This is a genomic window from Streptomyces sp. NPDC096136 (genome assembly GCF_044763325.1).
Taxonomy (GTDB): domain Bacteria; phylum Actinomycetota; class Actinomycetes; order Streptomycetales; family Streptomycetaceae; genus Streptomyces.
Genome location: NZ_JBIWFZ010000004.1, coordinates 379,826 through 436,280, shown reverse-complemented (window position 1 = coordinate 436,280; position 56,455 = coordinate 379,826). Strand labels below are relative to the sequence as shown.

49 protein-coding genes and 1 tRNA gene (2 of these 50 cut by a window edge) are annotated in these 56,455 nt (G+C 73.0%); 25 read left to right on the top strand and 25 right to left on the bottom strand.

The features are described from left to right. From ACIRBY_RS11190 to uvrB, 3 genes are all read right to left on the bottom strand, one after another. Positions 1–1,732, bottom strand: partial view of a TerD family protein gene (locus ACIRBY_RS11190; protein ID WP_403899240.1) — the 5' portion only. It extends 311 nt beyond the left edge of the window; only the first 1,732 of its 2,043 coding nucleotides appear in the window; its start codon is at positions 1,730–1,732; its stop codon lies off the left edge, out of view. 65 nt (positions 1,733–1,797) lie between these two features. Continuing rightward, entirely contained in the window at positions 1,798–2,376 is a 579-nt protein-coding gene (locus tag ACIRBY_RS11185; protein ID WP_366451289.1) for a TerD family protein, read from the bottom strand. A 77-nt stretch (positions 2,377–2,453) separates the two neighbouring features. Further along, entirely contained in the window at positions 2,454–4,604 is a 2,151-nt protein-coding gene (uvrB, locus tag ACIRBY_RS11180) for an excinuclease ABC subunit UvrB (protein WP_403899236.1), read from the bottom strand. Positions 4,605–4,871: 267 nt separating this feature from the next. Between uvrB and ACIRBY_RS11175 the strand changes: the two genes are divergently transcribed. The 3 genes from ACIRBY_RS11175 (at position 4,872) to ACIRBY_RS11165 (ending at position 7,975) form a co-directional block, all read left to right on the top strand. Further along, a complete protein-coding gene (locus ACIRBY_RS11175) occupies positions 4,872–5,774 on the top strand; it encodes a glycerophosphodiester phosphodiesterase (RefSeq protein ID WP_403899233.1) in 903 nt (300 codons plus the stop codon). A 61-nt stretch (positions 5,775–5,835) separates the two neighbouring features. Then, positions 5,836–6,399: a methylated-DNA--[protein]-cysteine S-methyltransferase gene (locus ACIRBY_RS11170; protein ID WP_403899230.1), complete on the top strand. Its 564-nt coding sequence runs from the start codon at positions 5,836–5,838 to the stop codon at positions 6,397–6,399. 247 nt (positions 6,400–6,646) lie between these two features. After that, positions 6,647–7,975, top strand: a complete 1,329-nt coding sequence (locus tag ACIRBY_RS11165; RefSeq protein WP_403899227.1) for an MFS transporter — start codon at positions 6,647–6,649, stop codon at positions 7,973–7,975. Here ACIRBY_RS11165 and ACIRBY_RS11160 read toward each other — a convergent pair. Beyond that, positions 7,965–8,339 carry a cupin domain-containing protein gene (locus ACIRBY_RS11160; protein WP_403899224.1) on the bottom strand — a complete coding sequence of 125 codons (375 nt, stop codon included), beginning with the start codon at positions 8,337–8,339 and terminating at the stop codon, positions 7,965–7,967. The two genes, ACIRBY_RS11165 and ACIRBY_RS11160, sit on opposite strands and share 11 nt — an antisense overlap. A gap of 159 nt (positions 8,340–8,498) precedes the next feature. Here ACIRBY_RS11160 and ACIRBY_RS11155 point away from each other — a divergent pair, with 159 nt between their 5' ends. Both ACIRBY_RS11155 and ACIRBY_RS11150 read left to right on the top strand, forming a co-directional pair. Then, positions 8,499–9,431, top strand: coding sequence for a pseudouridine-5'-phosphate glycosidase (locus ACIRBY_RS11155; RefSeq protein ID WP_403899221.1), 933 nt, complete (start codon positions 8,499–8,501; stop codon positions 9,429–9,431). Further along, positions 9,428–10,321 (top strand): carbohydrate kinase family protein, encoded by an 894-nt coding sequence (locus ACIRBY_RS11150; RefSeq protein WP_403899218.1) that lies wholly within the window; start codon positions 9,428–9,430, stop codon positions 10,319–10,321. Before ACIRBY_RS11155 ends, ACIRBY_RS11150 begins: the two co-directional genes overlap by 4 nt. Before the next feature lie 149 nt (positions 10,322–10,470). Here the strand turns inward: ACIRBY_RS11150 and ACIRBY_RS11145 are convergent, their stop codons facing one another. Further along, a complete protein-coding gene (locus ACIRBY_RS11145) occupies positions 10,471–11,109 on the bottom strand; it encodes a uridine kinase (RefSeq protein ID WP_403899215.1) in 639 nt (212 codons plus the stop codon). A 93-nt stretch (positions 11,110–11,202) separates the two neighbouring features. On the opposite strand from ACIRBY_RS11145, the gene ACIRBY_RS11140 reads away from it, so the two are divergent. Then, positions 11,203–12,648, top strand: a complete 1,446-nt coding sequence (locus ACIRBY_RS11140; RefSeq protein WP_403899212.1) for a WGR domain-containing protein — start codon at positions 11,203–11,205, stop codon at positions 12,646–12,648. Here the strand turns inward: ACIRBY_RS11140 and ACIRBY_RS11135 are convergent. After that, positions 12,612–13,109 (bottom strand): hypothetical protein, encoded by a 498-nt coding sequence (locus ACIRBY_RS11135; protein ID WP_403899209.1) that lies wholly within the window; start codon positions 13,107–13,109, stop codon positions 12,612–12,614. The two genes, ACIRBY_RS11140 and ACIRBY_RS11135, sit on opposite strands and share 37 nt — an antisense overlap. A 155-nt stretch (positions 13,110–13,264) precedes the next feature. On the opposite strand from ACIRBY_RS11135, the gene ACIRBY_RS11130 reads away from it, so the two are divergent. Next, positions 13,265–13,924: a DUF2293 domain-containing protein gene (locus ACIRBY_RS11130; RefSeq protein WP_403899206.1), complete on the top strand. Its 660-nt coding sequence runs from the start codon at positions 13,265–13,267 to the stop codon at positions 13,922–13,924. Here the strand turns inward: ACIRBY_RS11130 and ACIRBY_RS11125 are convergent. Beyond that, a complete protein-coding gene (locus ACIRBY_RS11125) occupies positions 13,917–14,603 on the bottom strand; it encodes a chaplin (protein WP_403899203.1) in 687 nt (228 codons plus the stop codon). The two genes, ACIRBY_RS11130 and ACIRBY_RS11125, sit on opposite strands and share 8 nt — an antisense overlap. Before the next feature lie 127 nt (positions 14,604–14,730). On the opposite strand from ACIRBY_RS11125, the gene ACIRBY_RS11120 reads away from it, so the two are divergent. After that, positions 14,731–15,279, top strand: coding sequence for a hypothetical protein (locus tag ACIRBY_RS11120; RefSeq protein WP_403899200.1), 549 nt, complete (start codon positions 14,731–14,733; stop codon positions 15,277–15,279). On the opposite strand, the gene ACIRBY_RS11115 is transcribed toward ACIRBY_RS11120, so the two are convergent. Together ACIRBY_RS11115 and ACIRBY_RS11110 are read right to left on the bottom strand one after the other, a co-directional pair. Next, complete coding sequence (locus tag ACIRBY_RS11115; protein ID WP_403899197.1) at positions 15,260–16,465, bottom strand: SWIM zinc finger family protein; 1,206 nt, start codon at positions 16,463–16,465, stop codon at positions 15,260–15,262. The two genes, ACIRBY_RS11120 and ACIRBY_RS11115, sit on opposite strands and share 20 nt — an antisense overlap. Next, on the bottom strand, positions 16,462–19,320 hold the full coding sequence (locus ACIRBY_RS11110; RefSeq protein WP_403899194.1) for a DEAD/DEAH box helicase: 2,859 nt from the start codon (positions 19,318–19,320) through the stop codon (positions 16,462–16,464). Before ACIRBY_RS11110 ends, ACIRBY_RS11115 begins: the two co-directional genes overlap by 4 nt. Before the next feature lie 121 nt (positions 19,321–19,441). Here ACIRBY_RS11110 and ACIRBY_RS11105 point away from each other — a divergent pair, with 121 nt between their 5' ends. Continuing rightward, positions 19,442–19,702: a DUF6343 family protein gene (locus ACIRBY_RS11105; RefSeq protein ID WP_403899192.1), complete on the top strand. Its 261-nt coding sequence runs from the start codon at positions 19,442–19,444 to the stop codon at positions 19,700–19,702. 96 nt (positions 19,703–19,798) lie between these two features. Here the strand turns inward: ACIRBY_RS11105 and ACIRBY_RS11100 are convergent, their stop codons facing one another. The 4 genes from ACIRBY_RS11100 to rpsA all read right to left on the bottom strand — a co-directional run bounded on the left by ACIRBY_RS11100 (position 19,799) and on the right by rpsA (position 23,657). Continuing rightward, positions 19,799–20,203 (bottom strand): tetratricopeptide repeat protein, encoded by a 405-nt coding sequence (locus ACIRBY_RS11100; protein WP_403899189.1) that lies wholly within the window; start codon positions 20,201–20,203, stop codon positions 19,799–19,801. A gap of 82 nt (positions 20,204–20,285) precedes the next feature. Then, complete coding sequence (gene coaE, locus ACIRBY_RS11095; RefSeq protein ID WP_403899186.1) at positions 20,286–20,915, bottom strand: dephospho-CoA kinase; 630 nt, start codon at positions 20,913–20,915, stop codon at positions 20,286–20,288. Positions 20,916–20,971: 56 nt separating this feature from the next. Further along, complete coding sequence (locus ACIRBY_RS11090) at positions 20,972–21,910, bottom strand: PAC2 family protein (protein WP_403899184.1); 939 nt, start codon at positions 21,908–21,910, stop codon at positions 20,972–20,974. A gap of 232 nt (positions 21,911–22,142) precedes the next feature. Then, positions 22,143–23,657, bottom strand: coding sequence for a 30S ribosomal protein S1 (rpsA, locus tag ACIRBY_RS11085; RefSeq protein WP_042812805.1), 1,515 nt, complete (start codon positions 23,655–23,657; stop codon positions 22,143–22,145). A 372-nt stretch (positions 23,658–24,029) separates the two neighbouring features. On the opposite strand from rpsA, the gene ACIRBY_RS11080 reads away from it, so the two are divergent. Both ACIRBY_RS11080 and ACIRBY_RS11075 read left to right on the top strand, forming a co-directional pair. After that, complete coding sequence (locus ACIRBY_RS11080) at positions 24,030–24,878, top strand: class I SAM-dependent methyltransferase (protein ID WP_403899181.1); 849 nt, start codon at positions 24,030–24,032, stop codon at positions 24,876–24,878. Between the two features lie 4 nt (positions 24,879–24,882). Then, on the top strand, positions 24,883–27,591 hold the full coding sequence (locus tag ACIRBY_RS11075) for an ATP-dependent RNA helicase (RefSeq protein ID WP_403899178.1): 2,709 nt from the start codon (positions 24,883–24,885) through the stop codon (positions 27,589–27,591). On the opposite strand, the gene ACIRBY_RS11070 is transcribed toward ACIRBY_RS11075, so the two are convergent. From ACIRBY_RS11070 to ACIRBY_RS11060, 3 genes are all read right to left on the bottom strand, one after another. After that, on the bottom strand, positions 27,578–28,555 hold the full coding sequence (locus ACIRBY_RS11070; RefSeq protein WP_403899175.1) for a DUF3068 domain-containing protein: 978 nt from the start codon (positions 28,553–28,555) through the stop codon (positions 27,578–27,580). The two genes, ACIRBY_RS11075 and ACIRBY_RS11070, sit on opposite strands and share 14 nt — an antisense overlap. A gap of 12 nt (positions 28,556–28,567) precedes the next feature. Beyond that, the gene (locus ACIRBY_RS11065) at positions 28,568–28,711 is read right to left on the bottom strand and encodes an SPW_0924 family protein (protein ID WP_403899172.1); all 144 of its coding nucleotides are present in this window, start codon (positions 28,709–28,711) and stop codon (positions 28,568–28,570) included. A 109-nt stretch (positions 28,712–28,820) separates the two neighbouring features. Next, positions 28,821–30,122 (bottom strand): lytic transglycosylase domain-containing protein, encoded by a 1,302-nt coding sequence (locus ACIRBY_RS11060; protein ID WP_403899169.1) that lies wholly within the window; start codon positions 30,120–30,122, stop codon positions 28,821–28,823. A 155-nt stretch (positions 30,123–30,277) separates the two neighbouring features. Here ACIRBY_RS11060 and ACIRBY_RS11055 point away from each other — a divergent pair, with 155 nt between their 5' ends. Then, on the top strand, positions 30,278–31,135 hold the full coding sequence (locus ACIRBY_RS11055; protein WP_403899167.1) for a DUF4184 family protein: 858 nt from the start codon (positions 30,278–30,280) through the stop codon (positions 31,133–31,135). Positions 31,136–31,167: 32 nt separating this feature from the next. Here the strand turns inward: ACIRBY_RS11055 and polA are convergent, their stop codons facing one another. Continuing rightward, complete coding sequence (gene polA, locus ACIRBY_RS11050; protein WP_403899164.1) at positions 31,168–33,888, bottom strand: DNA polymerase I; 2,721 nt, start codon at positions 33,886–33,888, stop codon at positions 31,168–31,170. Positions 33,889–33,993: 105 nt separating this feature from the next. Between polA and ACIRBY_RS11045 the strand changes: the two genes are divergently transcribed. The 7 genes from ACIRBY_RS11045 (at position 33,994) to ACIRBY_RS11015 (ending at position 43,841) form a co-directional block, all read left to right on the top strand. Then, positions 33,994–36,264 carry an FdhF/YdeP family oxidoreductase gene (locus tag ACIRBY_RS11045; protein ID WP_403899161.1) on the top strand — a complete coding sequence of 757 codons (2,271 nt, stop codon included), beginning with the start codon at positions 33,994–33,996 and terminating at the stop codon, positions 36,262–36,264. Between the two features lie 54 nt (positions 36,265–36,318). After that, the gene (locus ACIRBY_RS11040) at positions 36,319–36,783 is read left to right on the top strand and encodes a PaaI family thioesterase (protein ID WP_042815504.1); all 465 of its coding nucleotides are present in this window, start codon (positions 36,319–36,321) and stop codon (positions 36,781–36,783) included. 1,100 nt (positions 36,784–37,883) lie between these two features. Beyond that, positions 37,884–39,119 (top strand): branched-chain amino acid ABC transporter substrate-binding protein, encoded by a 1,236-nt coding sequence (locus ACIRBY_RS11035; RefSeq protein ID WP_403899158.1) that lies wholly within the window; start codon positions 37,884–37,886, stop codon positions 39,117–39,119. A 105-nt stretch (positions 39,120–39,224) separates the two neighbouring features. Further along, positions 39,225–40,154, top strand: coding sequence for a branched-chain amino acid ABC transporter permease (locus tag ACIRBY_RS11030; protein ID WP_042815507.1), 930 nt, complete (start codon positions 39,225–39,227; stop codon positions 40,152–40,154). A 5-nt stretch (positions 40,155–40,159) separates the two neighbouring features. Beyond that, entirely contained in the window at positions 40,160–41,977 is a 1,818-nt protein-coding gene (locus ACIRBY_RS11025) for a branched-chain amino acid ABC transporter permease (protein WP_403899155.1), read from the top strand. Next, positions 41,974–43,128, top strand: coding sequence for an ABC transporter ATP-binding protein (locus ACIRBY_RS11020; RefSeq protein ID WP_403899608.1), 1,155 nt, complete (start codon positions 41,974–41,976; stop codon positions 43,126–43,128). Before ACIRBY_RS11025 ends, ACIRBY_RS11020 begins: the two co-directional genes overlap by 4 nt. Continuing rightward, a complete protein-coding gene (locus tag ACIRBY_RS11015) occupies positions 43,125–43,841 on the top strand; it encodes an ABC transporter ATP-binding protein (RefSeq protein ID WP_390685808.1) in 717 nt (238 codons plus the stop codon). The genes ACIRBY_RS11020 and ACIRBY_RS11015 overlap by 4 nt, the downstream gene beginning before the upstream one ends. Positions 43,842–43,906: 65 nt before the next feature. On the opposite strand, the gene ACIRBY_RS11010 is transcribed toward ACIRBY_RS11015, so the two are convergent. Beyond that, positions 43,907–44,560 carry an ANTAR domain-containing response regulator gene (locus ACIRBY_RS11010; protein WP_042815515.1) on the bottom strand — a complete coding sequence of 218 codons (654 nt, stop codon included), beginning with the start codon at positions 44,558–44,560 and terminating at the stop codon, positions 43,907–43,909. A gap of 92 nt (positions 44,561–44,652) precedes the next feature. On the opposite strand from ACIRBY_RS11010, the gene ACIRBY_RS11005 reads away from it, so the two are divergent. Beyond that, a tRNA-Leu gene (locus ACIRBY_RS11005) sits at positions 44,653–44,735 on the top strand. A gap of 85 nt (positions 44,736–44,820) precedes the next feature. Then, entirely contained in the window at positions 44,821–45,600 is a 780-nt protein-coding gene (locus ACIRBY_RS11000; protein WP_403899152.1) for a helix-turn-helix domain-containing protein, read from the top strand. 6 nt (positions 45,601–45,606) lie between these two features. Here ACIRBY_RS11000 and ACIRBY_RS10995 read toward each other — a convergent pair whose 3' ends face one another. From ACIRBY_RS10995 to ACIRBY_RS10985, 3 genes are all read right to left on the bottom strand, one after another. After that, entirely contained in the window at positions 45,607–46,092 is a 486-nt protein-coding gene (locus tag ACIRBY_RS10995; RefSeq protein WP_403899150.1) for a GNAT family N-acetyltransferase, read from the bottom strand. Positions 46,093–46,135: 43 nt separating this feature from the next. After that, a complete protein-coding gene (locus tag ACIRBY_RS10990; protein WP_403899147.1) occupies positions 46,136–47,329 on the bottom strand; it encodes an MFS transporter in 1,194 nt (397 codons plus the stop codon). Between the two features lie 122 nt (positions 47,330–47,451). After that, a complete protein-coding gene (locus ACIRBY_RS10985) occupies positions 47,452–47,883 on the bottom strand; it encodes an Rrf2 family transcriptional regulator (protein ID WP_403899144.1) in 432 nt (143 codons plus the stop codon). A gap of 117 nt (positions 47,884–48,000) precedes the next feature. Here ACIRBY_RS10985 and ACIRBY_RS10980 point away from each other — a divergent pair, with 117 nt between their 5' ends. From ACIRBY_RS10980 to ACIRBY_RS10970, 3 genes are all read left to right on the top strand, one after another. Continuing rightward, positions 48,001–48,675 carry a MerR family transcriptional regulator gene (locus tag ACIRBY_RS10980; protein ID WP_403899141.1) on the top strand — a complete coding sequence of 225 codons (675 nt, stop codon included), beginning with the start codon at positions 48,001–48,003 and terminating at the stop codon, positions 48,673–48,675. 35 nt (positions 48,676–48,710) lie between these two features. Continuing rightward, positions 48,711–48,962, top strand: coding sequence for an EF-hand domain-containing protein (locus tag ACIRBY_RS10975; protein ID WP_403899138.1), 252 nt, complete (start codon positions 48,711–48,713; stop codon positions 48,960–48,962). 117 nt (positions 48,963–49,079) lie between these two features. Continuing rightward, positions 49,080–50,204, top strand: a complete 1,125-nt coding sequence (locus ACIRBY_RS10970; RefSeq protein WP_403899136.1) for a serine hydrolase domain-containing protein — start codon at positions 49,080–49,082, stop codon at positions 50,202–50,204. Between the two features lie 66 nt (positions 50,205–50,270). Here ACIRBY_RS10970 and pyk read toward each other — a convergent pair whose 3' ends face one another. Together pyk and ACIRBY_RS10960 are read right to left on the bottom strand one after the other, a co-directional pair. Continuing rightward, positions 50,271–51,698 carry a pyruvate kinase gene (gene pyk / locus ACIRBY_RS10965; protein WP_403899133.1) on the bottom strand — a complete coding sequence of 476 codons (1,428 nt, stop codon included), beginning with the start codon at positions 51,696–51,698 and terminating at the stop codon, positions 50,271–50,273. Between the two features lie 157 nt (positions 51,699–51,855). After that, positions 51,856–52,578, bottom strand: a complete 723-nt coding sequence (locus ACIRBY_RS10960; protein WP_403899130.1) for an SIMPL domain-containing protein — start codon at positions 52,576–52,578, stop codon at positions 51,856–51,858. 153 nt (positions 52,579–52,731) lie between these two features. On the opposite strand from ACIRBY_RS10960, the gene ACIRBY_RS10955 reads away from it, so the two are divergent. Further along, complete coding sequence (locus ACIRBY_RS10955; protein WP_403899127.1) at positions 52,732–54,537, top strand: bifunctional metallophosphatase/5'-nucleotidase; 1,806 nt, start codon at positions 52,732–52,734, stop codon at positions 54,535–54,537. Between the two features lie 70 nt (positions 54,538–54,607). On the opposite strand, the gene ACIRBY_RS10950 is transcribed toward ACIRBY_RS10955, so the two are convergent. Continuing rightward, positions 54,608–56,017 (bottom strand): lysine N(6)-hydroxylase/L-ornithine N(5)-oxygenase family protein, encoded by a 1,410-nt coding sequence (locus ACIRBY_RS10950; RefSeq protein WP_403899125.1) that lies wholly within the window; start codon positions 56,015–56,017, stop codon positions 54,608–54,610. Next, on the bottom strand, positions 56,014–56,455 hold the 3' portion of the coding sequence (locus tag ACIRBY_RS10945; protein ID WP_403899606.1) for a pyridoxal phosphate-dependent decarboxylase family protein. The gene runs 932 nt beyond the window's last position; only the last 442 of its 1,374 coding nucleotides appear in the window; the start codon falls outside the window, past its right edge — the gene reads right to left on this strand; its stop codon occupies positions 56,014–56,016. The genes ACIRBY_RS10950 and ACIRBY_RS10945 overlap by 4 nt, the downstream gene beginning before the upstream one ends.

The window sequence follows — 56,455 nt, the reverse complement described above, 5'->3', positions numbered from 1 at the left end:
CGATGAGCAGCTGCTCGGCGGGGTCCAGGTCCGGGGGCAGGTCCTCGGGCGCGCCGGCGCGCAGCGCCATCTGTACGAGGTCCACCCGCCGGGTCAGCCGCTCGAGGGTCTCGGCGACCCCGGCGGCGCCGGCGGCGGGCGGCGCGGCCAGCACCCCGGCGCGCACCAGCGGGGCCAGCGCGGCGGAGCCCGCCCCGGCCGCGTCGATGACGTGGACGGAGAACCGGTCGGCGGGGTGGACGGCGAGCAGCCGGGCGGCGTGGGCGACGGCCATGTCCAGGGCGGCGCGGCGCAGCCGGTCGGTGTCCATGGCCATGGCGGCCTCGGAGCCGGTGCGGCCGTTGTCGATCCACAGGCCGCGCTCCAGCGGGAGCCGCATCAGCAGGGGGATCCGCAGGCCCGGGCTCTCGGGCAGGCCGAGGTTGCCCAGGCGCAGGGCGAGGGGGCCTTCCGCGGGGGTGTCGCCGCCGTGCCAGACGGGGTGGTCCCAGCGGGCGTACGCGGCCGGCAGCGCGGGTTCGACCACCTCGGACTCGGCGGTCAGCTGGGCCAGGTCGCGGTCGAGGACGGCGCGGGCCCGGGCGACCAGTTCGTCGCGGCGGGCCCGGGCGGTCTCCCGGGCGTCGTCGGAGCCCGCGAGGCGGCGGCTCGGGTCGGACAGGGCCTCGTCCAGCTCGCGGTCGAGCCGGGAGTCGGCGAAGTCGACGGCGCTGCGGTAGGCGGCGACGGTGCGGGCCAGGTCCTCGAACATGCCCCAGACCTGGTTGTAGAGCCGCTCGTCCATGGACCAGCCGGCGGCGTCCCCGGCGACGGGAACCGGGGGCCCTTCCGGGCCGGCGGGGTCGGCGGGGTCGGCGGCGGGTGCCGGGCGGGGCGCCGGCTCGGGCGGCTCGGCGGTGGTGCGGCGGCGGCGCGGGTGGGCGTAGTCGATGGTGGGCCGGGACCCGTCGGGCTCGGCCGGGGCCGGCGCGGGGCCGGGCGGGCCGGCGTGGGGGACTGCGGAGACGGGGATCGGGTCCGGCGGCGCGGGGGCGGTCGCGGGCGGCTGCGGGGCGAGGTGGCGGGTGGGGTCAGAGCCCTGGGCGTGCGGGCCCTGGGCACCCGAGCCCTGGCCGTCCGAGCCCTGGCCGTCCGAGCCCTGGGCGTGCGACGGGAGGGAGGCGGGCGGGCGGCCGGCGTCGTCGGTGCGGCGGGCCGTGCGCAGGGCCTCTTCGGTCAGGGCGGCGGCCTGCGGCGCGGGCAGTCCCCCGTCGGCGAGGAGGGCCGCGAGTCCGTCGGCGTACCCCTGGCCGACGGCCCGTACCTTCCAGGCGCCCTGGCGGCGGTAGAGCTCCAGGGCGATGAGGGCGGTCTCGGCGTCGAGGTCGGTGGGGGCGAAGGCCGCGAACTCGGCCCCGCCCTGTTCGGCGACCGCCAGGTGCGGTGCGGGCACGGCGCCGAAGCGCAGGGGGCCGCCGGGCGGCAGGACGAGGACCACCCCGATGCTGTGGACCCCGGTCTCGACGGCGTCGAGGTCGACGGCCAGGGTGTGCCGCTCGGCCGGCTCCTCGGAGACCCGGACCCCCGGGAGGCCGGGGGCGCCCGGGTGCGCCAGGGCCCCGGGGCCGGTGAGTCGGCCCCGTTCGTCCGCGAGCGAGGCCAGCGCGAGCACGGCGGTGCCCGCCGAGACCCTGATCTCCACCCGGCTGTGGGACACGGGGTGGTTCTGCCCCCGGACCAGTTCGGCCGTCATCGTGCAGCCCCTCCCCCGTGCCTTCTTCTCTTGTTTCCCGGTGTTCCGGTGTCCGTGTGCCGGTGTTACAGGTGCGGCAGGATCGCCGGCATGAGGTCCTGGAAGGTCCGGCCGTTGGCCGGGTTGCCGAGGGCCGTCATCTGCCAGCCGCCGCCGACCCGGGACACCTTCGCCATGATCTGGGCGGTGTACTGGCCGCCGCCGTCGAGGGTGTAGCGGGCCAGTTCCTGGCCGTTGGTCTCGTCGACGATGCGGCAGAACGCGTTCTGCACTTCCTGGAAGGTCTGGCCGGTGAACGAGTTCACCGTGAAGACGATCGTGTCGATGTGGACCGGTACGCGCTGGAGGTCGACGAGGATGGCCTCGTCGTCCCCGCCCTGGCCGACGCCGCCGACGAGGTTGTCGCCGGTGTGCCGGACCGAGCCGTCGTCGCTCTGCAGGTGCCGGAAGAACACCACGTCCACGGGCTGCTTGTCGGCGAAGAGCACCGCCGAGGCGTCCAGGTCGATCTCGCGGGTGCGCGAGCCGAACAGCCCCCGGCGCTTGGCCGCCTGCCAGCCGAGGCCCATGCGGACCGCGGTCAGCGTGCCCCCGCCCTGCTTCTCCAGACTGATGGCCTGACCCTTGGTCATGTTGACCGTCACGCGCGTCCCCTCTCCATAGCCACCCCCAGGCAGCGTGTACCTGCGGCTGTTCCCACACCCTACTGACCGGCCACGGGTCAGGCGAGGCCCGCTTCCCGCATCTGCCGGAGCTCCTTCTTGAGCTCGCCCACCTCGTCCCGGATGCGGGCCGCGACCTCGAACTGGAGCTCGGCGGCCGCTCCCCTCATCCGCTCGGTCATCTGCTCGATCAGGGCGGCCAGTTCGGCGGCGGGACGGTCCGTGAGCACCTCGGCGCCCTTCGCCCCCTTCGCTCCCTTGGCCCCCTTGCCGGCCTTGGCCGGGGCGGCCGCGCCGAGCGCCGGGACCGGGGCCTTCGCGCCCTTGCCGTCCTTGGTCTGCCGGTAGCCGGTGCCGAGCAGCTGTTCGGTGTCGAGCTCCTCGCGGGCGATGGTGGCGACGATGTCGTTGATCTTCTTGCGGAGCGGCTGCGGGTCGATGCCGTTGGCCGTGTTGTACGCGATCTGCTTCTCGCGCCGCCGGTTGGTCTCCTCGATGGCCTTCTCCATCGCGGGGGTGATCTTGTCCGCGTACATGTGGACCTGGCCGGAGACGTTGCGCGCGGCCCGGCCGATGGTCTGGATGAGGGAGGTCCCGGAGCGCAGGAAGCCCTCCTTGTCGGCGTCGAGGATCGCCACGAGCGACACCTCGGGCAGGTCGAGGCCCTCGCGCAGGAGGTTGATGCCGACCAGGACGTCGTACTCGCCGGAGCGCAGCTCGCGCAGCAGCTCGATGCGGCGCAGGGTGTCGACGTCGCTGTGCAGGTAGCGGACCTGGATGCCGAGCTCCAGGAAGTAGTCGGTGAGGTCCTCGGCCATCTTCTTGGTGAGGGTGGTGACCAGGACGCGCTCGTCCTTCTCCACCCTCTGGCGGATCTCGTGCACCAGGTCGTCGATCTGGCCCTCGGTGGGCTTGACGACGACCTCGGGGTCGACGAGGCCGGTGGGGCGGATGATCTGCTCGACGAAGCCGTCGGCGCGCGAGAGCTCGTAGGTGCCGGGGGTGGCCGACAGGTAGACGGTCTGGCCGATGCGCTCCTGGAACTCCTCCCACTTCAGCGGCCGGTTGTCCAGCGCGGACGGAAGCCGGAAGCCGTGGTCGACCAGGGTCCGCTTGCGCGAGGCGTCGCCCTCGTACATCGCGCCGATCTGCGGCACGGTGACGTGCGACTCGTCGATGACGAGGAGGAAGTCCTCGGGGAAGTAGTCGATGAGCGTGTTGGGCGCGGAGCCGCGCTCGCGGTCGTCCATGTGCAGCGAGTAGTTCTCGATGCCGGAGCAGGAGCCGATCTGGCGCATCATCTCCAGGTCGTACGTGGTGCGCATGCGCAGGCGCTGGGCCTCCAGCATCTTGCCCTGCTTCTCCAGCTCGGCGAGGCGCTCGGCCAGCTCCGCCTCGATGCCGGCGATCGCCTTCTCCATGCGCTCGGGGCCGGCGACGTAGTGGCTGGCGGGGAAGACGTACAGCTCGCGGTCCTCGCTGATGACCTCGCCGGTCAGCGGGTGCAGGGTGGAGAGCGCCTCGATCTCGTCGCCGAACATCTCGATGCGGACGGCCAGTTCCTCGTAGACCGGGAAGATCTCGATGGTGTCGCCGCGCACCCGGAAGGTCCCCCGGGTGAAGGCCACGTCGTTGCGGGTGTACTGGATGTCGACGAAGCGGCGCAGCAGCCGGTCCCGGTCGATCTCCTCGCCGACCTTGAGCGGGACCATCCGGTCCACGTACTCCTGCGGGGTGCCGAGGCCGTAGATGCAGGACACGGAGGCGACCACGATCACGTCGCGCCGGGTGAGCAGCGAGTTGGTCGCGGAGTGGCGCAGCCGCTCCACCTCCTCGTTGATCGAGGAGTCCTTCTCGATGTAGGTGTCCGACTGCGGAACGTAGGCCTCGGGCTGGTAGTAGTCGTAGTACGACACGAAGTACTCGACGGCGTTGTTCGGCAGGAGCTCGCGGAACTCGTTCGCCAGCTGGGCGGCGAGGGTCTTGTTCGGCGCCATCACCAGGGTCGGGCGCTGGAGCTTCTCGATCATCCAGGCGGTGGTCGCCGACTTGCCGGTGCCGGTCGCACCCAGCAGGACGACGTCCTTCTCACCCGCGCGGATGCGCTTCTCCAGCTCGGCGATGGCCGCCGGCTGGTCGCCGCTGGGCTGGTAGGGGCTGACGACCTCGAAAGGCGCCACCGTTCGTTCGATCTTCGATACGGGCCGCATGACTCCACCGTACGGCCCCCCACTGACACTCGGGCGCCCGCACGCGCCCCGCGCCCGCCCGGAGGCGTCCCCCGGGAGGGCGACGGGTCCGTCGGACGGAGCGGGCCTCCTCCTTTCTGGTCCGTTTGTCGTAGTTCGGTGGCGTCCGTGTGATCTTCGAGCCCATGATCGCGGTGAACGCTCCGCCGTGAAGTGCACAGCCACAACATCTGCCGCTCCGCACCCGTCTGACGCAGGAACAGGGCTCACGACCCGAGGAGAACGCACATGTACGTCCGATCCGCCGCCGCCGCGGCAGCCGCCGCCTTCCTGGGCTTCACCCTGACCGTGCTGGGCGGGACGGCGCCGGCCTCCGCCGGTCCCGGATCCGCGCCGGGTTCGGCGGGGCTCCTGGGCCCCACCGTGTACGCCCACCGGGGGGCCTCCGCCTACGCCCCGGAGAACACCCTCGAAGCGATCGACCTGGCGATGCGGCTGGGCTTCGACTGGGTCGAGAACGACGTCCAGCGGACCAAGGACGGCGAGCTGGTGGTGATCCACGACGACACCCTGGCCCGCACCACCGACGTCGAGCAGGTCTTCCCCGACCGCAAGCCCTGGCGGGTCAAGGACTTCACGGCGGCGGAGATCGCCCGGCTGGACGCGGGCAGCTGGTTCTCCGCGCGCTTCGCCGGCGCCCGGGTGCCGACCCTGCGGCAGTACATGGAGCGGGTCCAGGACAACCGCCAGCGGCTGCTGCTGGAGATCAAGAAGCCGGAGCTCTATCCGGGGATCGAGGAGCAGACCCTGAAGGTCCTGGGGGAGACCGGCTGGCTGGACGCTCAGCACGTCGCCCGCCGGCTGGTGGTGCAGAGCTTCAGCGCGGATTCCGTGCGCGTCGTGCACCGCCTGCGCCCCGACCTGGTCACGGCCTTCCTGGGCACCCCGACCGTGGCCGACCTGCCCCGGTACGCCGAGTTCACCGACCGGATCAACCCGTGGCACACGACGATCTCGGCCGACTGGGTGGCGGCGGTGCACCGGCTGCGGGGGGCGCACGGCAGGGCGATGGAGGTGGACACCTGGATCGTGGACGACGCGCCCACCGCCCGGAAGGTCCGGGAGATGGGCGTGGACGGGATCATCACGAACGCCCCCGACGTCGTACAGGAGGCCGTGGGCGGCTACTAGCGGCTGCGGGCCCGGGGCCTTCGCGGGCGGGGCTGTCGGTGGGGAGCCGTACCGTGGAGGCGTGGACAGCACCGAGCGGCCCCGCGGGCCGCACCTCGAATGGACCGTCCTCCCCAGCGAGATCGGTCCCCTGCTCCTGGCCGCGACCCCCGAGGGTCTGGTCCGGGTGGAGTTCCATGCCGGGCCCGACCGGGTCGGCCGGATGATCGACGCGCTGGTCTCCCGGCTCGGCGCCGACGCCTGGCGGCCGGACCCGGGCCGGGAGGAGCTGCTGGCGGAGCCGATACGCCAGCTGAAGGCGTACTTCGCGGGGACGCTGCGCCGCTTCGACCTGCCGCTGGACTGGCGGCTCAGCTCCGGGTTCAACCGCCAGGTGCTGCTGGAGCTCGACCGGTCGGTGCCGTACGGGTCGGTCGTCGGGTACGGCGAGCTGGCCGCCCGGGTCGGGCAGCCGGGGGCGGCCCAGGCCGTGGGCAACGCCATGGGCTCCAATCCGCTGCCGCTGGTGGTGGCCTGCCACCGGGTGGTGGAGAACGACGGCGGCATCGGGGGCTTCGGGGGCGGGCTGGAGGCCAAGCGGACCCTCCTCGCACTGGAGGGCGTCCTCCCGCGGCCCCTCTTCTAGGCGGACCCTTCCGGACCCCGGTCCCGGCCGCGCGTCCGGGCCCGCGTCCGGGCGCGCTTCCGGCACCGCTCCCGGCACCGCTTCCGGGCCCTCCCTTCCGGGCCCCGGCCGTCCGGCTTTACCCGGTTCCCCCAGGCGGTAAGGGGTGGGACACTGCGGCGGTGACTACTGCTGCCGCCTGCGGCCCCACCGCGTACGGTCCCGCACGACCCGTCCCGCCCGCGCGCCCGCGACGGGGGTGTCCGGCGTGACGGCCTCCCCCGGAACCCCGCCCGCGGCCTCCTCCGCCGCGCCGCCGGCCGCCCCGGCCGTCTCCGCGGCGGAGCTGCCCCGCATCCAGCGCCGGATCTCCGCGGTCCTGATCGCCGGGCAGATGCTGGGCGGCCTCGGCGTGCCGATCAGCATCGCCCTGGCCCCCGTACTGGCCACCGAGATCAGCGGCACCGAGGCCCTGTCCGGCTTCGCCTCCACCGCCGCGGTGATCGGTACCGCCCTGGTCTCCCTGCCGCTCGCCGCCCTGACGACCGCCCGCGGGCGCCGGGCGGGGCTGGTGGCGGGCTACGCGATCGGCACGCTCGGGGCGGGCCTCGTCGTCCTGGCCGCCTCGCTGAAGAGCTTCCCGCTGCTCATGCTCGGCATGGCCGCCTTCGGCGCCGCCTCCTCGGCCAACCTCCAGGCCCGCTTCGCCGCGGCCGACCTCGCCGCCCCCGACCGGCGGGCCCGCGCGATCTCGGTGGTGGTCTGGGCCTCCACCGTCGGCGCGGTGCTCGGCCCCAACCTCTCCGCCCCGGCCAGCGACAGCTTCGCCGGCACCTCCATACCCCAGACGGCGGGGCCCTTCGTCTGGGCCGCCGCCGTCTTCGTCCTCACCGGCACCCTGCTCGCCACCCTGCTGCGTCCGGACCCGCTGCTGACCGCCCGGGCGCTGGCGGCGCCCGGCGAGGAGACCCGCCAGGGCCGCTCGCTGCGGGCCGGGCTGGCGGCCGTCAAGGCCTCGCCGCGGGCGCGGCTGGCGCTGCTCACCGTCGCGGTGTCGCACACCACCATGGTCTCGATCATGGTGATGACCCCGGTCGACCTCGGCCACCACGGCGCCGGCCTGAAGCTGGTCGGGCTGGTGATCAGCGGGCACATCGCGGGCATGTTCGCCTTCTCGCCGGTCATGGGCTGGCTCGCCGACCGGCTCGGCAGGTTCTCCGTGATCGGCCTCGCCGCCGGGCTGCTCTCCCTCGCCGCCCTGCTGGCCGGGACCGCCGCCGGCGACCACGCGCAGAGCGCGGCGGGCCTCTTCCTGCTCGGCCTGGGCTGGTCGGCCGGCATGGTCTCCGGCTCGGCGCTGCTGACCGACTCGGTGCCGCAGCCCGCGCGGGCCGCCGTCCAGGGCCTGAGCGACCTGACGATGAACGCGGCGGCCGGCCTCGGGGGTGCGGCCGCCGGCCTGGTCATGTCCCAGGCCGGCTACGGCTGGCTCAACGCGATCGGCGCGTCGCTGCTGCTGCCGATGGCGGCGCTGGCCCTGTTCACCGCCCGGCGCCACCCGGCGGCCGCCGCGCGGCAGGAGGAGGTCAGAGGTTGATGTGGTAGGCCTTGCGCAGCGTCTCGTGGACCGTCCAGGTGGTCCGGTCGCCCTCGCGCAGCACGCAGGCCGATCCGGGAGCCAGCTCCAGCGTCGCGCCGCCCTCGACCTCGACGGTGGCGCGGCCGCTGACGACCACGAACAGCTCGTCGGCCTCGGTGTCGGTGACCACCCCGGGGGTGATCTGCCAGATGCCCCGGATCTGGGATCCGTCCTCGGACTCCCAGAGCACCTTCCCCGTCACCACCGGGCTGCCGGAGACGATCTGCGCGGGGTCGATGTCCTCGGCCTCCAGCTCGCCGTCGGGGACGTCCGCGACGGAAAGGGCGAAGGAGGCGGGGGCTTTGTGGTCACTGGTGCTCATGGTGCGCCAGCCTAGGGCGGTCGCACCGGCCGCGGGGTGATCAGAGCGTCCAGCGCGGACGCCGTGCACGCGTCACTCCGTCGAGCCGCGGGGGCGGCTTCGCGCCGGAGTGGGGAGGTGCGCGTTTGGGGGTCCGCATCCCGTGCCATGGATGGGGACATGCCACAGCACAGAGCATCCGAGGTCCCGGTCCTGTCGGACGAGGTGCGCGAGGCGCTCGCCGCGCGCAGGCCCGTCGTCGCCCTGGAGTCGACGATCATCGCGCACGGCCTGCCCCGGCCCCGCAACCTCCAGGTGGGTCTGGAGCTGGAGGAGCTGGTCCGCGCGGAGGGTGCGGTCCCGGCGACGGTGGCGGTGGTCGACGGGGTGGCGTACGCGGGCCTGGACAAGGCGGGCCTGGAGCGGATCGCGGCGGGCGAGGGTGTGCGCAAGCTCGGCCACCGCGACCTCGCCCCGGCCCTCGCGGCGGGTGCCACGGGCGCGACGACGGTCTCGGCGACGGCCCTCCTGGCCGCGCGGGCCGGCCTGCGGGTCTTCGCCACGGGCGGCCTGGGCGGCGTGCACCGGGAGTTCGCGCAGACCCAGGACGAGTCGGCGGACCTGTCGCTGCTGGCGCGCACCCGGATCACGGTGGTGTGCGCGGGGGTGAAGTCGATCCTGGACGTCCCCGCCACGCTGCAGCGGCTGGAAACGCTCGGCGTCGGTGTCGTCGGCTACCGGACGAACCGTTTCCCCGGGTTCTACCTGGCCGACTCCGGCGAACCGGTGGACTGGACGGTGGAGCGCCCGGAGGAGGTGGCGGACGTGATGGCCGCCCAGGACGCCGTGGGCGGACCCGGGTCCGCCCTGGTGGTGGCCAACCCTGTCCCTGCGGAGGAGCAGTTGGACCCCGCTCTCCACGACCGCGTCCTGGCGCAGGCGCTGGCCGAGTGCCGGGAGCGCGGGATCACGGGGCAGGCGGTGACACCGTTCCTGCTGGGGTTCCTGGTACGGGCGACCGGCGGGGCCTCCCTGGAGGCGAACCTGGCGGCGGTACGGGGCAACGTGCGGCTCGGGTCCCGGATCGCCGGGGCGTGGGCGGACCGGGCGTGACGGGGGCACCGGGTGCGCTGCTGGTCGTCGGGGACGTGGTCACGGACGTGGTGGCGGTGCACCGGGAGCCCCTCGCCCCGGCCACCGACACCGCCGCCCGCATCCGCACCCTGCCCGGCGGCGCCGGCGCCAACGCGGCCTGCTGGGCGGCCCGTACGGGCACCGCCGAGGTGCGGCTCCTCGCCCGCGTGGGCTGCGAGTCCGCGCGCTGGCACGAGCGGGCGCTCGTCGACGCGGGGGTGCGGCCCCGGCTGGTGGTGGACCCGGCCGAGCCGACCGGAACGGTGGTGGCGCTGGTCGGGGAGGACGCGGAGCGGACGTTCCTCACCGACAGCGGGGCCTCCCTGCGGCTGTGCCCCGCCGACTGGGCGCCCGCGCTGCTGGACGGCGCCGCCCACCTCCACCTGTCCGGCTACCTGTTCTTCGCCGAGCCGAGCCGGGAGCTGGCCCTGGTCGCGCTGCGGGCCGCCCGGACGCGGGGGGTGCCGGTCAGCGTCGACCCGGCGTCGGCGGGGTTCCTCGCCGAACTGGGCCCCGAGGCCTTCCTGGCGGCGGTGGCGGGGGTCGGGGTCCTCCTGCCGAACGAGGACGAGGCCCGGCTGCTGGCCGGCCTGCCGGACACGGCCCGGGCCGCCGAGGCCCTCAGCCGGCGGGTGCCGCTGGTGGTGGTGACGCGGGGCACGGGCGGGGCGCTCGTCGCCGAGGGCGGGCGGATCACGGCCGAGGTCGAGGCGGAGCCCGCGGAGGCGGTGGACACCACGGGGGCGGGCGACGCGTTCACCGGCGGCTTCCTGGCCGCCCGCCTGTCCGGCGCCGCCCCGACGGCGGCCACCCGCGCGGGCTGCCGCGCGGCGGCCCGGGCGGTGACCCGCCTGGGCGGCCGCCCCTGAGCCGGCCGGACGTCCCGAGGAAGGTCCGGCGGATCAGCCCCTGGGGTGTGTCCGCTGCTTCGCGGACAGCCCCTGGGGGCTGTCGTCGAAGTCCCGTCGTCGAAGTCCCGTCGTCGCCCGCGGGGCAGACGGGAGTTCGACGACAGCCCCTAGCGGTCGCGCAGTCCGGTCCAGGCCGGGTGGCGGGGGTCGTCCGCGCGGACCAGGACGTCCGCCGTCGACGCCGGGTCGGTCTCCCGGGCGTAGCGGGCGAACGCCGGCAGGGTCCAACGCTCGGAGGGGGCCGTGCGCCGTGCCAGCGCCCCCTCCGAGAGGCTGATGTGCACGCTCAGGTCGAAGGGGAACCAGTGGCCCAGCAGCAGCGGGCCGTGCACGATCAGGGCTCCGCCCGGGGGGAGTTCGGCGTACGGGCTGCGGGTCGCGCGGTCGGTCACCGGGTCCCACAGGTCCGGCAGGACCCGCCCGCTGCCGCCCGGGTCCGTCGGCGCGAAGACCTCGCGCCACAGCGCGCCGGTGTCGTACCAGCCGCCGAGGTACGCGTCCACGTCCTCCCGCCCGAACTCGAACCGCAGGGACGCCGGCCGCAGGAACCCCCCAGCCGCCACCACCTGCACCGACCGGCCGCGCAGCCGCAGCGCCTCGGCCAGTTCACCGGCCAGGACCCCGGTGTCGGCCGCCGGGGCCCCGTCGATGCCCACGCGGTGCCACGTACCGCCCTCCGGGGGCGCGCCGAGGTGGCCGGCGAGCCGCTCGGCCATCCGCTGCCAGGTGATCGCTTCGAGCTTCACGGGCCCATTGTCAGTGGTCGCGCTTAGCGTTTTTCACGAGGGATCACCGGTGAACAGGAGCCGGCGGCCCGACTCTTCGGGGAGGGGTCTGTCATGGCTCGGGAAACGACGTACCTGGAGCTGTCCCAGGAGGACGGCGCGGCGCACAAGTTCTACGAGGTGATCGTGGACGGCGTCCTCGTCTCCGTGCGCTACGGCCGCATCGGCGCGGCCGGGCAGCTGCAGAGCTCGTCGTTCCCGACCGTGGAGAAGGCCCGGGCGGCCGCGGCCAAGAAGATCGGCGAGAAGGTCCGCAAGGGGTACGCCCCGGCGGTGCGGGGGGCGCGGGCCGCGCGGGCGGTGACCCGCCGGCAGGTGGCCTCGGCGCCGTCGACGGCCCGCGCGGTGGCTCCGGTGCTGTGGCGCTTCCGCACCGGCTCCGCGGCCTTCGGCATCCACGTGGACGAGGACCGCTGCTGGGTCGGCAACCAGGCCGGGGACGTCTACACCGTGAGCCACGGCGGCGAGGTGCTCGCCCGCTACTCGCTGCCGGACGGGGTGAAGTGCCTGGTCGCGGACGAGTTCTGGATCTATGCGGGCTGTGACGACGGCACCGTGTACGACCTGTCGTCGAAGGTGCCGTTCGCGGCGTACGGGATAGCGGCCGATGTCGACATCTACTGGCTCGACATCCACGAGGGCGTGCTCAACGTCTCCGACGCGAACGGCGGCCTGACCGTCATCGACCACGAGGACGAGCACCAGTGGTCGCGCAGGTCCGCCGGCGGCGGCGCCTGGATGGTCCGGGCGGACGAGCGGGCGGTGTACCACGGCCACAGCGGCGGTGTGACGGCCTACGCGGCCGACGGCACGGGCCAGTTGTGGCACACCAAGACGCCCGGCGGGGTGCTGTTCGGCTGGCAGGAGCAGGACGCGGTGTACGCGGGCACGGTGCGCAACACCGTGCAGCGCCTGTCGAAGGCGACGGGCGCGGTCGAGGCCTCGTACCCGTGCGACGCGGCCGTGTACTCGTGCGCGACGTCGCCGGACGGCCGCCACGTGTTCGCCGGTGACTCCTCGTCCTCGGTGTACTGCTTCGACGCCGACGGGCGGCGGCTGTGGAAGCTGGGCACCGGCGGCGGGTCCGCCCTGTCGATGCAGTACCTGGACGGGCGGCTCTACCTGGTCACGACGGACGGCTCGCTGGTGTGCGTGGACGCGAGCGAGGCGGCCATCGCGGCGGCCCAGCAGGGGTCCGTGCCGGCGGCGGTGGACGTGAAGTCCGCTGCGGCACTGCCGGTCTTCACCCCGGCGGCCTCGGCGGCGGCGGTGGCGACGGTCTCGGTCGCCTCGGTCCCGTCGGGCGGTGTCGTGGTCGAGTGCGTGCAGGTGGGCGGCCGGATGCGGGTGCAGGTGGTGTCGGACGGCTTCGAACCGAGCTGGAACGTGCAGTTCCCGCGCGGGATACGGGAGGCCGGGGCCCGGTACGTGGTGGACGGGCTGCACGCGGCGACCGGTGGCTTCTACCGGGTGCGCGGGGAGATACGCCGGCTGGTCTGACCCGTCGGGCCGCCGGGGCCGCGGTCCGCGGGCGGTGTCGTGGTGGACGGGGGTCTCCACGGCACGGCCCGCGGGCGCGCGGAGGCCGTCGCGCAGGCGTGCTCCGGGCAGTGGCAGGGGCGGGCGCCGGGCGGGGGCGGGGCGGGGACGGCCCAGGGGTCGTCCCCGGCGAGCCCGCAGGTGATGTGGAGGACGACGGGGGCGGTGCCGAGGTTGCGGCCGAGGTGGACGTGGTCGTGGCCCTCGGGTTCGACGAAGGCGGCCCCCGCGGGGTGGACCTCGACGGTGCCGTCGCACAGGATCCGGGTGAGGGTGCCGGAGGCGACGACCGCGATCAGCGGGACCAGGTGGTAGTGCCAGCCCGTACAGCCGCCGGGTGCGATGACGACCTCCCGGCCCGTCAGGTCCTCCGGGAACCCGGTTCTCGGGCGCCGCTGCGCCGTGGCCTGCCGTCCGCCCATGCGCTGTCCTCCCCGCGCTCTCCGCCATGGGCTCGCCGCGGCCCGTACCGGGTGACGCTAGGCCGAGGCCACGAGGTCCGGACAGATTTTCGCAATACCCAAATAACCCATCCCCGCAAGGTGATAGAGGACCCGGTCGGCGGTATCACCACGGCATGAGTCTCGTCGTCTTCGAGTCACAGAAGCCGATCCACTGCGCCGAGTGCCGACAGGGCCCCCTGCGCCGCCTCGTCCGTGAGGCCGGTGTGCCGCGCTGTCTGGACTGCGCCGATCTCGGGCACCTCGTCTACCTGCCGCGCGGCGACGCGGCGCTCACCCGCAGGGCGCGGGAGGCGAGTTCGCTGTCGGCCGTCGTGGTGCGCCGGCACCGGGGACGCCGCCGCTACGAGCGCCAGGGCCTGCTGGTCGAGGACGCCGCGCTGGCCCGCGCCGAGCGGGCCTGCCTCGCCGACGCCGACGCCCGGGCCCGGCGCAGGGAGCGCGACCGGCGCCGCCGCGCGGCCGAGGACGTACGGTTCACGGCGGCCTTCGCCGCCGAGATACTCCGGCTGTTCCCCGGCTGCCCGCCCGAGCGGGCGCGGGCGATCGCCGCCCACGCCTCGGTGCGCGGCAGCGGGCGGGTGGGCCGCACCGCGGCAGGCCGGGCCCTGGACGGGCAGGCGGTGTCGATGGCGGTCCGGGCGGCCGTGCGGCACACGGACACCGAGTACGACGCGCTGCTGATGGCCGGGGTGCACCGGTTCGAGGCCCGTGCCCGGCTGGCGGCGCGGATCGACTCGATCCTCGACGGCTGGCGCGCGGGCCCCGTCAGCTGACGCGGAAGCGGCGGTAGAGGAGCACTCCGCCGAGGAGCAGGGCGCCGCTGCCGGGCAGCAGGTAGCCGAGGCCGTCGGAGCCGGTGTGGGCCAGGGCCGAGGTGTCGCCGGGCGGCAGGGACGGGGCGGCCGGCGCGGTCGGGGGCGGCGTGGCCGGCCGCTCGGCCACCGGCGGCACGGGCTGGGGCGGCTTGGCTCCGGCGGGGGTCTCGCCGTTCACGGAGGTGTTGCCGTGGGAGGCGTTGCCGACGCCGACGACGTCGACCGAGTTCCCGCTGACGTTGAGCGGGAGGTCCACGGGGAGCTGGATGCCGTTGCCCGACAGCAGCCCCGGCGATCCCTTCGCCCCGCCCTGCGCGACGGCCCCTCCCCCCTGGCCGGATCCGGGTTTCGCCGGATGGGCGGGCCTCGGATCGGGATGGCCGCCGTCCGGGGCCGCGTTGGTACAGCGGTTGCCCGCGGCGGGGTTGAGGACTCCGGCCACGTTCACGGTGTTCCCGCACACGTTGACCGGGACGTGCACCGGCAGCTGCACCAGGTTCCCCGAGAGCAGCCCCGGCGACCGCTCGGCGGATCCGCCGGCGTCGGCGTCGGCGTGGGCGAGGCCCACCCCCGCCACCGCCAGGCCGCCACCCGCGACCATCGCCGCGATCACGCCGTTCCGACGACTGTGACGCATCAGTCTTCCTGCCTTCCGGAGGGTTTCAGGGGCGTCGCGCCCGTACCGGAGACAACGCGGTAGACCCGTTCGGGTTATAGAGCCGGTAGGCATTTCACTCCATCGTGTACTGGGTAGTGCCTACTTCATGACTGAACACCCCCTGCTCCTGCTGGACGTGGACGGCCCGCTCAACCCCTTCCGGTCCCTCTCCGCGGGCCTGCGCGGCTACACCAGCCACCGGATGCGCCCGGACGTCTGGCTCTCCTACCGCGACCCGGAGTCCCGGCGGGCGCGGCGCGGCGTGCGGGTACGCCTCCACCCCTCGCACGGCCCGCGGCTGCTGGCCCTGCCCTTCGAACTCGCCTGGGCCACCGCCTGGACGCACCAGGCCAACACCCTGATCGCCCCGCGCATCGGGCTGCCCGCCGACCTCCCCGTCGTCGACTGGCCCGAGCTCTTCGCCCGCGACCCGGACGGCCTCTCCTGGAAGACCCGGCACCTGCTCACCTGGGCCGCCGGCCGGCCCTTCGCCTGGGTCGACGACATGATCACCCCGCAGGACCGGGCCTGGGTCCGCGCGCACCACCCGGCCCCGGCCCTCCTGCTGCGCGTCCACCCCCGTCACGGCCTGCGCGACCGGGACTTCACCGCCCTGTCCGCCTGGGCGGCCGGGCTCACCCCCGCAGCGCGCTGACCGGGTCCGGGGACGGCCGGCCGGTGGGCCACCAGTCGTCCGTCCCCGGGCGGCACTCGTACGCGTACCAGAGGCCCTCGCGGCCCAGCCGCAGCTGGCGGGTGCGGTCCGTGAGGCGGTTGTGCTCGGGGCGGAAGGAGCCCAGGCCGGCCGCGAGCAGGCTCGGACGGGCCCGGTCGAAGGGGCCGGCCGGCGGGTCCCACGGCTCGTCGAGGACGGTGAGCGCGGGCAGGCCCCCCTGCCGCCAGGCCGCGGCGGCCCGGGCCAGGTCGGTGGTGGTCCGCCCGGTGGCCCGGGCCAGGTCCCGGTAGAGGGTGCGGGCGGCCCCGGTGAGACCGGCCGTGGGATGCGCGGAGGCCAGCCGGACGGCGTCCTGCCAGAGGCCGAGCCCCCCGATCGGGTCCTCGCCCGTGGTGAGCAGGGCGAGGGCCCGGGCGGCGGCGTCGCCGGCGAGCTGCTCCAGCGCCAGCGGGTCCGGGGCGGCCGGGTCGGCGGGGTAGACGGGCGGCTGGCCCGCCGCGGCGGGTGCGGCGAGCGGGGCGGGCAGCGGGGGCAGGACGGTGCGGGCCGCCGCCGCGCGGGCCGGGGCGCCGGGGAAGTCCGGTACGGCGTCGGGCCGTTCCCGCGCGGCATGGGCGGCGTTGCGGCGGGCGAGGTCGTCGAGGAGCTCGCGCTCGCCCCGGCCGCGCAGGAGCAGCAGGACGAACGGGTCGGTGTCGAGGAGGCGGGCCGCCCGGTAGCAGAGGGCCGCGGCGTGCTTGCAGGGCGGGCGCGCCGGGTCCGGGCAGGAGCAGCGGGCGGCGAGTTCGCCCGCGCCGGGCAGGATCCGCCCGGCGAGGGACTGCGGGACCTCCCGCTCCAGCAGCGCCGCCAGTGCGGCGGGGTCGGCCGCCACCTCCTCCAGCGCCTCGGCCCACTCGGCGTCGGTGAAGGCGGGCAGGGCCAGCTCGGTGCGGTACGGGCGGGCCTTGCTGCCGCGGACGTAGGCCACGATCCGGCCGGGGGTGACGGTGACCGCGTCGACGTGGCCCTCGGCGGCGTACGCGCGGCCGCGCGCGAGGCGGGCCGCGTCCGGGGCGCGCTCCTCCAGGGCGCGCACCCAGGCCCGGCCCCACCAGGTGGCGGCCTCGGCCCCGGCGGGCACGGTCTCGAAGGTGCGGCGGCGGTCCTCCCGCGCGGTGATCATGCGGGCCTCCGCAGGGAGACGAGGTCGGCCAGCTCCCGGTCGCCGAGCTCGGTGAGGGCGGCCTCGCCGGAGCCGAGGACGGCGTCGGCGAGGGCGCGCTTGCTTTCGAGGAGTTCGGCGATGCGGTCCTCGACGGTGCCTTCGGCGATGATGCGGTGGACCTGGACGGGCTGGGTCTGGCCGATGCGGTAGGCGCGGTCGGTGGCCTGTTCCTCGACGGCCGGGTTCCACCAGCGGTCGTAGTGGACGACGTGGCCGGCGCGGGTGAGGTTGAGGCCGGTCCCGGCGGCCTTGAGGGAGAGCAGGAAGACGGGGACCTCGCCGGACTGGAAGCGGTCGACGAGTTCCTCGCGGCGGGGCACGGGGGTGCCTCCGTGCAGCAGCTGGGTGGGGACGCCGCGGGCGGCGAGGTGGCGTTCGAGGATGCGGGCCATCGTCACGTACTGGGTGAACACCAGGACCGAGCCGCCCTCGGCCAGGATGGTGTCCAGGAGCTCGTCGAGCAGGGCGAGCTTGCCCGAGCGGTGCGGGATCCGCGGATCGGCCTCCCGCAGGTACTGGGCGGGGTGGTTGCAGATCTGCTTGAGCGAGGCCAGCAGCTTCATGATCATGCCGCGCCGCTCGATGCCCTCGCTCCCCTCGATCACGGCCATGGCCTCCTCCACCGCCGCCTGGTAGAGCGAGACCTGCTCCCGGGTCAGCGACACCGGATGGTCGGTCTCGGTCTTCGGCGGCAGCTCGGGCGCGATGCCGGGGTCGGACTTCCTGCGGCGCAGCAGGAACGGCCGCACCAGCGCCGCCAGCCGGGCGACGGCCTCCTCGTTGCCCCCGTCCTCCTCCGTCTGGTGCTCCACCGGGCGGGCGTGCCGGGCGCGGAAGGCCGTGAGCGGACCGAGCAGCCCGGGGGTGGTCCAGTCGAGCAGGGCCCACAGCTCGGAGAGGTTGTTCTCGACCGGGGTACCCGTGAGGGCCACCCGCGCCGGGGCCGGGATCGTGCGCAGCGCCTTCGCGGTCGCCGAGTGCGGGTTCTTGACGTGCTGCGCCTCGTCGGCGGCGACCAGTCCCCAGCTCTGGGCGGCCAGCCGCGCGGCCGAGGCCCGCATCGTCCCGTAGGTGGTGAGGACGAACCCGCCGTCGAGGGAGTCGAGGCTGCGGTCCCCGCCGTGGAAGCGGCGCACGGGCGTGCCCGGCGCGAACCTCTCGATCTCCCGCTGCCAGTTCCCCAGCAGCGACGCCGGGCACACCACCAGCGTGGGCTCCGGGCGGGCCCGGTGCAGGTGCAGGGCGATCAGCGTGACCGTCTTGCCCAGGCCCATGTCGTCGGCCAGACAACCGCCCAGCCCGAGCGAGGTCATCAGGTCCAGCCAGGCCAGACCGCGCAGCTGGTAGTCCCGCAGCACCGCCTTCAGCCCCGCCGGGGCCGCCATCGGTCCCGGCTCACCCGTCAGCCGGTCCCGCAGCGCCGCCAGCGCCCCCACCGGAACGGCCTCCACCGTCTCCCCGTCGACCTCGGCCGTCCCGGTCAGGACGGTGGCCAGCGCGTCCACCGGGTCCAGCAGGCCCAGTTCCCGCTTGCGGGCCTTGCGCACCAGCTCCGGATCGACCCGCACCCACTGGTCGCGCAGCCGCACCACCGGGCGGTGGGCCCGGGCGAGGGCGTCCATCTCCGACGGGGTGAGCCGGTCCCCGCCGAGGGCGAGCTCCCAGGAGAACGCGAACAGCCCGGCGGCGTCGAAGAAGGCGGTGCCGTCGATGGCGGAGCCGGGCGCGGCCTGCCGGACGGCGGCGGTCGCGGTCAGGGTACGGGCCAGCTCGCGCGGCCAGTGGACCACGACCCCGGCCCGCTCCAGCCGGGTCGCGGCGGCGCCCAGCAGGTCTTCGAGCTCCGGGTCGGACAGGGCGAGGGCGTCGGGAACGGGCTGGTCGAGCAGGCGCAGCAGCGGCGGCCAGACCCGGCCGGCCCGGCGCAGCGCCAGCACGGCGTCGATCCGGGCGCGCGGCCCGAACCCGGACGCGGCGGCACCGGCCCACAGCTGCGCGGCGTCCGTCACCAGGGTCGGGTCGGCGAGGCTGTGCACCTGGACCACGGCGGCCCCGGCGCGGCGGACCTCCTCCGGCTCGGCCTCGTCGAACAGGCGGAAGGCGGACAGGTCGAGGCGCAGGGAGATCCCCACCCCGGCGTCGGCGCCGGCCGCGACCTGCTCGGCCCACTCCCGTATCCCGGGCACGGGCTGCGGCTCCGCCGCGGCGAAGGGCTGCCCGGCGGCGAACGGCGCGGCGGGGGTGCGGGGCAGGGTGTCGGCGACGGCGTCGAGGAAGGCACGGACCAGGGCCTGCGGTTCGGGCAGCGCCAGCGGTCGGCGCCCGGCGAGCGGGGTGGCGTACCCCTCGTACGGGAGGGCGGCGGCGACGGCGCGGAGGTACCCGACGTCATCGGCGTCGAGCGGCCCCGCGCGCCAGGCGTCGACCCCCTCGGGGGTGAGCCCGGGCAGCAGGCGGCCCCGGGCGGCGAGCACCAGTGCCTGGACGGCGGCGGTGCCCCAGGCGCGGGTGGCGGGATGGGAGGCCTGGCTGTGGGCGGCCCGCACCAGCAGGGGCAGGGCCTCGGCCACGGGCAGGGACACGGCGGGCACGGTGCGGGTGCGGACCCCGGAGCCGTGCGGCCGCACCACCTGGAGCGGATGCGGGGTCCCGCCCTCGGGCAGCGGCTCCCCCTCGGGGCACCAGAAGGCGATCCGCCCCTCACGGGGGACGGCCGCGGGCAGGAACACGGCGGCCCGGCGCAGCAGGGGCTGCGGCGGCGGCTGCGTGGTCACGGGGGTCCCCCTCCCTGGTGCTCGGCTCCGCCCGGTCATGGCGGATCCACTGCCGCCGAGTCTAGGCGTGGCCACTGACAACGCCGCTGACCTGGGCATACGCGGGGCCCGCAGGGCGTGCGACCATGGAAGGGAGGTCTCCGTCGGGTGAGGGACGACCATGCGTACCGGAAACGAACCCCTGACCGCCCGCAGTCCGCTGCGGCTGCGGTTCTGGCTCAGCCTGTGGGGACTGGTCTGGGCCGCCGCCGGGGCGGCCGTGTTCTCGCTGGCCGAACGGCCCGGGTGGGCCGCGGCGTGCGCGGCGCTGGCGGTGCTGGCCGCCGTGGACCTGGCGGTCGTGGTGCGGCACATCCACCAGGGGCCGCACTACCAGCCGGGCCGGGACATCCCCCCGTACGAGCCCCCGCGCAGCCGCTGATCCACTGCGGCGCCCGGCCCCCTCTTCAGCGGCGCACCCGCTCCGGGGCCGGTGCTCCGGCCGGAGCGCCGGCCGGCGCGCCGGTGTGCCGCGGCGTCAGGCCTCGAAGCGGGCCGCGGCCAGGTACTCCGGCTGGGGGTCGAGGGCGGCGGCGAGCCGGAAGTGCCGGCGGGCCTGCTCGTGCCGGCCGGAGCGCTGGTGGGTTCGGGCCAGCGCGAAGTGGGCGAAGGCGTTGTCCGGCTCCCGCTCAAGGACCAGCTCGAACTCCAGCTGCGCGGGCCGCAGCTGGGCCGCCGCGAAGAAGGCCCGGGCGCGCAGCAGTCGGGCCGCGGTGTTCTCGGGGTGGGCGGCTATGACGGAGTCCAGCAGCCGGACCGCGCCGCGCGGGTCCCGGGCGGCGAGGAGCTGCTCGGCGGCCCTGTAGTCGATGACGTGGGTCTCGGGGCTCGGCGGTCCGGAGGACTCCGGCGGGGTCGGCGGCGTGGGCGTGGTGTCGGGCACAGTGTGTCTCCTTCCCTCTGCGCACGCCCTCAACGCGCTTCCGCTCCGCGGTTGTTCCCCGTCACCCGGCGGCGCCGCCCGGCTACTCCGCCGGAGCCCCGGATTCCGCGCGTGCGGCGGCGGCCCGGGCGGTGAGCTGCTCCCACACCCGGCGGACCTGGGGTTCCAGCGCCTCCAGCGGCCCGTCGTTGTCGATCACCAGCGTGGCCACGCCCAGCCGCTGCTCCCGGGTGGCCTGGGCCGCCATCCGGGCCCGGGCCTCCTCCTCGGTCATCCCGCGCAGTGCGGTCAGCCGGGCCAGCTGCGTCCCGGGGGCGGCGTCCACGACGACGACCAGGTCGTACAGCGGCGCGAGCCCGTTCTCGGTGAGGAGCGGCACGTCGTGGACCACGATCGCGCCGGGCCCCGCCGCCCGCTCCAGCTCGGCGGACCGGGCCCCGACCAGCGGGTGCACGATCGCGTTCAGGGTCCGGAGCTTCTCCTGGTCGGCGAAGACGATCGCCCCCAGCTTCGGCCGGTCGAGCGTCCCGTCGGCGGTCAGCACGCAGGCCCCGAAGGCCTCCACCACGGCCGCGAGCCCGGGCGTACCGGGCTCCACGACCTCCCGCGCGATCCGGTCGGCGTCCACGACGACCGCCCCGTACCCCGCCAGCAGCCGCGAGACCTCGCTCTTGCCGGCACCGATTCCGCCTGTCAGGCCCACCTTCAGCATGCCCAGCACCCTAGCGCCCCTCCCCCGGACGACTCCGGCCGCGTCCCCCGGTCCCGCTACGCCTCGCCCTCGCGCTCCGCGAGGAACCGCTCGAACTCGCGGCCGATCTCGTCCGCCGTCGGGATCTCGGCCGGCTCGGCGATCATGTTGCCGCGGGTCTCGGCCCCGGCGGCGGCGTCGTACTGGTGCTCCAGGCCCTGGACCAGGCTGACGAGCTCCTCGTCACCCTCGCGGATCTGCCGGTCGATCTCCGTCTGCGTGCGGTGCGCCTCGGTGCGCAGGGCGTGGGCCACGGCCGGCAGGACCAGTCCGGTCGCGGCCGTGATCGCCTCCAGCGCGGTGAGCGCCGCGTCGGGGTAGGGGGAGCGGGCGACGTAGTGCGGGACGTGCGCCGCGACGCCGAGCACGTCGTGTCCGGCCTGGCCGAGGCGGAACTCGACCAGGGACTCCGCACTGCCCGGGACCTGCGCCTCGTCGAAGGGGCTGCGGTGGCCGGGCATCAGGTCGGTGCGGTTGCCGTGCGGGGTGATGCCGACGGGCCGGGTGTGCGGGACGCCCATGGGGATGCCGTGGAAGTTGACCGAGAGGCGCACGCCGAGACGCTCGACGATCTGGCGGACGGCGACGGCGAAGCGCTCCCACTCCACGTCCGGCTCGGGGCCCGACAGCAGCAGGAAGGGCGCGCCCGTGGCGTCCTGGACGAGGCGGACCTCCAGCCGGGGCTCCTCGAACTCCGTCCAGTGGTCGCGCTGGAAGGTCAGCAGCGGGCGGCGGGCCCGGTAGTCCACCAGCCGGTCGGCGTCGAAGCGGGCCACCACCTGGTGGGGCAGGGTGTCCAGGAGCCGTTCGACGATCTGCTCCCCGGTCTCGCCGGCGTCGATGTACCCCTCGAAGTGGTAGAGCATGACCAGTCCGGCCGAGTCCTGGGCGAGCGCCACGTCGGCCACCGCCAGACCCTTGGCGTCCCATTCGTACAGACCCTGTGGATCAAGCACCGTCACCACTCCTCCCTCTCGCCGTGTTCTCTGCTGGGAACGTCCAAGGACGCCCCGCCATTCCCCAGTTGGCCGGATTCACGGGAATGCGACAAGCCCCCCTGTCCGCGGGCGGGCCCCCTCCGCGGTGGGTGGGGGCCCGGCAATGCGACGAGGCCCGCCCCCCGAAGGGGACGGGCCTCGCCGTTCAGCTCACCTCACGCCGGAGCGTGGTGTGCACGCTGCGCTGCGATCAGCTCTGGCCGCCGGCCAGCTTCTCGCGGAGCGCGGCCAGGGCCTCGTCGGACGCCAGGGCGCCGGAGGTCTCGTCCGCACCCTCGGAGGAGTAGGAGCCACCGGAGATGCCCGCACCGGCGTTGCCACCGGCGGCCGGGGCGGTCTCGCCCGCGGCGGCAGCGGCCTCGTCGGCCTCGCGGCTCTTGATGACCTGCGCCTGGTGCTGCTCGAAGCGGACCTGCGCCTCGGCGTACTGGCGCTCCCACGTCTCGCGCTGGGTCTCGTAGCCCTCGAGCCAGTCGTTGGTCTCGGGGTCGAAGCCCTCGGGGTAGATGTAGTTGCCCTGGTCGTCGTAGGACGCGGCCATGCCGTACAGGGTCGGGTCGAACTCGACCGACGCCGGGTCGGCACCGAAGGACTCGTTGGCCTGCTTGAGGGACAGCGAGATCCGGCGACGCTCGAGGTCGATGTCGATGACCTTGACGAAGATCTCGTCGTTGACCTGGACGACCTGCTCCGGGATCTCCACGTGGCGCTCGGCCAGCTCGGAGATGTGGACCAGACCCTCGATGCCCTCGTCCACGCGGACGAACGCACCGAACGGAACCAGCTTGGTGACCTTACCCGGGACGACCTGGCCGATCTGGTGGGTCCGGGCGAACTGCTGCCACGGGTCCTCCTGCGTCGCCTTCAGCGACAGGGAGACGCGCTCGCGGTCCATGTCCACGTCGAGAACCTCGACGGTGACCTCCTGGCCGACCTCGACGACCTCGGACGGGTGGTCGATGTGCTTCCAGGACAGCTCGGAGACGTGCACGAGGCCGTCGACGCCGCCCAGGTCCACGAACGCACCGAAGTTGACGATCGAGGAGACGACGCCGGAGCGGACCTGACCCTTCTGCAGGGTGGTGAGGAACGTCTGGCGGACCTCGGACTGGGTCTGCTCGAGCCAGGCGCGGCGGGACAGGACCACGTTGTTGCGGTTCTTGTCCAGCTCGATGATCTTCGCCTCGAGCTCCTTGCCCACGTAGGGCTGGAGGTCGCGGACGCGACGCATCTCGACCAGGGAGGCCGGGAGGAAGCCGCGGAGGCCGATGTCGAGGATGAGACCACCCTTGACGACCTCGATGACGGTACCGGTGACGATGCCGTCTTCTTCCTTGATCTTCTCGATCGTGCCCCAGGCACGCTCGTACTGAGCGCGCTTCTTGGACAGGATCAGGCGGCCTTCCTTGTCCTCCTTCTGGAGAACCAGGGCCTCGATCTCGTCACCGACCTTGACGACCTCGTTCGGGTCGACGTCGTGCTTGATCGAGAGCTCGCGGCTCGGGATCACGCCTTCCGTCTTGTAACCGATGTCGAGCAGGACCTCGTCCCGGTCGACCTTCACGATGACGCCGTCGACGATGTCGCCGTCGTTGAAGTACTTGATCGTCTCGTCGATCGCGGCCAGGAAGGCTTCCGCGTTACCGATGTCGTTGACCGCTACCTGCGGAGTGGTGGTGGCGGTGGTCTCGGTGCTGCTCGTCATGTGGGAAAGGGCTCCGGTTACGGACAGAAAGTCGTAGGTACTGCTACGCCGGGAGCCCTTATCGGCATCTGCCGATGAAGCCGGACAGCCAAGGAAGCCCATCCCCCGCAAGGGGTAGGGGCCTCGAAAACCGAGGGGACATTCAACAGATGCAAGCGCAGCCTGCTATGTCTGAGGAGCACAGGCTCGCAGCGCAACTTGTAGCATACGGGGGCAGCCGGACAGGGTCAATGCGCGAAGGCGCACACCGCGGGCGGATCACCTCATAACCGGCACAATTCGTGGGCGGGAACGCCCTGATGAGCGATCCGCACGAACTTTCAGCCGTCCGGGTGCACCGCCAGCCATCCGCAGACTACGACGACGGGCCCCATGAACCAAGAGGACTACGCCCCCGAAGACGCGCCCGAGGACGAGGACGCCTACGAGGACGACGCCGCGGCCACCCGGCGCGAGGCCGGGGAGGCGGAGAGCAGCCGCGCGAGCCGCGGCTGGTGGGACCGCAACGCCGACGAGTACCAGAGCGAGCACGGCGCGTTCCTGGGCGACGACCGCTTCGTCTGGGGGCCGGAGGGCCTGGACGAGGAGGAGGCCTCGCTCCTGGGCCCCGCCGCCTCCCTCAAGGGCAAGGACGTCCTGGAGATCGGCGCCGGCGCCGCCCAGTGCTCGCGCTGGCTCGCCGCGCAGGGCGCCCGCGCGGTGGCCCTGGACCTCTCGCACCGCCAGCTCCAGCACGCCCTGCGCATCGGCGGCGAGGTCCCCCTCGTGGAGGCCGACGCCGGCCGGCTGCCCTTCCGCGACGGCTCCTTCGACCTGGCCTGCTCCGCGTACGGGGCCGTCCCCTTCGTCGCCGACCCGGTCAACGTCATGCGCGAGGTGCACCGCGTGCTGCGCCCCGGCGGGCGCTGGGTCTTCTCCGTCACCCACCCGATCCGCTGGGCCTTCCCCGACGAGCCCGGCCCCGACGGGCTGTCGGTGTCCGCCTCCTACTTCGACCGGACCCCGTACGTCGAGCAGGACGAGCAGGGCCGCGCCGTCTACGTCGAGCACCACCGCACCCTCGGCGACCGGGTCCGGGACGTGGTCGCGGGCGGTTTCCGGCTGCTGGACCTGGTGGAGCCGGAGTGGCCGGAGTGGAACGCCCAGGAGTGGGGCGGCTGGTCCCCGCTGCGCGGCAGCCTGATCCCGGGCACGGCCGTCTTCGTGTGCGAGCGGGACTGAGCCCTTGATCCGCGAGTCCGCCCTCGACGCCCTCCCCGTACGCGAAGCCCTGCCGGCCCTCACCCGGGCGCTGGACGGCCACGGCGCGGCCGTGCTGTGCGCCCCGCCGGGCACCGGCAAGACCACGCTGGTCCCGCTGGTGCTGGCCGGGCTGGTCGGCGGGGGTCCGCGCCGCCGGGTGGTGGTCGCCGAGCCCCGGCGGATCGCCGCCCGGGCGGCGGCCCGGCGGATGGCCTGGCTGCTGGGCGAGGCCGTCGGGGAGTCGGTGGGCTTCACCGTGCGCGGGGAGCGGCTCGCGGGCCGCTCCACCGTCGTGGAGGTGGTGACCACCGGGGTGCTGCTCCAGCGGCTCCAGCGCGACCAGGAGCTGGCCGGGGTGGACGTGGTGGTCCTGGACGAGTGCCACGAACGCCACCTGGACGCCGACACCGTCGCCGCCTTCCTGCTGGACGTCCGCGCGGCCCTGCGCCCGGAGCTGCGCCTGGTCGCGGCCTCGGCGACGACCGACGCGGCCGGCTGGGCCCGGCTGCTGGGGGACGCGCCCGTGGTGGAGGCCGCGGGGGTCTCGTACCCGGTGGAGACGGTGTGGGCGCCGCCCGCACGGCCGGTGCGGCCGCCGCACGGGATGCGGGTGGATCCGGCGCAGCTGGCGCACGTGGCCTCGGTGGTGCGCCGGGCGCTGGCGGAACGTTCCGGCGACGTGCTGTGCTTCCTGCCCGGCGTCGGAGAGATCGCCCGGGTCGCCGGGCAGCTGGGCGGGCTGGACGCGGAGGTCCTCCAGGTCCACGGCCGGGCGGCCGCCGCGGTGCAGGACGCCGCGCTGACCGCCTCCGCGCACCGGCGGGTGATCCTGTCGACGGCGGTCGCGGAGTCGAGCCTGACCGTGCCGGGCGTGCGGGTGGTCGTGGACTCGGGGCTGGCCCGCGAGCCGCGGGTGGACCACGCCCGGGGGCTGGGCGCGCTGGCGACCGTACGGGCCTCCCGGGCGGCGGGCCGCCAGCGGGCGGGCCGGGCCGGGCGGGAGGCGCCGGGCGTGGTGTACCGGTGCTGGGCGCAGGCGGAGGACGGGCGGCTGCCGGCCTTCCCCTCCCCCGAGATCCGGATCGCGGACCTGGCGCAGTTCGCTCTCCAGGCAGCCTGCTGGGGCGACCCGGACGCGTCGGGGCTCGCGCTGCTGGACCCGCCGCCGGCCGGGGCGATGGCCGCGGCCCGGGAGGTGCTGTCGGCCGTCGGCGCGGTGGACGCGGCCGGCCGGCCGACCGCGCGGGGGCTGCGGCTGGCCCGGCTGGGCCTGCACCCGCGGCTGGGCCGCGCCCTGCTGGACGGCTCCGCCGTGCTCGGGGCGCGGCGGGCGGCGGAGGTGGTGGCGCTGCTGAGCGAGGAGGCCCCTCGGGATTACGGGGACGACCTGGCCGGCGCGTGGCGGGCTGCGCGGCGGGGCGGCGACGCGTACGCGGCCCGGTGGCGGACGGAGGCCGGGCGGCTGGAGCGCGCCCTGGGCTCCGCCGGTGGCGGGGCCGCCGGGGCCGGGGCCGCCGGTGGCGGGGCCGCCGGGGCCGGGGCCGCCGGTGGCGGGGCCGCCGGGGCCGGGGCCGCTGCGCGGGGCCTCTCCGCCGCCCCGCCCCTTCCCGAAACCGGGGGCGAGCCCCCGGCCCCCTCCCGGGGCTCCGCCCCGGGCCCGGCTCCTCACACGCCGGAGGGTTCCGGTGCCGGTCACGGCCGCGCCGTCGGCACCGATGACCATGCCGCCGGGCTGGTCGCGGCCCTCGCGTTCCCCGAGCGGGTCGCGAAGGCCAAGGGCACGGGAGGCTTCCTCATGGCCTCCGGGACCGGGGCCGAGCTCGCCGACGGCTCCGGCCTGCGCCGCGCGGGCTGGCTCGCCGTGGCCGTCGCCGACCGCGCCCCGCACTCCGCGTCCGCGCGGGTGCGGCTGGCCGCCGTCCTGGACGAGGACACCGCGCGGGCCGCCGCCGCGCACCTGCTGGCCTCGGGCGAGGAGGTGCGCTGGGAGGACGGCGACGTGGTCGCACGGGCGGCCGAGCGGCTCGGGGCGATCGAGCTGGTGGTCCGGCCGCTGCGGGATCCCGACCCGGCGCTGGTGCGGGCCGCCCTGCTGGAGGGGCTGCGCGGCGAGGGGCTCGGCCTGCTGCGCTGGTCCCCCGACGCGGTGGCGCTCCGCGCCCGCCTCGGCTTCCTGCACCGCACGCTCGGCGGCGCCTGGCCCGACGTGGCGGACGACGCGGCGCTGCTGGAGCGGGCGGACGACTGGCTGGAGCCGGAGCTGTCGCGGGCCCGGCGCCGCGGCGACCTGGGCCGGATCGACGCCGGGCAGGCCCTGAGCCGGCTGCTGCCCTGGGCCACGGGCGAGGCGGTCCGGCTCGACGAGCTGGCCCCGGAGCGGATCGAGGTGCCGAGCGGCTCCCGGATCCGCGTGGACTACACGGGCGAGCAGCCGGTGCTGGCGGTGAAGCTCCAGGAGCTGTTCGGGCTGGCGCGGACGCCCCGGGTGGCGGGGGTGCCCGTCCTCGTGCACCTGCTGTCGCCCGCCGGGCGGCCCGCCGCGGTCACCTCCGACCTGGCCTCCTTCTGGCAGGGCGGCTACCGCGCGGTGCGCGCCGAGCTGCGCGGGCGCTACCCGAAGCACCCGTGGCCGGAGGACCCGGCGACGGCCGAGCCCACCCGGCACACCAACGCCCGGCTCAGGGGCCGCTGACCGGGGAGCCCGGGGCCCGGCGGCCCCGGGCCTCCAGCCAGAGGGCGGCCGCGAGGAGGGCGAGGCCGCCGAGGGCGAGGCCGGCCGGGGCGTAGGTGTGGAGCGCCAGGACCTTCGTACGGTTGGCGGCGACGAGGTCGCGGGTGTACTTCGCGTAGTCCTCGCGCATCGTGACGTGCCCGGCGAAGGCGGTGAGGCGGCCTTCGGGGGCACCGGCCGCGATGCCGCCGCGCATCTCCTGCTGGATGTCCTGCTCGGCGTTGACGGGCGCGCCGGTGACCGGGTCGACCCAGAAGCGGACCTTGGCCGTGTACCAGAGGGTGGTCCCGGTGGTCTGCTCGATGGTCGCCGGGTCGATGCCCTCGATCGGCATCTTCTTGGGCATGGGGACCTTGGTCCAGGGGACGGTCTGCTCGAAGTAGTAGACGTCCATGCCCCGGTAGGTGCGGGGGCCGGCGTAGTGGATCGGCGAGGAGGTCCGGGTCTGGGCGTCGAAGTAGAGGTAGTCGCGCGGCTCGGTGAAGAAGGGCCATTTGAACTCGATGCCCTCGCGCTTGACGGGGTCGCCGTCGACCGTCTCGCCGGTGGCGTGCACCGGGTCCTGGGTGTGGGCGTCGAAGATGTAGCGCTCGGGGATCCGGGAGACCATCTTGCCGTCCGGGCCGATGATGTAGGTGAGCGTGTCCCAGACGACGACGTCCTTGCCCGCGTCGGCCTCGATCTGCCGGGAGGCCTCGACGTCGCCCTTGAGGGTCTGGACGATGGTGACCTTGTCGACCTTCCTGGGCTGCATCCCGCCGGTGTAGTCGAGGAGGGTCGCGTCCTTGGCCTCCAGGACGACCGCCTGGTACTGGTTCGGCGGGATCTCGGCCAGGCGGGGGTACGCGTACCAGCGCAGCAGCGGTGCGAGGGCTGCGCAGAACACGGCGAGGGCCAGCAGGACGAGGCTCGCTCTGCGTCGCACGGCCGGGCCTCCTTACTCCTGTCCGGGCGCGGGGGGCGCGGTGGTGAGCAGGGGCTTGGGCGAGGTCCTGCCGTCGGGCGCCCCGAACGCCGTGACGGCGAGGACGAGGGCCAGCGCGGCGGCCAGCCCGATGGCGGCGGCGACGAGTGCGCGCACGGCGGGGCCTCCCTGGATCTGATGGGTCGTCAGGGAGGCGTACCGTAGCAACGCGGGGGTCAGATGAGAACCGTCGGGAACCGTCCGGGCCGGACCCCCGCGCGGCGGCCTAGGGGGCGGTGGGGGGAGTCGGCTTCGCGGAGGCGGAGGCGGAGGCGGGGGCGGGGGCCGACGGGGCCGGGGCCGGGGACGACGACGGGGCGGTGGACCCGGGGGCGGCCGTCGGCTTCGGGGAGGCGGACGGGCCCGGGGTCCCGCTCGGCGTGGGCCCGGGGGTCGGCGTCCCGCTCGGCGTCGGGGTCGGCTTCGGATCCGAGGTGGGGGTCGGGGTGGGCGTCGGCTTCGGATCCGGGGTGGGCGTGGGCGTCGGCTTCGGATCCGGGGTGGGCGTGGGCGTGGGGCTCGGCGTCGGCTTCGGGCTCGGCGTCGGGGTGGGGCTCGGCGTCGGCTTCGGGCTCGGCGTCGGGGTGGGGCTCGGCGTGGGAGTGGGCGTGGGCGTCGGGCTCGGCTTCGGGGCCGGCTCCGGCATGCCGGGGGCGGGCAGCGGGCCCGGTCCGGTGCCGTCCGGGACCTCGTGCGCACCCCGGAGGTAGTACGCGAACCAGGACCGCACCGTCCGCAGGTACTCCGCGGACTGGTTGTAGGAGAGCACGGCCCGGTCCAGGCCGGCGCCGGTCCTCAGGTCGCGGCTGCCCGCGCACAGGTAGCGTCCGGCCGCCAGGGCCGCGTCGTGGACGTTGTTGGGGTCGCGCCGGCCGTCGCCGTTGCCGTCCTGGCCCCAGGCGGCCCAGGTGGAGGGGATGAACTGCATCGGGCCGACGGCCCGGTCGTGGCGGGCGTCGCCGTCGTAGGCCCCGCCGTCGGTGTCGGGGATGTCCGCGAAGCCGTTGCCGTCGAGCACGGGGCCCAGGATCGGCCGCAGGGTGGTCCCGTCGGCGTCGACCCGGCCGCCGCCCGCCTGCCCCGACTCGACCTTGCCGATCGCCGCGAGCAGCTGCCAGCGCAGCCCGCACCCGGGGTCGTCCGCCCCGACCCGCTGCTCGGCCCCGCGGTACGCGGCCAGCACGCTGGCCGGGATGCCCTGCGCGCCCTCCCCCGCCGGCTGCACGGCCGCCGGCGCGGGCGCGGACTCCGACTGCCCGCCGGCCGCCGCGGCCCCGCCGTCCGGCAGGAGCGCGGCCGGCGGTGCGGGGCTGTCCAGCGGCGGCAGTTCGGTGAAGTAGGACGAGTCCCCGCCGGAACCCGGTGCCGCGGCGGGCGGCCGCGCGGCGCCCTCCCCGGCCGCCGCGATCCGCTCGGGGCCCGCGACCGCGGGCCCCTGGGAGGCCGTCATCGCGGCGGCCACCAGCGCCGATACCAGTGCCGCGGCCGCGCCCCGGCGCAGGCCGCGTCCGAATATTCGTGCCGACATGAGCGGGACCCCTCCACTGGACGTCCGAACGTCCGCGTGACCCTACGTCAACTCCCTGCACACGGCACGCACTACGGTCCCGACATTCACCACATCCCCACGTGCCTGCGCAGGTCACGCATACTGTCCCGACATCCACACCCCGGGGAGGGCCCGTGCCGTTCACTCTCAGCCATGCGGCCGCCGTGCTTCCGGCCATCCGCCGCACCGGGCGGGCGCGGGGGCCGCTGGTCGCCTCGGCCCTGGTGCTGGGATCGTTCGCGCCGGACTCCTTCTTCTTCGCGGACGCGGTCGTCGGCGGCGTCATGGGCTACGGCGGGTTCACGCACTCGCTGACGGGCGTGGTCACCGCGGACGCCGCCCTCACCGCCCTGCTCGCCGCGTGCTGGCTGCTGCTGCGCGAGCCACTGGTCGCGCTGCTGCCGCAGTCCTGGCGGGGCCGCGTCCACGCCCTCGTCCGCGGCGAGCCCTGGCACGGCCTGCGGCCCGCCGTGCTCGCGCTCCGCTTCTACCTCTCGGCGGTCGCCGGCTCGCTCACCCATGTCGTGTGGGACAGCTTCACCCACGGGGACCGCTGGGGGACGAACGCACTGCCGTGGCTGGGCCGGCCCCTCGCCCTCGGCCTGCCGGCGTACACCTTCCTCCAGTACGGCACCTCCGCGGCCGCCGCCTGCGCCCTGCTCTGGTTCACGGTCGGCGCCCTGCGCCGGCTGCCGGCGCGGCCCGTGCCGCCGTCGGTGCCGGTCCTCGGCCGGGCCGAGCGGTGGGGGGCGCTGCTCCTGGTCGGCGGGTGCGCGGCGGTCGGGACCACGCTGCGGCTGCTGCGCTTCTTCACCTTCTACGACCGGATCCACAGCCCCCTCGACATCATCCCGACCCTCTGCTTCGGAGCCGGCGGCGGCCTCGTGGTCGGCCTGCTACTGTACGGGGCCCTGGTGCGGCTGCGCCACCGCCGCGACCGGGACCGCTCCCGCCCGGACCGGGAGACGCGGACGCCCGTCCCCACCGCGTAGGCGGGGACGGGCGTACGGGCGTACGGGCGGGGTCAGTGCGCGGCGGACTCCCAGTCGCCGCCGACGCCCACGGACACGTCCAGCGGGGCCCGCAGCTCCACGGCCGCGCCCATCTCGCGGCGCACCAGCTCCTCGACGCGCTCCCGCTCGCCGGGGGCGATCTCCAGGACGATTTCGTCGTGGACCTGGAGCAGCATCCGCGAGGCCAGGCCGGCCTCGGCCAGGGCCTTGTCCACGCGGAGCATCGCCACCTTGACGATGTCGGCGGCGGTGCCCTGGATCGGGGCGTTCAGCGCCATCCGCTCGGCGGCCTCGCGGCGCTGGCGGTTGTCGCTGTTGAGGTCGGGCAGGTAGCGGCGGCGCCCGAAGACCGTCGCCGTGTAGCCGGTGGCCCGGGCCTCGTCCACCACGCGCTGGAGGTAGTCGCGGACCCCGCCGAACCGCTCGAAGAAGGTCTCCATCAGGCCGCGCGCCTCGGCGGGCTCGATGTTCAGCTGCTGGGCGAGACCGAAGGCGGAGAGCCCGTACGCCAGGCCGTAGGACATGGCCTTGATCTTGCGGCGCATCTCGGCGTCGACCTGGGAGCGCTCCACCCCGAACACCTGGGAGGCGACCGTGGTGTGCAGGTCCTCGCCGGAGTTGAAGGCCTCGATCAGGCCCTCGTCCTCGGAGAGGTGGGCCATGACCCGCAGCTCGATCTGGCTGTAGTCGGCCGTCATCAGCGACTCGTAGCCCTCGCCCACGACGAAGCCCCGGCGGATGGCCCGGCCCTCGTCCGTGCGCACCGGCACGTTCTGCAGGTTCGGGTCCGTGGACGACAGGCGGCCCGTGGCGGCGGTGGTCTGGCTGAAGCTGGTGTGCACCCGGCCGTCGGCGGCGATCGACTTGACCAGGCCCTCCACGGTCACGCGCAGCTTGGCCTGCTCCCGGTGGCGCAGCATGATCACCGGGAGTTCGTGGTCGGTCTGCGTGGCCAGCCAGGCCAGAGCGTCGGCGTCCGTCGTGTACCCGGTCTTGGTCTTCTTCGTCTTCGGCAGGTCCAGCTCGCCGAAGAACACCTCCTGGAGCTGCTTGGGCGAGCCGAGGTTGAACTCGTGCCCGACGGCGGCGTGCGCCTCCTTCACCGCCTGCTGCACGGCGCCGGCGAACTGCTGCTCCATGCCCTCCAGGTGGTCCCGGTCGGCGGCGACGCCGGCCCGCTCCAGACGTGCCAGCAGCTCGGAGGTGGGCAGCTCCATGTCGTGCAGCAGGTCCACGGCGCCGACCTCGGGCAGCTTCGCGGTGAACGCGTCGCCCAGGTCCAGGACCGCGCGGGCCTGCGCCATCAGCGCGTCCGCCTCGGCGGTCTCGTCCGCGCCGAAGGCCAGCTGCCCGTCGGCGGCCGGCGGCTGGAGCTCGCGGCCCAGGTACTCCACCGACAGCACGTCCAGCGCGAAGGAGCGCCGGCCCGGCTTGACCAGGTAGGCGGCCAGCGCGGTGTCCATGACGACGCCCGCCAGGGTCCAGCCGTGCTCCGGGAACACCCGCATCAGGCCCTTGGCGTTGTGCACCACCTTCGGCACGGACGCGTCGGCCGCCCATGCGGCGAAGGCCTTGTCGTCCGCCTCGTCCAGCGCGGACGGGTCGAACCAGGCGGCCGCGCCGCCCGCCGCGGCCAGCGCCACCTCGGCGACGCTGCCCTGGCCCAGCGCCCAGCTGTCCACGGTGGAGACGCCGAGGGGGCCGCCCGCGTGCGCCGCGAGCCAGGGCGCGAGCTCGCCCGCGCCCAGCACCGAGCCGTCCAGCTCCACACCGGCCGCCGGAGCCGGCGCCTCCTCCTCGGCGGCGCCCGGGTCGACGGCCAGCAGCCGCTCGCGCAGCGAGGCGTTGCGGATCTCCAGCACGTCCAGCACGCCCGTGACCGCGGAGCGGTCGTAGGGGGCGCGGCCCAGGTCGGCGGGGGTCTTCGGCAGCTCCACGTCCTTGACCATCTCGGTCAGGACCCGGTTGAGCTTGACCGCCTCCAGGTGGTCGCGGAAGTTCTGGCCGGCCTTGCCCTTGACCTCCTCGGCCCGCTCCACCAGCTCCGCGAACGAACCGAACTGGTTGATCCACTTCGCGGCCGTCTTCTCGCCGACGCCCGGGATGCCCGGCAGGTTGTCCGACGGGTCGCCGCGCAGCGCCGCGAAGTCCGGGTACTGGCGCGGGGTGAGCCCGTACTTCTCCACGACCTTCTCCGGCGTGAACCGGGTCAGCTCCGAGACGCCCTTCGTCGGGTACAGCACGGTCGTGTGCTCGGAGACCAGCTGGAAGGAGTCCCGGTCGCCGGTGACGATCAGCACCTCGAAGCCGAGGGCCTCCGCCTGCGTCGCCAGCGTCGCGATCACGTCGTCGGCCTCGAAGCCCTCGACCGCGAACCGCGGCACCTTCATCGCGTCCAGGAGCTCGCCGATCAGCTCGACCTGCCCCTTGAACTCGTCGGGGGTCTTCGAGCGGTTCGCCTTGTACTCGGGGAACTCCGTCGAGCGCCAGGTCTTGCGGGACACGTCGAACGCCACCGCGAAGTGCGTGGGCGCCTCGTCGCGCAGCGTGTTCGCCAGCATCGACGCGAAGCCGTAGATGGCATTGGTCGGCTGGCCCGTCGCCGTCGTGAAGTTCTCCGCGGGCAGCGCGAAGAACGCCCGGTACGCCAGGGAGTGCCCGTCCATGAGCATCAGGCGGGGGCGGTCCGCTGCGGTCGTCTGCTCGGTCTTCTTCGATGCTGTCTCTGCCACGCCCCCGATCCTAGGCGCCCGCAGTGACAAATCCGTCAGCGGCGATGTCGGCGGAGCGTGACAGGATCGGGGGGATACGCGAATGACTGCTCGAAGGGGAGCGACATGGCCACCAAGCCGCCCGCAGGTGATCCGGTACAGGACGCTCCGCACGTCGGACCCCCTCACCACGCCGCGGCCGGCCTGCCCGCCATCGGCCACACCCTCAAGATCGCGAACGACCAGATGGGCGTGCTCCGCACCGCGCAGACCCTCCTGAAGGTCAACCAGAAGAACGGCTTCGACTGCCCCGGCTGCGCCTGGCCCGAGGGCGACAAGCGGCACACCGCCGAGTTCTGCGAGAACGGCGCCAAGGCCGTCGCCGAAGAGGCCACCCTGCGCCGCGTCACCCCCGCCTTCTTCGCCGAGCACCCCGTGGCCGAGCTCGCCGAGCGCTCCGGCTACTGGCTGGGCCAGCAAGGCCGCATCACCCACCCGATGTACCTGCCCGAGGGCGGCGACCGCTACGAGCCGGTCGGCTGGGAGCGGGCCTTCGAGATCATCGCCGAGGAGCTGAAGGCCCTCTCCTCCCCCGACGAGGCCGTCTTCTACACCTCCGGCCGCACGAGCAACGAGGCCGCGTTCCTCTTCCAGCTCTTCGCCCGCGAGTTCGGCACCAACAACCTGCCGGACTGCTCCAACATGTGCCACGAGTCCTCGGGCTCGGCGCTCGTCGAGACCATCGGCATCGGCAAGGGCAGCGTCTCCCTCGAAGACCTCCACCAGGCCGACCTGATCATCGTCGCCGGCCAGAACCCGGGCACCAACCACCCCCGCATGCTCTCCGCCCTGGAGAAGGCCAAGACCGCCGGCGCGAAGATCATCTCGGTGAATCCGCTGCCCGAGGCCGGCACCGAGCGGTTCAAGAACCCCCAGACCCCCCTCGGCATGCTCCGGGGCACCGCCCTGACCGACCTGTTCCTCCAGATCCGCATCGGCGGCGACCAGGCCCTCTTCCGCCTCCTCAACAAGCTCGTCATCGCCACCGACGGAGCCGTCGACCAGGACTTCGTCCGCGAGCACACCCACGGCTACGAGGCGTTCGCCGCGGCCGCCGCGGAAGCCGACTGGGACGAGACCCTCAAGGCCACCGGCCTGACCCGCCCCGAGATCGAACGCGCCCTGGCCATGGTCCTCGCCTCGCGGCGCACCATCGTCTGCTGGGCCATGGGCCTCACCCAGCACAAGCACGCCGTCGCCACCATCCGCGAGGTCGTCAACCTCCTCCTGCTCCGCGGCGCCATCGGCCGCCCCGGCGCCGGCGTCTGCCCCGTCCGCGGCCACTCCAACGTCCAGGGCGACCGCACCATGGGCATCTTCGAACGCCCCGCACCCGCCTTCCTCGACGCCCTCGACCGCGAGTTCCACATCACCTCGCCGCGCGCCCACGGCTACGACGTCGTCCGCGCCATCGAGGCCCTGCGCGACGGGCGGGCCAAGGTCTTCTTCGCCATGGGCGGCAACTTCGTCGGCGCCACCCCCGACACCGACGTCACCGAGGCCGCGGTGCGGCGCGCCTCCCTGACCGTCCACGTCTCGACCAAGCTCAACCGCTCCCACGCCGTCACCGGCCGGCGCGCGCTGATCCTGCCCACCCTCGGCCGCACCGACAAGGACGTCCAGGCGGGCGGCAAGCAGTTCGTCACCGTCGAGGACTCCATGGGCATGGTCCACGCCTCCCGCGGCAACCTCGCCCCCGCCTCCCCGCACCTGCTCTCCGAGCCCGCCATCGTCGCCCGCATGGCCCGCGCCGTCCTCGGCGCCGCCTCGAAGACCCCCTGGGAGGACTTCGAGCGCGACTACGCCGTCATCCGCGACCGGATCTCGCGCGTCATCCCCGGCTTCGAGGACTTCAACGCCCGCGTCGCCCGCCCCGGCGGCTTCCGGCTCCCCCACGCCCCCCGCGACGAGCGCCGCTTCCCCACGAAGACCGGCAAGGCGAACTTCACCGCCGCCCCCGTCGAGTACCCCGAGGTCCCCGCCGGCCGCCTGCTCCTGCAGACCCTGCGCAGCCACGACCAGTACAACACCACCATCTACGGGCTCGACGACCGCTACCGCGGCATCACCGGCGGACGCCGCGTCGTCATGGTCCACCCCGACGACGCCGCCGAGCTCGGCCTCGCCGACGGCTCCTACACCGACCTCGTCGGCGAGTGGAAGGACGGCGTCGAGCGCCGCGCCCCCGGCTTCCGGGTCGTCCACTACCCCACCGCGCGCGGCTGCGCCGCCGCCTACTACCCGGAGACCAACGTCCTGGTCCCCCTCGACTCCACCGCCGACACCAGCAACACCCCCGCCAGCAAGTCCGTCGTCGTGCGCTTCGAACCGGCCTGATAGAACCACCCCAGGACCAGATGGTTAACGATCGTTGACGAACGGAGCAGGCCCATGGCCGACGAGCAGCAGCACGCCGTGAAGTTCCCCCAGGAAGTCCTCGACGAGTACGCGGCGCTGGGCATAGACCTGCCCGCCCTGTTCTCGGCGGGCGCCCTCGGCGAACGCATGGAGATCCGGATCCTGGAGGCCTCCGCCGACCGCGTCGTGGCCACGATGCCCGTCAAGGGCAACACCCAGCCCTACGGACTGCTGCACGGCGGCGCCTCCGCCGTCCTCGCCGAGACCCTCGGCTCGGTCGGCGCAATGCTGCACGGCGGCAGCAGGAAGATCGCCGTCGGCGTCGACCTGAACTGCACCCACCACCGGGGCGCCCGCGAGGGGATCGTCACGGGCACCGCCACCCCCGTCCACCGCGGCCGCTCCACCGCCACCTACGAGATCGTCATCACCGACGAACAGGACCGCCGCGTCTGCACCGCCCGCCTCACCTGCCTCCTGCGCGACACGGAGTCCTGAGCCGGATCCCCGCGCCCCGCGCGGGGGCCGACAACGGTTCCAGGACGGGCCGTTGTGCGACCCCGGGCGCCGGTCTAGCGTTCCCGCATGGGAACCGGACCGGCGCCCCGGCGCATCACGCCCCTCCCCGGCGGCCCGCGGTGAGCGGCGGGGGCATAGGCCCCCTGGAGCCCGGCGAGGGCACCTGGGACCACGAGGACGCCCGCACGCGGCCCCACGGGCCCCCCGCGCCCCGACGGACCGCACCCGGCTGGACCGCCCGCCCGCGCGCCTTCTACGTCCGCCACCGCCGCGCCGTCCTGACCCTCGCCTCGGCGGCCGTCCTGGCCGCCGCCGCCCTGCGGATCCAGGCCACCCGCCCCGCGCCGCCCCCGGCGCCGGCGCCGCCGTCCGCCCCCTCCCAGACCCTCTCCCTCACGTACGGGGATCCGGTGGAGCCGGCCCCCGACGGAGCCGCGTTCGCGTTCACTGTCCGTGTGCGGACCTCGTCCGGACCCGCGGTCACGGTGGAGCGGATCGATCAGCCGTCACCGGCGCTGAGCGTGACGATCCGGCCATCCCTCCCGGCCGCGGTCGCGGCGGGGGAAGTCCGCGAGCTCCTCGTGCTGATTCGGACGAAAGACTGCGTGCATGTAGCACGGAATTCCGGACTGCCATTCCTGGAAGTAACCCTGAGTAATGGATTCCAGAAAGAGGATCACAGTTACATCCCGGGTGACCGATATGCCAGGGATCTTTCCGTCGCACTGACCAGGGCATGTCCCGAAGGCCGAGACAAGCCCTCCGCAACGCCGTCATGACCAAAAACCCCTAGAGTCCTGGCGTGTCAGGACCCAAATGGCCACATGGTCCTGCCGCATCTCAGTATCCGGACAAGACGAACCGGCCTGAATTCCCCCGTTCCACCCGCACACATCCGCTATGTATTACGCCGTGGCATAACAAGAGAGTCACATCATTGGCCTCAGCCCTCCATATCCCCCGATGAGCCGCCTAGAGTCACGGCCAGTTACCGCGACCCGCCGGATTTACTCAGTTCGGTTCCCCGCGTTCGACTCGACGCGTCCCACGGGGGACGCGGCGCCAGGAAAGGACTGCTTGTGCGCTCTCGTCAGCTCATCGCCGTGACCGCCGCCCTCGCCGCGGGCGCGCTCACCCTCACCGCCTGCGGCTCGCGCAACGACAACGGCGGCTCCGCCGGCGGCGACGGCGGTGGCACCACGGTCGTCATCGGCGTCGACGCCCCGCTCACCGGCGACCTCTCCGCCCTCGGCCTCGGCATCAAGAACTCCGCCGACCTCGCCGCCAAGCAGGCCAACGAGAAGAAGTACGTCAAGGGCGTCACCTTCAAGGTCGAAGCCCTCGACGACCAGGCCCAGGCCTCCTCCGGCCAGCAGAACGCCACCAAGCTCACCGCCAACAAGGACGTCCTCGGCGTCGTCGGCCCCCTCAACTCCTCCGTCTCCGAAGCCATGCAGAAGGTCTTCGACGACGCCAAGCTCACCCAGATCTCGCCGGCCAACACCAGCCCCTCCCTGACCCAGGGCCCCAAGTGGGCCGAGGGCCAGAAGAGCCGCACCTACAAGAGCTACTTCCGCACCGCCACCACGGACGCCATCCAGGGCCCCTACGCGGCGCAGTACCTCTTCAACAAGGCCGGCAAGAAGAAGGTCTTCATCATCGACGACAAGAAGACCTACGGCGCCGGCCTCGCCGGAACCTTCAAGGGCGAGTTCACCAAGCTCGGCGGCCAGGTCGCCGGCGAGGGCCACATCGACCCGGAGAGCAAGGACTTCTCCGCGATCGTCACCCAGGTCAAGAGCTCCGGCGCCGACGTCGTCTACTACGGCGGCGAGTACCCCGCGGCCGGCCCGCTCAGCAAGCAGATCAAGGCCTCCGGCACCAACATCCCGCTCGTCGGCGGCGACGGCATGAAGGACAAGAAGTACGTCGAGCTCGCCGGCTCCAGCGCCCAGGGCGACCTCTGCACCTCCGTCGGCGCCCCCGTCGAGAGCCTGCCCTCCGCCAAGGAGTTCATCGACAACTACAAGAAGGCCGGCTACAAGGACGACTACTCCGCCTACGGCGGCTACTCGTACGACTCCGCCTGGGCCGTCATCGAGGCCGTCAAGAAGGTCGTCGACGCCAACAACGGCAAGCTGCCCTCCGACGCCCGCGCCAAGGTCCTCGAGGCCGTCCAGGGCGTCAGCTTCGACGGCGTGACCGGCAAGGTCTCCTTCGACGAGTTCGGCGACGCCACCAACAAGCAGCTGACCGTCTACAAGGTCGACGGCGACGACTTCAAGACCGTCGAGTCCGGCACCCTCGCCGGCTGACCCTCCGCCACTCCCCCTGGCACACCCCCTCACCTGCCGCGCGGGGCGCCGCACCACAGCGCCCCGCGCGGTGTCACATCCGTCGAAAGACTCGGAGGACCTGCGGTGCACGAACTGCCGCAACAGCTGGTCAACGGCCTGCTACTGGGATCCATGTACGGGCTCGTCGCCATCGGCTACACGATGGTCTATGGCATCGTCCAGCTCATCAACTTCGCCCACGGCGAGATCTTCATGACCGGCGGGTTCGGAGCCCTCACGGTCTGGCTGATGCTCCCCGGCGGGACCACCATGTGGATCGCCCTGCCCCTCATGCTCATAGGCGCGGTCATCGTCGCCACCCTGATCGCCGTCGGGGCCGAACGCTTCGCCTACCGGCCCCTGCGCAGCGCACCGCGCCTCGCGCCACTGATCACCGCCATCGGCCTCTCCATCGTCCTCCAGCAGGTCGTCTGGGCCTGGTTCCCCGACGCGAAGTCCTCCGTCAAGTTCCCCGAACTCCCCGGCGGCCCCTTCCACATCGGCAGCATCACCATCCAGACCGGTGACGTCTTCCTCCTGATCGCCGCCCCCATCTCCATGGCCTTCCTCGGCTTCTTCGTCAAGAAGACCCGCACCGGCCGCGGCATGCAGGCCACCGCCCAGGACCCCGACACCGCCAAGCTCATGGGCATCAACACCGACCGCATCATCACGGTCGCCTTCGCCCTCGGCGCCACCTTCGCCGCCGTCGGCGCCGTCGCCTACGGCCTCAAGTACGGCGAAGTCAACTACCGCATGGGCTTCATCCTCGGCCTCAAGGCCTTCACCGCGGCCGTCCTCGGCGGCATCGGCAACATCTACGGCGCCATGATCGGCGGCATCGTCCTCGGCCTCGCCGAAACCCTCACCACCGCCTACATCGCCGACGTGCCGGGCATGCAGCAGCTCGGCGGCCAGTCCTGGGGCAACACCTGGGCGTTCGTACTCCTCATCCTCGTGCTCCTCTTCCGGCCCCAGGGCCTCATGGGCGAGCGCGTGGCGGACAGGGCGTGAGAACCATGACGACCACCACCACCGACACCACCCCCCAGACGGCGGCCACCGGCCGAGCCGGCATCTCCTTCCCCGAGAAGACCGGCCGCGCCCTCGCCACCGCCGGCGGCGCCCTCACCGTCATCTCCTGCTTCCTCGCCTGGACCTGGACCTCCGCCTTCCCCGGCGACCTCACCGTCTACGGCTACCCCGGCGGCCTCCAGTGGCTCGTCCTCGTCGGCGGCGCCCTCACCGCGCTCTTCGGCCTCTCCTCCTACGGCATCAAGGGCCTGCGCTGGATCGCCCCCGCCGGAACCGACGCCGCCATCAAGCTCTGCGCCCTCGGCACCCTCCTCACGGTCGCCTACACCGCCTGGGCCATCAGCAACACCCTCGGCGGCCTCGTCAACCTCGAGCCCGGCGGCTTCGTCGTCATCGCCACCTCGCTCGTCGCCTACCTCGGCGCCCGCTCCCTCCCCTTCGAGCGCCCCCTCACCGAGCTCGCCGACCCCGACGACAGCTGGTGGGAGCAGACCAAGCACAACATCGGCAACAGCTGGGCCGTCACCAAGGCCGCCCACGCCAGCGACACCCCCGCCCCGGCCCGCGCCCTCCCGGCCTACGCCGAGATCCTCGTCATCACCGCCGTGCTCGCCGTCGCCCTCGGCGTCTTCACCTACGGCGTCACCACCCCCTACCAGGAACTCTTCATCGGCTTCCTGATCACCGCCGGCTTCGGCTTCGCCGCCCTCAACAAGGCCGGCCTGGTGGCCCGCTTCACCGCACTCACCGCCAAGCACCGCAACGTCGCCCTCGTCGGCGCCTTCGTCGCCGCCGCGGCCTTCCCGCTCACCCAGACCGACGACCAGTACGCGACCCTCGGCGTCAACATCCTGATCTTCGCCACCGTCGCCCTCGGCCTCAACATCGTCGTCGGCCTCACCGGCCTCCTCGACCTCGGATACGTCGCCTTCCTCGGCGTCGGCGCCTACACCGCCGCCCTGGTCTCCGGCTCCCCCAACTCCCCCTTCGGAGTCCACCTCCCCTTCTGGGCCGCCATCCTCCTCGGCGCCCTCGCCTCCATGGTCTTCGGCGTCCTCATCGGCGCCCCGACCCTGCGCCTGCGCGGCGACTACCTCGCCATCGTCACCCTGGGCTTCGGAGAGATCTTCCGCATCTCGATGAACAACCTCGACGGCGTCAGCGGCCCCGACCTCACCAACGGTCCCAACGGCGTCGCCGGCGTCCCCAACGTCAACCTCTTCGGGTTCGACTTCGGCGCCACCCACACCATCGCCGGCTTCGCCGTCGGCCGCTTCGCCAACTACTTCCTGCTGATGCTCCTGGTCACCCTCATCGTGATCATGGTCTTCCGCCGCAGCGCCGAATCCCGCATCGGCCGCGCCTGGGTCGCCATCCGCGAGGACGAGACCGCCGCCGAAGCCATGGGCATCAACGGCTTCCGCGTCAAGCTCATCGCCTTCGCCCTCGGCGCCACCCTCGCCGGCCTCGCCGGCGCCGTACAGGCCCACGTGAACTACACCGTCACCCCGGACCAGTACGTCTTCGCCAACGCCGTCCCCCCGAACTCCGCCTTCCTCCTCGCGGCAGTCGTCCTCGGCGGCATGGGCACCATCTCCGGCCCCCTCGTCGGCGGCGCCCTCCTCTTCATGATCCCCAACAAGCTCCAGTTCCTGGGCGAGTACCAGCTCCTCGTCTTCGGCATCGCACTCGTCATCCTGATGCGCCTGCGCCCCGAAGGCCTCATCCCCAACCGGCGCAACCAGCTCGAGCTCCACAAGGACCTCGAAGCGCCCGCAGTCCTCAGCAAGGCAGGGGCCTGACCATGACGACGACCACCACGGCGACCGCCGAGACCGTCCTCGACGCACGAGGCGTCACCATGCGCTTCGGCGGCCTCACCGCCGTCAAGAACGTCGACCTCACCGTCAACAGCGGCGAAATCGTCGGCCTCATCGGCCCCAACGGCGCCGGCAAGACCACCTTCTTCAACTGCCTCACCGGCCTCTACATCCCCACCGAGGGCGAAGTCCGGTACAAGGGCACGGTCCTGCCCCCCAAGTCCTTCAAGGTCACCGCGGCCGGCATCGCCCGCACCTTCCAGAACATCCGTCTCTTCAACAACATGACGGTCCTGGAAAACGTCCTCGTCGGACGCCACACCCGCACCAAGGAAGGCCTCTGGTCCGCCCTCCTGCGCCTGCCCAGCTTCGGCCGGGAGGAGCAGGCCAGCCGCGAACGCGCCATGGAACTCCTCGCGTTCATCGGCCTCGACCACAAGGCCGAGCACCTCGCCCGCAACCTCCCCTACGGCGAGCAGCGCAAGCTGGAGATCGCCCGCGCCCTCGCCAGCGACCCGGGCCTCATCCTCCTGGACGAGCCCACCGCCGGCATGAACCCGCAGGAGACCCGGGCCACCGAAGAACTCATCTTCGCCATCCGGGACAAGGGCATCGCCGTCCTCGTCATCGAGCACGACATGCGCTTCATCTTCAACCTCTGCGACCGCGTCGCCTGCCTCGTCCAGGGCGAAAAGCTCATCGAGGGCTCCGCCGGCGAGGTCCAGAGCGACGAACGCGTCGTCGCCGCCTACCTCGGCGAGCCCTTCGAAGGCGCCCCCGAGGACGAGGACGCCGCCGCGGTCGCCGCAGCCGAGGCCGCCCCGGCGAAGGCCGCCCCCGAGGCCGCCGACGCCACCCCGGCGGAGGAGACCACCGAAGCCGCACCGGCCGAGGACGCCACCGAAGCCGCCCCGGCCGAGGAGACCACCGAGGCCCCCGCGGCCGACGAGGCCGCCGACGCCACCCCGGCAGGGGACGCCGAGGCCACCGCCGACGCCGAAGAGACCACCGACGCCCCCGAGGCCGAAGCGGCCCCCGCGGCGGAAGAGGCCACCCCGGCGGAAGACACGGCCGACGCACCCAGCACCACCAGCACCACCAGCACCACCCGCACGGACGGAGAGGCCAAGTGACCGCACTCCTGGAGGTCGAAGACCTCCGCGTCGCCTACGGCAAGATCGAAGCCGTCAAGGGCATCTCCTTCTCCGTCGAAGAAGGCCAGATCGTCACCCTCATCGGGACGAACGGCGCCGGCAAGACGACCACCCTGCGCACCCTCTCCGGACTGATCAAGCCCAAGGGCGGCCAGATCAAGTTCCAGGGCAAGTCCCTCAAGAAGGTCCCCGCACACAACATCGTCTCGCTCGGCCTCGCCCACTCCCCCGAGGGCCGGCACATCTTCCCGCGCATGACCATCGAGGACAACCTCCTCCTCGGCGCCTTCCTGCGCAACGACAGGGAAGGCATCCAGAAGGACGTCCAGCGCGCCTACGACCTCTTCCCCATCCTGGGAGAGCGCCGCAAGCAGGCCGCCGGCACCCTCTCCGGCGGCGAGCAGCAGATGCTCGCCATGGGCCGGGCCCTCATGTCCCAGCCCAAGCTGCTCATGCTCGACGAGCCCTCGATGGGCCTCTCCCCGCTCATGATGCAGAAGATCATGGCGACCATCGCCGAGCTCAAGGCGGCCGGCACCACCATCCTGCTCGTCGAGCAGAACGCCCAGGCCGCGCTGTCCCTGGCCGACCAGGGCCACGTCATGGAGATCGGCAAGATCGTCCTGACCGGTCCGGGCCGCGAGCTCCTCGTCAACGAGGACGTCCGCAAGGCGTACCTCGGCGAGGACTAGTCGCCCGACAACCGTGAGGCCCGCCTCCCCTCGGGGGGAGGCGGGCCTCACGCGTTCCCGCGGGACTACTTGCCCGCGTTCTGCTTCTTCTCCTCGGCGTCCTCGATGACCGCCTCGGCGACCTGCTGCATGGACATCCGGCGGTCCATGGAGGTCTTCTGGATCCACCGGAACGCGGCCGGCTCCGTCAGCCCGTACTGGGTCTGCAGGATGCTCTTGGCCCGGTCGACCAGCTTGCGGGTCTCCAGACGCGCGGAGAGGTCCGCGACCTCCTTCTCCAGCGCCTTCAGCTCCGCGAACCGGGACACCGCCATCTCGATGGCCGGAACCACGTCGCTCTTGCTGAACGGCTTCACGAGGTACGCCATGGCCCCCGCGTCCCGCGCCCGCTCCACGAGCTCGCGCTGCGAGAACGCGGTGAGCATGAGGACCGGGGCGATGGACTCCCCGGCGATCTTCTCGGCGGCGGAGATCCCGTCGAGGACCGGCATCTTCACGTCGAGGATGACGAGGTCGGGGCGGTGCTCCCGGGCCAGCTCGATGGCCGTCTGGCCGTCGCCGGCCTCACCGACCACGGAGTAGCCCTCCTCTTCGAGCATCTCTTTGAGGTCGAGACGGATGAGCGCCTCGTCCTCGGCGATGACGACGCGCGTCGTCAGCGGCGGAACGTGCGACTGGTCGGCGTCGGGCGTGGGCGTCGACTCGTGCTCGGCGGTCACGGAGGCTCCTCTTTGCGGGGCTGTGCTGCTTGGATGAGCCTACCTAGCAGCGGCGCCGCACGGTCACCCGGTACACTCCGACGTGCGACCCTGCCGGGTTGGTGGAATGGCATACACGGATGTCTCAAACACATCTGCCCGTGAGGGCTTGCGGGTTCGAGTCCCGCACCCGGCACATGTCCGAAAAGCGGACGTTCACCTTCGCGTGAACGTTCGCTTTTTGCTACTCACGGCGACTCTTGAGCACGCACGGTTGTCGCATGGAGTTCCACAGCCTCGAAGTACGCCAAATGGCCCTCACCCTGTTGCGCGGCGGCGCCAAGAACACCGAGGTGGCCCAGCGGCTCGACGTGCCACTCGGCACGATCAGCTACTGGAAGCACAAGGACCGCGTGAAGCGCAATGAACCCGTCTCGATCCGCCCCTCCTTGCTCTGCCCCATATGCGACCAGCGAGAGCTCGACCCGTCGGCCTACTCGTATGTCCTAGGTCTCTATCTGGGCGACGGCCATATCAGCCACTACGCCAAACACAAGGTGCCGAGCCTGATGATCACTCTCGACGACGCTTGGCCCGGCATCCAGGACGAGGCGGAAGCCGCTCTGCAGGCAGTCTTCCCCCATAACGCCACCTGCCGGGTGCGCAGCGTCGGCGCACACAACATCAAGGTCTACTTCAAGCACCTCCCGTGCCTCTTTCCTCAACACGGCCCAGGCAGGAAGCACGAACGGACCATCGCCCTCGAACCCTGGCAGCAGGAGGTCGTGGACGCCCACCCGTGGGAGTTCATCCGGGGGCTCATCCATTCCGACGGGTGTCGGATCACCAACTGGACCGTGCGGAACGGGAAGCGGTACGAGTACCCCCGGTACTTCTTCACCAACAAGTCCGACGACATCCGGCGGCTCTGCACCTACACCCTCGCCAAGGTCGGCGTCCAGTGGACGGTCCTCGCGCGAGGGAGCGACCCCTTCAACGTCTCCATCGCCCGGAAGGAATCCGTCGCCCTCGTGGACGCCCACGTCGGCCCGAAGTACTGACCCCCCTCACCGGTCCAGGGCGTGCACCGTGCAGGGGCGGTCGAGGACCGTGTCCTCGCGCAGGGGGGTGAAGCCCAGGCGGCGGGCTACGGCGGTCGAGGCGGTGTTGCCGTGGTGGATCATGGCGGTGATGCGGTCGAGGCCGAGGGGGCCGAAGCCCCACTCCAGGACCGCGCGGGCCGCTTCCGTCGCGTAGCCGTGGCCCCAGTGGGGGCGGGTGAAGGTCCAGCCGATCTCGGTCTCGTCGAACCGTTCCCACCAGTGCAGGCCGCAGCGGCCGATGGCCTCGCCGGTGGTGCGCAGTTCGACGGCGCAGAGGCCGTGGCCGCGCTCGGTCCACTGCTGCTGTATTCCGCGGAGGCGCGCCCCGGCCTGTTCGGGGGTGTAGCTGCCGACGAAGCGGCTGACGTCTTCGTCGGCGTGGAGGTGTACCCACCAGTCGGTGTCGTTCTCGGTGAGCGGGCGGAGGTGGAGGCGTTCGGTGGTGATCACTGTGGTGCGGTCTCGCTTTCCGGCGTGTGGGGAGGAGGGAGGGTCACTTGGTCAAGGACGGCTGGGCGCGTGTCTCGGATGCGTGCTGGGGCGGGTGCCTGCGGATGAGGGTGTGGGCCGCTTCTGCTGTGCCGAGAGCGAGTGTGAGGAGGGCGGCGCCGACGGGGCCGAGCCAGTGGGCTCCGAGGGGTGCCATGGCGGCCTGGCCGATGAGGGGTGCGGCGGAGACGCCGGTGTAGACGGCTGCGGAGGCGAGGCCGGTGAGCAGGGGTGCGGCGGTGGGGAGGGTGGTGATCAGGCGGTGGGTCTGGGGTGTCAGGAGTCCCCATCCGCAGAGGCCCCAGAGGGTGAGGGCGGCGATGGTGGTGGGGAGGTGTGCGCTGGTCCAGGGCAGGAGGGCGAAGTCGAGGGCGGCGAGGGTGAGGGCGGTGTTGATGACGCGGCGGTTGCCGTAGCGGTCGACGAGGGTGCCTGAGGTGAGGGTTCCGGCGGTGGCGGCGAGGCCCCATATGAGGAGGAGGGCGGCGAGGGTGGTGCTGTTGCCGCCGGTGGCGCGGTCGAGGGAGGTGCCGATGAAGGAGTAGACGGTGTAGAGGCCGGTGTAGGCGAGGACGGTGGTGAGGAGGATGAGGGCGATGCGGCGGTCGGCGAGGGGGGCGAGGCGGGTGTGGAGGGGGATGGCGGGTGGGGTGGGGAGGGCGGGCAGGAGGGTGGTGCCTGCGGCGGCGAGGAGGCCGAGTGCGGTGACGAAGAGCATGGTGGTGCGCCAGTCGCCGGTGAGGCCGGCGAGGGCGGTGCCGAGGGGTGCGCCGAGGGCGGTGGCTGCGCTGAGGCCGGTCATGACGGTGGCGATGGCGCGGCCGCGGTGTTCGGGGGGTGCGAGTGCGGTGGCTGCGGCGACGGCGGCGGGGGTGATCATGGCGCCGCCGAGTCCGGCGAGGGCGCGGGCGGCGAGGGCTGTGCTGAAGGTGGGGGTGAGGGCGGTGAGGAGGTTGCCTGTGGTGAAGAGGGTGAATCCGGTGAGGAAGAGGGTGCGGCGGGGCCATCGGGTGGTGAGGGCGGCCATGACGGGGCCGGACAGGGCGTAGGTGAGGGCGTATGCGGTGAGGAGCCAGCCGGCGGTGGTTTCGGGGACGTGGAGGGAGTGTGCCGCGTCGGGGAGGATGCCGGCGATGACGAAGCTGTCGGTGCCGATGGCGAACATGGCGGTGGCGAGGGTGAGGAGGGGCCGGTGCACGGCGGTGGGGTCTCCTGGGTCTTCGATGCGAGTGATGTAACAGATTTGGTTACGACATTGCCCCGAAAAAGGGGCCGACCCGTGGGGGCCGGCCTGCGGGGAGGGGAGTCCGGGGTCAGAGGTCAGGGGGCGAGCGTGTCGCGCAGTACGTCGGCGATGGTGACGGTGGCGAGTTCGCGCCGCATGGATTCCTCCGCGCGGTCGTAGGCCTCGCGGAGGACGGGCGGGATGCCGGCGCCGACGGGGCATTTCGGGTTGGGGGTGGCGGCGTGGAGGGCGAGGAGGGGGTCGGTTTCGACGGCCTGGTGGACGTCCCTGAGGGTCATCTCCTCCGGTGGGCGGGTCAGGCGCCAGCCCGCGCCGACGCCGCGCCGGGATTCCACGAGGCCGGCGTCGCGGAGGTGCCCGAGGGTGCGGCGGATGACGACGGGGTTGGTGTTGACGCTGTCGGCGATCTGGTCGGAGGTGACGATGCCGTCGGGGCGTTGGGGGCAGACCAGGGCCATCCACGCGAGGGTGTGCGTGGCCGTGGTCATGCGGCTGTTCGCGCTCATCGGACCCTCCCGTCACCGCTGTTGCAACTGATTCTGTTACAACTTGGCGGGCCCGTCCAGTCCGGATTCCGGACCTAGCCTTGAGTCTCCAGTGGGTGGAGACCTCAGGGTGGGGGCGTGGACGGCGCGGTGGAGTGGTTTTCGATCGGGGAGCTGGCCCGGAGGTCGGGGCTGGCGGTGCGGACCATCCGCTTCTACTCCGACGAGGGGATCGTCGTGCCGGCCGGTCGTAGTCGTGCCGGGTACCGGTTGTACGACGTCGGCGCGTTGGTGCGGCTGGAGCTGGTGCGGACGCTGCGCGAGCTGGGTGTGGACCTGGCCGCCGTGCGGCGGGTGCTGGATCGGGAGTTGTCGGTGGCCGAGGTGGCCGCCGTGCACGCCGATGCGGTGGAGGTGCAGATCCGGGTGTTGCGGTTGCGTCGGGCGGTGTTGCGGCTGGTGGCCGAGCGCGGGTCCAGTCCTGAGGAGGTTCGGTTGATGCACGGGGTGACGCGGTTGTCGGCGCAGGAGCGCAGGCGGCTGGTGGAGGTGTTGGTGGAGGGGGCGGACGGGTCGGTGGCGGCGATGGTGCGGGTGTCGGCGCCGGATCTGCCGGAGGATCCGTCGGCGGAGCAGGTGGCGGCGTGGGTGGAGTTGGTGGGGTTGATGGGGGACGCGGGGTTCGGGGAGGTGTTCCGGCGGTCTCCGGGGGTGGAGGGGCCGGTGGATCCGCGGGTGGAGCGGTATTGGCGGTTGGTGTGGGTGGTGAACGGGTGGGAGGTGGTGCCGGTGTTGGTGCCGGAGACCCCCTAGGTTGGGGTGTCCGTTGGTGATGGAGGGATGGTGCTGTGAGCGACAAGGCTCGGAAGCTGTTCGATGCGTTGGATCTGAACCATGACGGTGAGCTGACGCGGCTGGAGGTGATCTCGGCGTTGCGGTCGAAGGGGCCGACGTTGGCCGCTCAGGGGGTCTTGCCGTTCTGGGGGGTGGGGGACGCGGACGCGTCGTCGGCGTTGTTCGACGCGGCGGACAAGAACGGTGACCAGGTGCTGTCGTTCGAGGAGTTCGAGGCGGAGGTGGACCGGCGGTTCGGCTGGTAGGGGGTTTGCCCCACCTTGGGTCGGGTGGGTAGCGGGATCCCGTGGGCGGCCCCTTCCGGGAAAAGGTGGATGTGCCACCGATCGGTGGCGTTCCTTCTGTGTTCCGGGAGTGGGCCCATGGGTGAGCGGTTGAGGCGTCGGCGTGTGGCGGCCGTGGTGGCGGTGGGGGTTCTGGCGGTGGGGGTGGCCGCGCAGCCGGCGGCGTTCGCGGCGGGTCGGCCGGATGCGGTGCAGCGGGGGTTGGACGGGCTGGTGCGCGGGGGCGGGGTGCCGGGTGCGCTGGCGACCGTGACGGACGGGGAGGGCCGGACGCGGACGTATACCGCCGGGGTGGGTGATCGTGCGACGGGCGCGGCGGTGCCGCGGGACGGGCAGGTGCGGATCGGCAGCAACACGAAGGTGTTCACGGCCGTGGTGCTGTTGCAGCTGGTGGGTGAGGGCCGGCTCGGGCTGGACGACACGGTGGAGGAGCACCTGCCGGGCGTGGTGCGCGGGGAGGGTTTCGACGGTCGGTCCGTCACGGTGCGGCAGCTGCTCCAGCACACGAGCGGGATCCCGGACTACGAGGCGGAGGTCGGGGAGGCGATCGAGCAGGGGCGGTACATGGAGCCGCGGGAGGTGCTGGAGATCGCGTTCCGGCATCCGGCCACGTCCACGGACGGGAAGACGTTCCACTACAGCAATACGAATTACGTGCTGGCCGGCCTGATCGTGGAGAAGGTGGCGAAGCGGTCGCTGGCCGAGGAGATCGACCGGCGGGTGGTGCGGCGGTTGGGGTTGCGGCACACGTATGTCCCGGCGCCGCGTGATCTGACGATCCGGGAGGCTCATCCGCAGGCGTACCACCAGGATGTGGTGGGCGGGCCGTGGCGGAAGGTGACGGAGATCGATCCGTCGGCGGCGTGGGCGGCGGGTCAGATGGTGTCGACGAACTCGGATATGAACCGGTTCTTCTCGGCGTTGCTGGAGGGTCGTCTGCTGTGGCCGGAGCAGTTGCGGGAGATGCAGACGACGGTGCCGGTCGAGGGGTCGGACGTGGGGTACGGGCTGGGGTTGATCCGGCGGCCGTTGTCGTGCGGTGGGGTGTACTGGGGGCACGGCGGTGACATCACGGGGTTCGAGACCCGGGGCGGGGTGGGGCCGGACGGGCGTGCGGTGAGTGTCGCGGTGACGGCGGATCCGGCTGATTACGGGGTCACGCAGCGGTTGGAGGGGCTGGTGGACCAGGCCCTGTGCCGTTGAGGTGACGTGCGGGAACACCGCCGGGGCCCGTGTGGAAGGGGCTCCGGCGGTGTTCTCGTGCGCGCGTCAGTGGACGGGGTCGCCGATGTGGTGGATGCGGACGAGGTTGGTCTTGCCGCTGACGCCGGGGGGCGATCCGGCGGTGATGACGACGATGTCGCCGGGCCGGCAGCGTCCGATGCGCAGGAGTTCCTCTTCGACCTGGGCGACCATGGCGTCGGTGGAGTCGACGTGGGGGCCGAGGAAGGTTTCGACGCCCCAGGTGAGGTTGAGCTGGGAACGGGTGGCGGGGTCGGGGGTGAAGGCGAGGAGGGGGATGGGTGAGCGGTAGCGGGAGAGGCGGCGGACGGTGTCGCCGCTCTGGGTGAAGGCGACGAGGTATTTGGCGTCGAGGAAGTCGCCCATTTCGGCGGCGGCGCGGGCGACGGCACCGCCCTGGGTGCGGGGCTTGTTGCGGTCGGTGAGGGGCGGGAGGCCCTTGGCGAGGATGTCCTCTTCGGCGGCTTCGACGATGCGGGCCATGGTGCGGACGGTTTCGACGGGGTGCTTTCCGACGCTGGTTTCGCCGGAGAGCATGACGGCGTCGGTGCCGTCGATGACGGCGTTGGCGACGTCGGAGGCTTCGGCGCGGGTGGGCCGGGAGTTGTCGATCATCGAGTCGAGCATCTGGGTGGCGACGATGACGGGTTTGGCGTTGCGCTTGGCGAGTTTGATGGCCCGCTTCTGGACGATGGGGACCTGTTCCAGGGGCATTTCGACGCCGAGGTCGCCGCGGGCCACCATGATGCCGTCGAAGGCGGCGACGATGTCGTCGATGTTCTCGACGGCCTGGGGCTTTTCGATCTTCGCGATGACGGGGAGGCGTCCGCCTTCCTCGTCCATGATGCGGTGGACGTCCTCGATGTCGCGGCCGGTGCGGACGAAGGAGAGGGCGATGACGTCGGCGCCGGTGCGCAGGGCCCAGCGGAGGTCTTCGATGTCCTTGTCGGAGAGGGCGGGGACGGAGACGGCGACGCCGGGGAGGTTGAGTCCCTTGTGGTCGGAGACCATGCCGCCTTCGATGACGCGGGTGTGGACGCGGGGGCCGTCGACGGCGGTGACTTCGAGGGTGACGCGGCCGTCGTCGACGAGGATGCGTTCGCCGGTGGTGACGTCGGCGGCGAGGCCCTTGTAGGTGGTGCCGCAGGTGTGGCGGTCGCCTTCGCGGTCTTCGACGGTGATGGTGAATTCGTCCCCGCGTTCAAGGAGTACGGGGCCTTCGTGGAAGCGGCCGAGGCGGATCTTCGGGCCTTGAAGGTCGGCGAGGACGCCGACGCTGCGGCCGGTTTCGTCGGCGGCCTTGCGTACGCGCTGGTAGCGCTCCTCGTGTTCGGCGTAGGTGCCGTGGCTGAGGTTGAGGCGGGCGATGTCCATTCCGGCTTCGACCAGGGCTTTGATCTGGTCGTACGAGTCGGTGGCGGGGCCCAGGGTACATACGATTTTCGCTCGGCGCATGGGGGGAGCGTATGCCCTACCGAGGGGTAGGAAATGTGGTGGGCATGTCTGCTCAACAACCGTTGGGCAAAAGGTTGTTGACATTTGTTGAATGTGCGTGGAGGTGCTCTGATGAGCACCTCCACGGGGTCACCGTTTCGGTGTCCTGCACGGGGTTTCAGAGCCGGGGCGGGGTCATGGTGAAGCGGGCGTTGACCTGGGCGAGGACGGTCTGTCGCTGGGGTTCGAGGTCGAGGGGCGGGGCGGGCGCGTCCTCGCCCCCGGCGAAGGCCATGGAGCGGTAGGCGCCGGCGGGGGCGGCCATGGCGAGGGGGACGGCGTCCTCGGCTCCGAGGTCGGCGAGTTCGACGAGGGCGGCGAGGTCGGCGCCGAGGGCGCGGGCGTACTCGCGGGCGCGCTGGACGGCTTCGAGGACGGCCTGGCGGCGGGCTTCGCCGTGGGCGGGCGAGGTGGGGCGCAGGGCCCACCAGGGGCCGTCGACGCGGGTGAGTTCGAGGTCGGCGAGCCGGGTGGTGAGTTCGCCCAGGGTGGTGAAGTCGCTCAGTTCGACGGTGAGGTGGACGGTTCCGTGGTAGGCGCGGACGCGTTCGCCGCGGCCGTGGCGGGTGAGTTCGGGGGTGATGGAGAAGGCGCCGGTCTCCAGCTTCTCGACGGGGTCGCCGTAGCTCTTGACGAGGTCGAGGACGGTGTTGTTGCGGCGGGTGAGGTCGTCGAGGGCGGTGCGGCGGTCGGTGCCGCGGGCGGTGACGGTGATGCCGATGCGGGCGATCTCGGGGTCGACTTCGAGGCGGGCTTCGCCGCGGACGGAGACGCGGGGGGCTTCGGGGGTGCCGTAGGGGTGGTGGGCGGCCGGGGCGGGGTGCGTGGCGTCCTGGGTCATGGTTTCACTGTCGCACCGTCGTCCGTTCGGGTCTGGTCATCCGATCGAAACCCGGGTGGGGTGTTGCGCCTTGTTACCCATCAGTCAGAATCTACGCGCGTTGTCGCCGCGTTTTGACGCTGTACTGACACACGCCTGACTAGGGGAGATGGCATGGGGTTCGACCGTAGGACGTTCATGGGGGCTTCGGCCGCGACGGGTGCCGCCGTGGCGCTGGCGGGGGCTTCGGCCACGCCGGCGGCCGCCGCGCCGGGTGCCGCCGCGCCGTCGGCGAAGCAGCGGACGTACTCGTTCACCGTGATGGGGACGACCGACCTGCACGGGAACGTCTTCAACTGGGACTACTTCACCGACAAGGAGTTCGACGACAAGGCGCACAACGACATCGGCCTGGCGAAGATCTCGACCCTGGTGAACCAGGTGCGGGCGGAGAAGGGGCGGTGCAACACCCTCCTGATCGACGCCGGTGACACCATCCAGGGCACGCAGCTGGCGTACTACTACGCGAAGGTGGATCCGATCACCGCGCGCCGGGGTCCGGTGCACCCGATGGCCCAGGCGATGAACGCGATCGGGTACGACGCGGCGGCCATCGGCAACCACGAGTTCAACTACGGCATCCCGGTGCTGCGCAAGTTCGAGGAGCAGTGCCACTTCCCGCTGCTGGGTGCGAACGCGCTGGACGCGAAGACGCTGAAGCCGGCGTTCGCCCCGTACAGCATGCACCGGCTGCGGACCCCGCACGGGCGGGACGTGAAGGTGGCGGTGCTGGGGCTGACGAACCCGGGCATCGCGATCTGGGACAAGGCGAACGTGCAGGGGAAGATGACGTTCCCGGGTCTGGAGGAGCAGGCGGCGAAGTACGTGCCGCGGCTGCGGTCCATGGGTGCGGACGTGGTGATCGTGTCGGCGCACTCGGGGTCGAGCGGCACGTCCTCCTACGGTGACCAGCTGCCGTACGTCGAGAACGCGGCCGGCCTGGTGGCCGAGCAGGTGCCGGGGATCGACGCGATCCTGGTGGGCCACGCGCACACGGAGATCCCGGAGTACCGGGTGAAGAACAAGGCGACCGGCAAGGACGTGGTCCTGTCGGAGCCGCTGAAGTGGGGTCAGCGCCTGACGCTGTTCGACTTCGAGCTGGCGTGGGACCGGGGCCGCTGGTCGGTGTCGAAGGTGTCGGCGAAGGTGCTGAACTCGAACACGGCCGCCGAGGACCCGAAGATCACGAACCTGCTGTCGGACGAGCACCGCAAGGTGGTGGCGTACGTCAACCAGGTGATCGGCACCTCGAAGCTGGCGATGTCCTCGGCGGACGGCCCGGTGAAGGACGTCCCGATCATCGACCTGATCAGCCACGTGCAGGCGGAGACGGTCAAGGGGGCCCTGGCGGGTACGGAGTGGGCGGCGCTGCCGGTGCTGTCGCAGGCCTCGTGCTTCTCGCGGACGGCGTCGATCCCGGCCGGGCAGGTGACGATCAAGGACGCGGCGGGTCTGTACCCGTTCGAGAACACCCTGGAGGCGCGTCTGCTCACGGGTGCGCAGCTGAAGGACTACCTGGAGTACTCGGCGAAGTACTACGTCCAGACGGCGCCGGGCGATGTGGTGGACCCGGCGAAGCTGACGAACGCGGAGGCGACGCCGGACTACAACTACGACGCGGTGTACGGACTGTCGTACGACATCGACGTCGCGCAGCCGAAGGGTTCGCGGATCTCGGGGCTGTCGTTCCGGGGCAAGCCGGTGGACCCGGCGGCGCAGTTCGTGCTGGCGGTGAACAACTACCGGGCGTCGGGCGGCGGCAACTTCCCGCACGTGCCGCAGGCGAAGCAGCTGTGGTCGAACTCGGAGGAGATCCGCACGACGATCATCCAGTGGGTGAAGGCGAAGGGGACGATCGACCCGGCGCAGTTCGCTTCGGTGGACTGGAAGCTGACGCGGGCCGGGGTGCCGGTCTTCTAGTACCGGGAGCACCGACCGTTGCGTACGGGGCCGGGTTCCGCCGTGTGGCGGGGCCCGGCCCCGGGTGCGTTCAGGGGTGGTCGACGAGCGGGAGGAGGTCGACGGCCGGGCGCGGGCGGGTGTGTTCGCGCTGTTCGAGGCCGAAGGTGGTGAAGGCGGTGCGGTCGGGTTGGGGGTAGGGCTCCTTGCCGGTGAGGGTGTTGAGGATGGCGGCGCTGCGCCAGGCGGCGAGGCCGAGGTCGGGGGTTCCGACGCCGTGGGTGTGGCGTTCGCCGTTCTGGACGAAGACGGTTCCGGTGACGGAGGGGTCGAGGACCATGCGGTAGCGGTCGTCGATGCGGGGGCGGCCGGAGGAGTCCGTGCGCATGTAGGGGTCGAGGCCGGCGAAGAGGCTGGTCAGGGGGCGTTCCCGGTAGCCGGTGGCGAGGACGACGGCGTCGGTGGTGAGGCGGGAGCGGGTGCCCTGCTGGGTGTGTTCCAGGTGGAGTTCGACCTTGGTGGTGGCGACGCGTCCGGCGGTGCGGACGGTGACTCCGGGGGTGAGGACGGTGTCGGGCCAGCCGCCGTGGAGGGTGCGGCGGTAGAGCTCTTCGTGGATGGCGGCGATGGTGGCGGCGTCGATGCCCTTGTGGAGCTGCCATTGGGCGGGGACGAGGCGGTCGCGGACGGGTTCGGGGAGGGAGTGGAAGTAGCGGGCGTAGTCGGGGGTGAAGTGTTCGAGGCCGAGCTTGGAGTACTCCATGGGGGCGAAGGAGGGGGTGCGGGCGAGCCAGCTGAGGCGTTCGCGGCCGACGGGGCGGGCGCGCAGGAGGTCGAGGAAGACCTCGGCTCCGGACTGGCCCGAGCCGATGACGGTGACGTGTTCGGCGGCGAGGATGCGGGCGCGGTGGTCGAGGTAGTCGGCGGAGTGGATGACGGGGACGGTGGGGGCCTCGGCGAGGGGGCGCAGGGGTTCGGGGACGTAGGGGGCGGTGCCGATGCCGAGGGCGAGGTTGCGGGTGTGGGTGCGGCCGAGGGCTTCGGCTTCTCCGTCGGCGTCGAGCTGGGTGTAGTCGACTTCGAAGAGGTCGTGTTCGGGGTTCCAGCGGACGGCGTCGACCTGGTGGCCGAAGTGGAGTCCGGGCAGGCGGCCGGCGACCCAGCGGCAGTAGGCGTCGTATTCGGCGCGCTGGATGTGGAAGTGCTCGGCGAAGTAGAAGGGGAAGAGCCGTTCCTTGTGCTTGAGGTAGTTGAGGAAGGTCCAGGGGCTGGCGGGGTCGGCGAGGGTGACCAGGTCGGCGAGGAAGGGGACCTGGAGGGTGGCGCCGTCGATGAGGAGCCCGGGGTGCCAGCGGAAGTCGCGGCGCTGGTCGTAGAAGGCGGTGGCGAGGCGGTCGGCGCCCTGTTGGGGGAGGCCGTGGCTGAGGGCGGCGAGGGAGAGGTTGAAGGGGCCGATGCCGATTCCGACGAGGTCGTGGGGTGCATCGTGAGGGGCGGTCATCGGTGGGTCCTGCCTTCCAGGTGGGCGATGAGGGTGTCCAGGTCCTCGGCCGTGGTGTGGGGGTTGAGGAGGGTGGCCTTGAGCCAGAGGCGGCCGTCGGCGGTGGCGCGGCCGAGGACGGCGGTGCCGTCGTGGAGGAGGGTGCGGCGCAGGGTGGCGAGCTGGTCGTCGTCCGCGGAGGTGGGGCGGAAGAGGACGGTGGTGATGGTGGGGCGGGCGTGGAGTTCGAAGCCGGGGTGTGCGTCGAGGAGGTCGGCGAGCCGGTGGGCGGTGGCGCAGGTGCGGTCGATGAGGTGGGCGAGGCCGTCGCGGCCGAGTGAGCGGAGGGTGGCGGCGATCTTGACGGCGTCGGGGCGGCGGGTGGTGCGCAGGGAGCGGCCGAGGAGGTCGGGGAGGCCGGCTTCGGTGTCGTCGGTGGCGTTGAGGTAGTCGGCCTGG

Coding starts and splice junctions, on each gene's coding strand:
- uvrB (WP_403899236.1), bottom strand. CDS start 4,604: ATGCGGCCCGTATCGAAGATCGAACGAACGGTGGCGCCTTTCGAGGTC.
- ACIRBY_RS11175 (WP_403899233.1), top strand. CDS start 4,872: ATGTACGTCCGATCCGCCGCCGCCGCGGCAGCCGCCGCCTTCCTGGGC.
- ACIRBY_RS11160 (WP_403899224.1), bottom strand. CDS start 8,339: ATGAGCACCAGTGACCACAAAGCCCCCGCCTCCTTCGCCCTTTCCGTC.
- ACIRBY_RS11155 (WP_403899221.1), top strand. CDS start 8,499: ATGCCACAGCACAGAGCATCCGAGGTCCCGGTCCTGTCGGACGAGGTG.
- ACIRBY_RS11140 (WP_403899212.1), top strand. CDS start 11,203: ATGGCTCGGGAAACGACGTACCTGGAGCTGTCCCAGGAGGACGGCGCG.
- ACIRBY_RS11135 (WP_403899209.1), bottom strand. CDS start 13,109: ATGGGCGGACGGCAGGCCACGGCGCAGCGGCGCCCGAGAACCGGGTTC.
- ACIRBY_RS11130 (WP_403899206.1), top strand. CDS start 13,265: ATGAGTCTCGTCGTCTTCGAGTCACAGAAGCCGATCCACTGCGCCGAG.
- ACIRBY_RS11125 (WP_403899203.1), bottom strand. CDS start 14,603: ATGCGTCACAGTCGTCGGAACGGCGTGATCGCGGCGATGGTCGCGGGT.
- ACIRBY_RS11120 (WP_403899200.1), top strand. CDS start 14,731: ATGACTGAACACCCCCTGCTCCTGCTGGACGTGGACGGCCCGCTCAAC.
- ACIRBY_RS11115 (WP_403899197.1), bottom strand. CDS start 16,465: ATGATCACCGCGCGGGAGGACCGCCGCCGCACCTTCGAGACCGTGCCC.
- ACIRBY_RS11110 (WP_403899194.1), bottom strand. CDS start 19,320: ATGACCGGGCGGAGCCGAGCACCAGGGAGGGGGACCCCCGTGACCACG.
- ACIRBY_RS11105 (WP_403899192.1), top strand. CDS start 19,442: ATGCGTACCGGAAACGAACCCCTGACCGCCCGCAGTCCGCTGCGGCTG.
- coaE (WP_403899186.1), bottom strand. CDS start 20,915: ATGCTGAAGGTGGGCCTGACAGGCGGAATCGGTGCCGGCAAGAGCGAG.
- rpsA (WP_042812805.1), bottom strand. CDS start 23,657: ATGACGAGCAGCACCGAGACCACCGCCACCACCACTCCGCAGGTAGCG.
- ACIRBY_RS11080 (WP_403899181.1), top strand. CDS start 24,030: ATGAACCAAGAGGACTACGCCCCCGAAGACGCGCCCGAGGACGAGGAC.
- ACIRBY_RS11060 (WP_403899169.1), bottom strand. CDS start 30,122: ATGTCGGCACGAATATTCGGACGCGGCCTGCGCCGGGGCGCGGCCGCG.
- ACIRBY_RS11045 (WP_403899161.1), top strand. CDS start 33,994: ATGGCCACCAAGCCGCCCGCAGGTGATCCGGTACAGGACGCTCCGCAC.
- ACIRBY_RS11040 (WP_042815504.1), top strand. CDS start 36,319: ATGGCCGACGAGCAGCAGCACGCCGTGAAGTTCCCCCAGGAAGTCCTC.
- ACIRBY_RS11025 (WP_403899155.1), top strand. CDS start 40,160: ATGACGACCACCACCACCGACACCACCCCCCAGACGGCGGCCACCGGC.
- ACIRBY_RS11000 (WP_403899152.1), top strand. CDS start 44,821: ATGGAGTTCCACAGCCTCGAAGTACGCCAAATGGCCCTCACCCTGTTG.
- ACIRBY_RS10985 (WP_403899144.1), bottom strand. CDS start 47,883: ATGAGCGCGAACAGCCGCATGACCACGGCCACGCACACCCTCGCGTGG.
- ACIRBY_RS10970 (WP_403899136.1), top strand. CDS start 49,080: ATGGGTGAGCGGTTGAGGCGTCGGCGTGTGGCGGCCGTGGTGGCGGTG.
- pyk (WP_403899133.1), bottom strand. CDS start 51,698: ATGCGCCGAGCGAAAATCGTATGTACCCTGGGCCCCGCCACCGACTCG.
- ACIRBY_RS10960 (WP_403899130.1), bottom strand. CDS start 52,578: ATGACCCAGGACGCCACGCACCCCGCCCCGGCCGCCCACCACCCCTAC.
- ACIRBY_RS10955 (WP_403899127.1), top strand. CDS start 52,732: ATGGGGTTCGACCGTAGGACGTTCATGGGGGCTTCGGCCGCGACGGGT.
- ACIRBY_RS10950 (WP_403899125.1), bottom strand. CDS start 56,017: ATGACCGCCCCTCACGATGCACCCCACGACCTCGTCGGAATCGGCATC.